This is a genomic window from Desulfovibrio piger ATCC 29098 (genome assembly GCF_000156375.1).
Classification (GTDB): Bacteria; Desulfobacterota; Desulfovibrionia; order Desulfovibrionales; family Desulfovibrionaceae; genus Desulfovibrio; species Desulfovibrio piger.
Map to the genome: position 1 here is coordinate 565,156 of NZ_DS996359.1, position 43,258 is coordinate 608,413.

Genomic DNA, 43,258 nt, shown 5'->3' on the forward strand with positions numbered 1-43,258 from the left:
CGCGGCTGGTAAAAGAGCCTTACAGGCGCATATGAAGAACCACCGGCTTTGCCGGTGGGTCACTTTTTTTATGGTTTTTTGCTCACTGGGGGCAAAAGTGCGAAACGGAGCATACGCTGACTTCAGTTAAGTATGCGTGTAGTATACTTAAAAAAATATTTTATAACAATATGTTATGAAATATTTTATTTTATGCTTGCCTTTGTTTTTGTCGTGTGTTTGTATGGAATACAGCTGGTATACAAATAAACCTCCACCAGGGGGGCGTATGTCCGTATCCATCCCACCACCAACGCTGCATTTTCCTGAAGTTCCTTTTCCTTTAATGGCACGCATCAGGCAGCGTTTCCCTGCCTCCAGCCTGAAGGATGTGCGCACTGCCACACGGCAGGAACTGGAGCTTTTGTTCCTTCCCTCCGACTTTCATCGCAAGCGTGTTGCCGTAGGTGTGGGAAGCCGGGGAATAGCCCATCTTCCCGTCCTGGTGGATGAGGTCATCACCTATGTGAAAAGACGTAATGGCGTACCGTTCATCGTGCCTGCCATGGGGAGCCATGGTGGAGGAACTGCTGCGGGGCAGCGAGCGGTACTGGCTTCATGTGGCATCACGGAAGAGAGCATAGGAGCGCCGATCATCGCAGGAGAAGAAAGCGTTCGTATCGGCACCAATGCCGCTGGCGTGCCGGTGTATTGCGATGCTGCTGCCTGGCAGGCGGACTGGCTCATCCCCATCAACAGGGTCAAGCCCCACACCCAGTTTCACGCTCCGACAGAAAGCGGTCTTTTAAAGATGCTGGTCATAGGCTTCGGTAAGGCCAAGGGGGCCGCCACTATACATGGTCACGGCACCAGGGGGCTGGCGGAATATATTCCGCTCAGCGCGGAGGTTTTTCTGCAGTCCGGAAAGGTACTTTTTGGTCTGGCCGTAGTGGAGAACCAGAGGCACGAGACCGCCCTCGTGCGCGCGCTGATGCCTGAAGATTTTTTCCCCGAGGAAAAGCGTTTGCTCTGCACGGCACGCCAGCTGATGCCTCGCCTTCCTGTGGAAAGCTTGGATCTGCTGATCCTGGATCGTATGGGCAAGGATATCAGCGGCCCGGGCATGGACAGCAGTGTCACTGGGAGGATCATGGCCAACGGCGAGCCGGATCCGCCTTTCCCCAGGATATCGCTCCTGGCGGTGCTGGGGCTGACGGAGGCTTCACACGGCAATGCCGTGGGCGTAGGGCTGGCCGACCTTATTTCTCATCGTCTCTGTCAGGCCATCGATGTACAGGCTACCTATCTAAACAGTATTTCAGGCGGTTTTCCCGTACAGGGAAAGATCCCCATGGTTATGCCTGACGACAGACAACTTCTGCAAGCTGCCGCCGTATTGCTTGGAGCGGAGTCCCTGGCGGATCGTCGTATCATCCATGCCCGGGACACGCTGCATCTCGAGGAACTTGAAGTTTCCACTGCCGTATTGCAAGAACTGGAGGGACGCACGGATCTGGAAGTATTGCGTCCTCTGGCCCCAATGGCCTTTGACTCCAATAACCTTTTGCTACCGGTGGAATATTTATGAGCAAGACGACGTCTGGCAAAGAAAAGTGGCATCCTCAAGATCTGTATCTTTTTTTACGCGAGGAGATCCTCTCTCAGAGACTGGAACCCGGCGCTTCCCTGTTTGAGCGCATGATTGCCGAACAGCACGGGCTGAGTCGAACGCCGGTGAGGGAAGCCCTTCTCCGACTGGAGGCCGAAGGCCTAGTCAAACGCTATCCCAAAATGGGGATGGTCGTTGCGGAGTTGAGTCTCAGGGATGTCATGGAATCCTTTCAGATTCGTCAATTCATCGAGCCGCCGGCAGCCGCCGAAGCCGCTAAGAAACTCCGCCCCGAGCCTTTGCGCGAGCTGCTGGAACAGTTTGAGGCCATGGGGGAACCGACGCTGACTGAAGGGCACGATGAAGAGCTGTTCGCGCGCCATAACCAGCTGGACACCAAGATGCATGATCTGATCCTGGCGGCCCTCGGCAACCGTCGTCTCATGGATTTGATGGATAACATGCGCAGCATTTGCCGGCGTGCACGCAATTTGGGGACTCCTATCCGTTTCGCGGAAAGCCGTGAAGAACATATCGCGATTTTAAAGGCCCTGCTTGCCGGCGATAGCGAATTGGCTCGGCAGACGATGAATACACATCTTGAGAATACGCGGCACAGGCTGATCTTGGCCGTATGATATGGCCCCCGCAGGGGGAACAGGAGGCGTTCGGCATGAAATCCAGAATCATGAAAGTTCTTGATGTTGTCGTGGCTCTATACTCAAACACGGATCTCATCAGGAAAGGAAACTATTTTTCCTTCACGGATGTGGAGTCACTTCATTCCGACTTTCAGACCATCGAGGACATTGTCGCTGATGTCCCCGTGGATGGGACCCTCATCATCCTTGACATGCCTTGTGCACCAGAAGTGCACGCTGCCGGGGATACCGTAGTGGTGCGGGGACCATTTGGCCAGCTTGAAGAAGCCATGCCGGACAAACGCTATACATTGTTGGGCAATCAGGGATTACTGTATCGCTTCCTTCTATACCAGCTGGAGAAGAAATATGGCATTTACAGCTTCCACGCCAACGCGCTTTACCACCGGGAGCGGAATGAACTCTTCGTCGTTTTTGGCGGCGCTGCTTCAGGCAAAAGCCCTGCCCTGATGGCAGGGTTATGCAACGGGCTCGAGGTGGTCGGTACTGAGCTCGTGCATTTTCGTTTGAGCGAACAAGGGTACACCTTTTATCCGAGCTCCTGCATGGACAATATCCGTCCAAGCTGCGTGTGGGAGGACTTCCCCGAACTGCTGGACAGACTGGATGTGCCGGATCCCCGCGGCTTTTCTTCACCGAGTTCCAAGTACTTGCTGAACATGCAGGCCTTCAAGACCAAAGGCCCGATAGAAAATCCCCGTTTGCGGCTCATCATCCCCAAGGTAGAGGCCGGACGTTCGCCTGTCATTTCGGGCAGGATCCTTGATGAAGGCGCCAAGACAAAAGCGCTTTTCGATAATCTTTCTGAAAAGATAGGCGCATCATTCACTATGTATAACTGCATGGCCTGCAACGGGTTCGACTGTTTGGAACTCAGCCGGAGACGATTGACGGCCGCCGGGGCCCTTCTGGAAGCCGCAGGCTCCCCCGCTGTGGAGACCTACCTTGCGTCGCCGCGTTATTTTCTGGAGGTATTGCAATGAGCAGCTGCCTTATGCCCATTTGGGGAGATGTGTTGACCGGACTCGGTATCCATCGTGAAAGCAAGCCTCGCCGGAGCGGTTTGACGTGTGTGCTCGACAAGCATCTCGGCATTGAAGGGACCAAGGAGTTGATCAGCGTGGCCGGTCCGTACGTAGACGTCGTCAAGCTGACTTCCCTGACATCTGCATTTTATGACCCAGATGTGCTGCGGGGCAAGATCCGTTTGCTGCGTGATGCGAATATCGATGTCTGCGCGGGCGGTACATGTACCGAAGTGATGTTGTGGCAAAAGGTGTATCCGGCATTTCTGGCCAAGGCCAAGCAATGGGGTTTTACGGGGGTCGAGATCTCCGACGGGACCATCGAAATGCCCGATGCTATGCGTCGCGAGGCCATCGACCGAGCCCTTGAGAGCGGATTCCGTGTTTTCAGCGAAGTGGGCCGTAAGGAATGGTCGCCGCAGACAGGGCTTGAGGATTTGGTATCCGATCTCAAGCGCGATCTTGCCTGCGGCGTGGATAAGGTCATCGTGGAAGCCATGGAAATAGGTCAGAGCGTGGGGATCATGGATGCCGAGGGCAACCCCAGCGAAGAAGGCCTCAGAGCACTTACCGAGGCGGCTGGTGGGCCGGAAAGGATCATTTTTGAAGCTCCGCTCCGCCATCAGCAGGAGATCTTCATTGACCGGCTCGGTACCAATGTCAATTTGGGCAACATCCCCCCCATGGAAGTCCTTGTCGTCGAGGCCACGCGCTGGAAGACGACAGGCATTCCCTTTATGACGGCCTATAGCGCCAATCCGACGGGGGCCTGATATGGATTGGACGATTAATATCCAGTTGCTTTTTACGGGCCTGGCCATGGGGTCCATCTATGCTCTCATAGCGTTGGGCATCGTCCTAATCTATCGGGCGGCGGACATCGTCAATTTTGCCCAGGGGGAACTGGTCATGCTCCCGGCTTTTGTAGCGGTGTACATGCTCAATTCCTGGGAGCTCCCTGCCTATGTCGTTTATCCGCTCGTGATTCTCTTTATGGGGGGCGTAGGCTATGTTTTTGAAAAGGTAGCCTATTATCCGCTTAGAAACAGGAGTTTCCTTCCTGTCATCATTAGCACCATCGGTGTTTCCATCTTTCTGAAGAACAGTGCCCAGTATGCCTTCGGGGCCTTGCCTCTTGTCATGCCCCGCCCGACCGATGTCGATTTGTTCGTGATTGGGGATATCGTGATTGATCCTCAGTACATCATTATCATCGTCACCACAGCCATCCTCCTTGTGGCGCAGCACTTTTTCTTTGAGCGCACCATGCTTGGGAAAATGATGCAGGCCACAGCCCAGGACAAGGAAGCTGCACAGCTGATGGGCATCCCGATTGCACGGATGATAGCCATCACCTTTATCTTCAGCACCATGCTGGCATGTGTGGCTGGTCTGCTGGTGGGGCCGCTTTTCTACGTCTCCAAGGAGATGGGGGGCATGGCCGGTCTGAAGGGGTTTTGCGGCGCAATCATCGGAGGGTTTGGTTCCGTGTCCGGTGCCATCCTTGGTTCATTGTTCCTGGGGGTCATGGAAGTCTATCTGGCATTCTATGTGTCCACAGCCTACAAAGACGCCTTTGCCTTTATCATCATGATCATGGTGCTGCTGTTCTGGCCACAAGGCCTGTTTGGAGAACGCATTGCCCAGAAGGCCTAGGAGGGCGCATATGAACAGAAGCTTGCATCAGTACTTCTATGTCCTAGGGGCGATATGCGTCATTTTCCTTATCCCGCACATCGTTTCCGAAAATTATTGGCTGAATTTACTGAATCACTGCTGTGTGATGAGCATCGCCTGCTTGGGATTGAACATTCTCCTGGGCTACACGGGCCAGATCAATCTGGGACAGATGGCCTTCGTGGGGATCGGTGCCTATACCTCGGCCCTGCTTACGGTGACTTTCGGCATCCCCGTATGGCTTGGGATGCTCTGCGGTGCGGCCATGGGGGGGATCTGCGGCGTCCTGCTGGGCGTTCCCAGTCTGAAGCTTTCCGGTCATTATCTTGCAGTGACGACCATCGGCTTCGGTTTCATTGTCCAGCTCATTCTCATCAACTGGATAGAAGTGACTCACGGATCGGACGGTATTCCACAGATTCCTGTCCTCGACCTTTGCGGTATCTCCTTTGATGACGAAGAAAAGTATTTTTACTTTTCCGGCAGTATGGTCGTTCTACTCACATGGGCCATTACCAGGCTCAAGGATTCACGTATAGGACGGGCGATGCTTGCCGTACGCCAAAATGAGATGGCAGCAAGCACGAACGGCATCAACGTGACATCCTGCAAGATCGTCTCCTTTACCTTGTCATCGGCATGCGCGGGCCTGGCGGGTGCCATGTTCGCTCACGGCGGTGCGCATTATATCAGTCCGGATACGTTTTCCTTTGAGCAGTCCGTCCTTTTGCTGGCCATGACGGTCCTGGGTGGGGACGGCTCTGCTTTGGGGGCAGTGTTTGGCGCTACCCTGCTGACGTTGCTGCCTGAATCCCTGCGTTTTCTGCAGGAATCCTACATGATGTTTTTTGCCGCGGCCATTGTGCTGATCATGATTTATATGCCCGGTGGCATTGCCAATTTGCTGGTACAGCTTCCTCAGGTACGAGCTTGGCGCAAGCGACGCCAGCAAGACATGAGCCGAGAACTGGAGAAAGAAGAGGGCAAGCCGGTATGTCTGGAAAAGCCGTTGCAAAGGGCGTGCCCTGACAATCAGGTGCTGCAGATCCGGGATCTTGCCATGTACTTTGGCGGCATCAAGGCTGTCGATGGGCTGAGCATGAGTGTCGGGCGGGGGACCATCCATGCCCTGATTGGTCCTAACGGCTCAGGAAAGACGACAGTCATCAACATCCTCAGCGGACTGTACAGGCCTACCCGGGGAAGCATCTCCCTCTGCGGGCAGGAGGTCTCCGGTCGCCTGCCGCATGAGATCACCCGTCTTGGTATCGCCAGGACGTATCAGAACATCCGCCTTTTCGCCGAGATGACAGTGCTGGAGAACGTCATGGTTGGGCGGCATTGTCTGAGTCATGCCAATGTGTTCAGCAGTATTGTCCATACGGCTTCCCAGCGGAGAGAAGAGGCCGCCTTGCGGCGGCAGGCCATGGAGATGCTGCATTTCGCCGGTCTGACAGGCCTGGAAAATGAAGAGGCGGGCAGCCTTCCTTACGGTCGGCAGCGGATGCTTGAGATCGCCCGGGCCTTGATGGCGCAGCCGGAGGTCCTGCTGCTGGACGAACCGGCAGCAGGCCTCAATCCTTCAGAGACGGCGGACCTGCGTGAACTGTTGCAGCGCATCCAGGGAATGGGGATCACTATCTTACTGGTGGAGCATGATATGGAACTGGTGATGAACGTTTCCGATGTGATCACGGTGATTAATTTCGGCCGTAAGATCGCTGAAGGCAACGAGTACCAGGTGCGTACCCATCCTGAGGTCATCTCCGCCTATCTCGGCCAGGAGGAGTGCAATGCTGCGCATTGATTCACTTACTGCCACGTATGGTGCCGTCATGGCGCTTTCGGATGTCACGATACGTATAAATCAGGGGGAGATAGTTTCTCTGCTGGGAGCCAACGGCGCAGGAAAGACGACGCTTATCCGCGCCATAACGGGTCTGATCTCTCCCAAGTCAGGTTCTATTACCTTTCTGGATGAGGACATCACCGGCAGGCGCCCAGAGAAGATTGCTGCATTGGGAATCGCCTGCGTCCCCGAGGGACGGCATATATTTCCCGGCCTTAGCGTCGAAGACAATCTGCTTTTGGGCTCCATTTCCCGCGGAAAGGTACCTGCGGACGAAGTGTCAGCCGATATGGAGGAGATCTACCGGATCTTTCCTATTCTGGCGGAATTCAGAAAACGTCCTGGCTGGCAACTCTCCGGTGGACAGCAGCAGATGCTGGCCATAGGACGTGGTCTGATGGCACATCCCAAGCTCCTCCTTTTGGACGAGCCTAGCCTGGGGCTTTCTCCCGTCCTGGTGCAGGAGGTCTTCCAGGTCATCAAGAATATCAATGTGGAACGCGGTGTTACTATCCTGCTGGTGGAGCAGAACGCTAGGATGGCCTTGTCGATCGCCGCGCGTGCGTATGTGCTAACCACAGGATCCATCGTTATGGAGGATACCTCCTCAAATCTTATGGAGAATCCTGAAATGAAAAAACATTATCTTGGAGGTGCGTAGAAGAAGTGTAGGCGTGTCATGGAAGTAAAGGCATCATGAAGATGTATTTGTAACAAAAGGAGCTTCCTATGCTGAAAAAGATACTGCATGTATTGGTGGGTGTCCTGGGCATCTCCGTTTGTTTTTCTGGCAGTACGTTGGCTGCCGAGCCCGTGCTCATCGGCATGAATACTCCTGTCACCGGAGCAGCTGCCGGGGAGGCTGTCTATTTTATGAAAGCCGCCAAGCTGGCTGAAAAGCATGCCAATGCTGCCGGCTACAACATCAAGCTGCTGATCCAGGACAATCAGTCTACGAATCCCGGTGCGCTGGCTGCGCTTAACAAAAGCATAGAGCAGGATCATATTTTTGCCCTGCTTGGCCCCATCAAGAGTACACAGGTCCTTGCCATTTCTGACAGGGTGAAGCAGACCGAGCTGCCTACCCTGATTGGTGGGACCAATGTCAATCTGACGCAGCAGGGTAACCCCTGGCTCTTCCGTTGCCGCCCCGATGATTCCATCGTGGTCAAGGTCATGCTGAAATACATCAAGGAAGACATGGGCCTGACGAAGATTGCTGTGCTGCATGATGCCGATGCTTTCGGCACGGGAGGCGCCGACCTTATCGACGACCTGGCCCCCAAGGCCGGCCTGACAGTGGTCAAGCGTGAAAAGTACACGACGAAGGACAAGGACTACACCGCACAACTGCTGGCTTTCCGGGTGGCCGGGGCAGAAGTAATGATCCATTATGGTACGAATGCCGAGGATGTGGCCGTCTGCCAGCGGCAATATCGCCAGCTGGGCCTGCCCTATGCGTACATTGGCTCTCCCTCCAGTGCCGTCAAGGATACCATCCATCTGGCCGGCAAGGCCGCCGAAGGCATTCTGGCCATTGCAGACGCCACACCTGGGGGCAGTCCTGAATATACGGCTTATAGTGAAGCCTACAAAAAGGAATACGGTGAAGAGATGGATGCCTGGGCGGCGTGGAATTATGACGCGCTGATGATCCTTGCCAAGGCTATCCATGAGGTAGGGCCTGACAGGAACAAGGTCCGCGAGGCGATCCTGAATTTGCGGGATTACCGCGGTGTCTTGGGGATCTATAGCTTCTCTCCCAATGGGGATGGCCGCCATTCTGCCTGCGTGGTCGAGGTCAACAAGGGGCAGCCTGTGCTTAAGAAGGTCGTCACTGTCGACTAGCCCATATGGTCATAGGACCTGATTCAAACGATGTGCGTATCCCGGTGATTTTTTATCGGGATACGCAATTTTTTTAGAAAAAGGGACGTTCTTGCAGGCAGCAGGTATGGCCAGTGTCGTGCCATGCTGCCAGGTGGGGGACATCTGGCGTTTCAGGCATATCCTATGAAGCTCAACAGGGCAGAGCCCGTAAAGTACATGCTCCTGGTCTTTTTTTCACGAACTATCGGCGGGCTGATAGATTGAGAATTTTTTCCCAGATAGGTTGCAGGCAGATGTTCCGTTTTGTCATGAAAAAAGGAGTCTGCCATGCCTGAGCAAACCTCTGCCGGTTCCGGTTCGTTTTTGCAGTACCTGGCCGGGAACCTGCGCCGCAACGGACGCAGCCCCGTGCGTGTCTACACGGGCTTCGTCATCGCCTGGGCGCTCTTTTTCCTTTTCTGGACCGTGCTGCCGCCCTTCCCGGGCCTGACCCACAACGGCATGGCCGTGCTGGGCATCGTGCTCTGGGCCAGCGTCATGTGGGTCAGTGAGGCCATGCCCACGGGCATCACCGGCATCTCCATCCCCACCCTGCTGCTCATCACCCAGGCCATCCCCTGGCAGGGCGGCAAACCGCCCATGTCCATCATCTTTGCTGGGTTCACCAACCACGTCATCTGGCTGTGCCTGTTTGCCTTTTTGGTGGGGGCCGTCATGCAGCTGGTGGGCCTGGACAAGCGCATCGCCCTGGGCATCCTGGCCCGGCTCAAGGCCTCCAGCGTGGGCCGCGTCATCTGGGGCATGTTCTTCGTGAACATCGTGCTGGGCTTCCTGGTGCCCGCAGCCAATGCCCGCGCCGCCACCCTGCTGCCCGTGGTGCAGGGCATCTGCCGCCTGCTCGGTGATACGCCGGAAGAACGCGCCGCCAAGAAGGCCATCGTCATCCAGTCCCTGGTCTACGGCTCCATGATCTGCGGCATGTTCATCATGACCGCCCATCTGCCCAACATGATCATGGTGGGCATCTTCGACAAGGCGGGCTTCAGCAACCTCAACTACCTCAACTGGATGCTGCTGCAGGCTCCCTATCTGGGCATGTTCGCCCTGACGCAGGCCTGGATCCGCTGGCACTTCGGCACGCGCAAGGTGCACATCGCCGGCGGGGTGGAGGCCCTGCAGAAGAAATATGACGACCTCGGCCCCATGACCATGCCCGAAAAGGTGCTGCTGGGCATCTTTGCCCTGGCGGGCATCATGTTCATGACCGGCAAGGGCAGCTTCATCGCCGAGCTGCACCACCAGCCCCTGGGCGTCATCGGCCTGCTGGGCATGCTGGTGCTCTTTGCGCCGGGCCTCATGCCCTGTTCCTGGAAGTCCGTGCAGGAAAAGACCATCTGGGGCACCTTCCTGCTGCTGGGCGGCGCCATGACCATGACCACGGCCATGACCCAGTCCGGTCTGGCCCAGTGGCTGGCCGACCACATCCACGCCTGGGTGGTGGGCATGAGCTGGTGGCAGGCCATCCTGACCATGATGGTGGGCACGCACATCATCCGCCTGGGCATGCTCTCCAACGTGGCGGCCGTGGCCATGCTGGCGCCGGTGGTCTTTGCCATGGCGCCCAAGCTGGGCCTGCACCCCGTGGCCTTCACCATGCTGGTCTGTGACACGGACACCTTCGCCTACATCCTGCCCACCCAGATCACCGCAGCCGTCATCGCCCACGGGACGGACACCTTCTCTTCCACGGACTACGCCCGCGCCGGCTGGGTCTCCGTCTGTATCGCCATCGCCTACGGCCTGCTGGTCATGGCCCCCTGGTACGCTCTGTGGGGCATGCCCGTCTGGGACGCCAGCGCCCCCTGGCCCTTCTAGCTTTCCGCCGACCTGCCGGGGCGGTATGTCCCCGGCTCCAACAGCTTTTTACAGGAGAACATCATGGCCAACATCCCCGCGGCGCACATGCGCCAGTTCACCCCTGAAAACCTGGACGATATCGAGACCGTCGTCGTCGAGACCGACCTGCTCATCATCGGCGGCGGCAACGCCGGCTGCTTCGTGGCCACGGAAGCAGCCCTGGTGGACCCCAATGTCCGCGTCACCATCATGGAAAAGGCCGAGATCATGCGCTCCGGTGCCTGTTCCGCCGGCATGGACGCCATCAATACCTACATCCCCGAAGGCAAGACCCCCGAAGATCTGGTGCGCTGGAGCCGCGCCCAGGTGGGCGGCGGTCCCCTGCGTGAGGATCTGGCCCTCTCCAATGCCCGCGAACTCAACGAGTCCGTGGACGATCTGGAGCGCTGGGGCCTGCCCATCCTGCGCGACGAGCAGGGCCGCATCCGCTACCGCGGCAAGTGGGACATCTCCATCCACGGCGAGCAGCTCAAGCCCATCATGGCCGAGAAAGCCCTGGAGAGCGGCGCGGACGTCTACAACCGCGTGACGGCCACGGCCCTCATCATGCACGAAGGCCGCTGCACCGGTGCCATGGGCTTTGGCGTGCGTGACGGCAAGTTCTACATCTTCCGCGCCAAGGCCACGGTGGTCAGCACCGGCGGGGCCGGTACCCTGTACAAGTCCTATACGGCCGACAGCACCGACAGCGGCGCGCAGATCTGGATGTGCCCCTACTGCGTGGGTACGGGCTATGCCATCGGTTTCCGCCAGGGCGCCGAGCTCACCAGCCTGGAACAGCGCTGGGTGGCCACGCGCACCAAGGACTTCTGCGGTCCGGTGGACACCATCTCCGTGGGCTACGGCGCGCCCATCATCAACGCGCACGGTGAGCGCGTCATGAGCCGTTACGAACACCTGGGCGGGGACGCCGCGCCGCGCTACATCCGCGCCAACGCGCCTATGGAAGAATGGCTGGCCGGTCGCGGGCCCTGCTATTGCGACACCACCCACCTGACCCCCGAAACGGCCAAGGCCATGATGGAGGACTACCTCAACGAACGGCCTTCCTTCGTGCTCTTCCTGGCCAGCCGCGGCCAGGACGTCACCCGCGAGCCCATCGAGATCTACGGTTCCGACCCCTACATCCTGGGCGGTCATACCGGCGGCGGCTTCTGGGTGGACATGCAGCGCATGACCACCATCCCCGGCCTGTTCGCCGCGGGCGAGACCGCGGGCGGCAATCCCAACAAGTTCGTGGGCGGCTGCTGCGCCGAAGGCAAACTGGCGGCCCGCGGGGCCATCGCCTACATGAAGGATCTGGAACTGCCGCCCCTGGACATGGCGGCCGTGGAGCAGGAAAAGGCCCGTGTCTACGCGCCCCTGCTGGCCCGTGACGAGGACGGCGTGCGCCCCGTGGAGATGAAGGAACGCCTGCAGCGCCTGATGGACGAATACGCCGGCGGCGTATCGCAGTTCTACCGCACCAACGAGGAGCGTCTGGACTACGCCCTGAAGCACATCGCCATGCTGCAGTCCCAGTTCGGCTATCTGCGTGCCCGCGACCTGCATGAACTGATGCAGGCCCACGAGACCATGGACAGGGTGGATGTGGCCGAGGCCGTGGTCCATCACCTCAAGGCCCGCAAGGAGACCCGCTGGGCCGGCTGGCAGACCCGTTCCGACTATCCGGAACGTGACGATGCCCATTTCGACTGTTTCATCGAATCCCGGCGCGATCCCGCCACGGGCAAGGTGGAGACCTTCACCCGTCCGTACGAGCAGCTGATCCCCGGTGACCGTTATATCGCGTAAGCAAGGAGCCAACCATGCCCCCGAGAATAGATCCGAACAAGTGCAACGGCTGCGGCGGCAAGCCCGAGACCGCCTGCGAGATGGTCTGCCCCGGCGACCTCATGATGCTGGACCCCGAGACGGGCAAGGCCCGCTGCCGGGCCACCGGCGAATGCTGGGACTGCATGTCCTGCATCAAGGTCTGTCCCACCGGTGCCCTGCAAACGCGCATGCCCTACCAGCTGGGCTACTACAAGGCCAGCCTGCGCCCCATCATGGGCAAGGACTGCATCACCTGGAAATGCCGTGATATTGACGGAAATGAATATACATATAAGTATGTCAACAGGATACGTCACTAGAACACGACACGGCTAAGGCCGGGTCCGGAAACGCGCTGCCGGTGCGCCGCAATGTCAGGTTGCGGCGTACCGGTTCCGGCGTCTGTACGGCAGACAGGGAACGCCTTTTCACGGGCCTGGTGCACGGGAGGAGGCATGCGCAGTTTCTGGCATCTGGAAAAAGGGGATTTCTTCGACGGCATAGAAGAGTGCAAGGAACACTTCCTGCGCAGTGCCCAGCGCATCGAGCTGAAAAAGAACGACATCGTTTTTTTTGAAGGCGATGCGGGCGGGGCCTGTTTTTATGTGGCGTCGGGGCTGCTGCGCATCTTCTGCGTGACCGAGGCCGGCAAGGAGTCCACCTTTTTCCTGCGCACCGCGGGCGAGATCTTCGGCCTGTCGGAAGTCCTGCAGGATCTGCCCCGCAAGGTCAGTGCCCAAGCCCTGGCCGCTTCCGTCATCTTCCGTCTGGACAGGCAGGCGTTCGATGATCTGCTGTCCCGCAATTACGCCCTGGCACGACGGGTCATCACCGTCATGGGCAGCCGTCTGCGTTATCTGGGCGACAGCCTCAGCGCCCAGACCTGCGATGTCCGCCACAGGGTCGGCCGGCTGCTGCTCGCGCTGGCACACGAGAGCCTGCGAGACCCGGCCGCCTGGGAACAGCCGCTGGCCCTGCCGGTCAGCCTTTCGCAGGGCCAGATGGCGGCCATGGTCTGTTCCACGCAGCCTACGGTCAGCGAGACCCTGCACCAGTTGCAGGACGAGGGCCTCATCGACATCCGCGGCCGGGGCATCGTCATCAGAAGGCCGCAGGCCCTGCTGGCGGCCCTGGAATCTCCTGCGGATCGCGCTTGAGTCCTGCCACGCTCCGGCTTAAGGTGTCCGCCGGAGGAAGCACCATGCTGGCAGACCTGCATACCCACACCAACACGTCCCACGGGCACCACAGCGCCGCCGAGATGTACGAGGCCGCCGTAACGGCCGGGCTGGACCTCTTCGGCCTGAGCGAGCATTCCCCCCTGCCGGAGGAATACGCCTGCAAGCTGTATGTGGCGGCGTTCCCCGGCAATTTCCGTCAGTTCGTCCAGGACGTGCAGGCCCTGCGGCAACGGGAGCTGGAGCGGGAGGACAGGCCGCTGCCCCTGCTGGGCGTGGAGCTGGACTGGCTGCCCGATTACCCCAGGCACATGTGCCGTTTCCTCACCTGCTGGCCGTTCAGCTATGTGATCGGTTCCCTGCATTATGTGGGGCTCTTCCCGGTGGCGCGTCCCAATACCTGGACCGACGGCCGGGAGGCCGCCTATGCCCGTTACCGGGAATATTATGAAGAGATGGCCCGCATGGCGGCCAGCGGGCTGGTGAATGTGGCCTCGCATCCCGACTTCATCAAACGGGCCTCCTACGGCCTGTTCCATGAATGGCTGCGCGAAGAGGGCAGCCTGGATCTGGTGGCCGGTGCCGTGCAGGCCATGGCCGACAACGGGGTCATCATGGAAGTCTCGTCGGCCGGGTTGCGCCAGCCTTTTGCCGAGCCCTATCCCTGCCCGGCCATCATGGGGCTGGCCGCCGACTTCGGCGTGGACATCTGTCTGGCCTCCGATGCCCACGACAAGGCCGACGTGGGTGCGGGGCTCGCTGCCGTGGCCCGCTACGCGCGTTCCTACGGCTTCCGTTTCGATACCCTTCCCCTGCGGCCGGAGCATATCTCCACCCGGCCCGCCGTGCTGGCGCAGGCCCTGGACTATCTGGACGGCCCCCTGCCGCGCCTGCGTTTTTCGTTGTAGCTCTGTCGCCAGAGAAAAGCATCCATTCCTCGTCGTTCTATTTGCCGGCTTTCTTTCCGCTACGCCGTCGTTCCAAGACAGCCAGAAAACGGCGGACATGTGGGTAGGGCTCCAGAGGGTACAACAGGCCGTAGGGGACGGAAAAATCCCAGTCTACCGGGATGCTGACAAGTGACGGATGTACGTCTTTCCAGCATTCGAGGCTCAACAGGATCCGGTTGGACGGACAGGCGTTGAACACATCGATATCATAGAAGCGAGACGTGTCTTCGATGTCTATTTGTGGCTGCCGCTCCAAAGCGTCCCGCAAGCGGTCCACGGAAACGGAATCCCCGCGTGCCCCCATTATCAGGCATTCTCCGTACAGGTCTTCCAAGCGTAGCTTTTTCTTCCGGGCGAGACGGTGCCCCTTGGGAACGGCACAACACAGGCGATAGCTGCCGAGGCGATAAAAGTTGCAGCGGCTCAGCCATGCACTGGAATCGCATGCCCCTGTGAGAAAGTCGAATTTGTCGCCCAGGGCCCCGATTTCCGCCAGTATGCCGCCGCGTGCATCTTCAAAGGGGACGATGTGCACGGCATACCGAGGGAAAGCATCGCCTATCTCACGCCAGAGATCCATGAATATCGTGCAGGGGTTGAGCAGGGATGCCCCTACCCGGAACGCCGAGGTGCCTGATGTAGCCAGGCGTCGTGCCCGGGCAACAGCTTCGCGAGAAAAATCGAACAGGCGCTGGGCGTCTTCGTAGATGGAGCGCCCTGCATTGGTCAGGCACACACCTCGTGAGGAACGTTCCAGCAGCACCAGTCCCAGGCGATCTTCCAGTGCGTTAATCTGCTTCATGACGGCATGGGGGGAGATGAAAAGTTTTTCGGCTGCCCGGGTAAAGCTGCCGCAGTCTGCCACGCAGACCAGTGTCCTGAGTTGACTGTTGTACATGAGGTGCCCCTGTATGAGCTTCAGGTTGATGCTGCACGAGCATATTTGCCATTCTCCCACAGACTGGAGCGTCCTATAAGAGGAACGGATTCACTTTGGGGAGGGGCATCCTGCGTGTATTGGAGGGCCCCGGCCCTCCTTTTGTCCGCAGGAGGAATGTCATGCAGTATGTTACCTTGGCCAACGGTGTCAGGATGCCCATTCTGGGCTTCGGCGTCTATCAAATAGAGGATGCCGCACAGTGTGAACGGGCTGTGGCCGATGCCTTAGCGGTGGGGTACCGCCTTGTGGATACGGCGGCGGCCTATCTCAACGAGGAGGCCGTAGGCCGGGCTATTCGCAAAAGCGGCATCGCCCGGGAGGATGTGTTCGTCACCACCAAACTCTGGATACAGGATGCCGGCTATGAAAGCGCCAAGGTGGCCTTCCAACGTTCTCTTGACCGGCTGGGACTGGAATATCTGGACCTGTATCTCATACACCAGCCATTCAATGATTATTACGGTGCCTGGCGGGCCATGGAGGAATTGTATCGGGAAGGGCGCATCCGGGCTATCGGTGTCTGCAATTTCATGCCGGACAGACTCATAGACCTCATGAATCACAATGAGATTTCTCCGGCCATCAATCAGGTGGAGGTCAACCCCTTCTGCCAGCGGGTGGCCGACCAGAAACTCATGGAATCCAGGGGAGTCAGGATGCAGTCCTGGGCACCGTTTGCTGAAGGCCGCAACGGCCTGTTCCAGAATTCTGTCCTGAAGGAGATCGCGGCTAGATATGGCCGCTCCGTGGCGCAAGTGGTACTGTGCTGGCTCGTGCAGCGTGGGGTGGTCTGTATCCCCAAGTCCATCCACCGTGAGCGCATCGAGCAGAATTTCCAGATCTTTGATTTCGTACTGGAGGATGCCGACATGCGACGCATCGCGGCTCTGGATAGCGGCAGGAGCTGTTTCTTTTCCCACTATGATCCGGAGATCGTGAACTGGCTGGGGACGGTCCGTTACGATATTTAGGCCGTTGCCGCAGGCTTTGCCGATGTCCCGGCCCTGGAGAGGGGAGACCTTTCCGGGCCGGGCTTTTTTATGGCCGGTATCAGCTGTGCGGCAGCAGGCGGTGCAGCAGCCAGCTCAGGAGAGGCGCCAGCAGCAGGACGGTGTACAGGCGCACCAGATGGAAGGCCAGGACGGCGGGGGCGTTGGTGCCCAGGTCAGAGGCCATGCCCACCACGGCCTGCAGGCCGCCGGGGCTGGTGGCCAGGATGGCGCTGCCCGCGTCCAGCCCGGCCGAGCGGCAGATGAACCAGGCGCCCAGGGCCCCGGCCACGATGAGCAGGGCCGTGGAACCGAACATCAGGGGCGCCATGGCGCGGATCTCCAGCAGGGTGCCGCCGGTCATCATGTTGCCGACCATGACACCGATGGCGATCTGGGCCCCCAGCTGGAACAGGCGTGGCGTGTCGGCCTCCACATGTCCCAGCATCTTGACGGCCAGGACGGCCACCACGGCGCCCAGCATGGCACCGCCGGGGATGTGCAGGAAGAAGAACAGCAGGCCGCCCGCGATGCCGCAGGCGATGAGGAGCAGGAAGGTGGTCATGGTGCCTCCGTAGGTTGCAGGGGAGGGGACCATGATGCGGCAATAGGGGAGCGGCGGTCAAGGTTGCGTGGGCAACGATTTTTCGGGGCTGCCGGAACGGGATGATGGCCGTCACGCGGCGGGGGGAGCGAGGCGCCGGGGCAGGGGGCCGGTGAGAACGCGGGGCGAATCGGCCTGCCCGCGACGGGCGCGGCCGGTCCGTGCCGCCGGAGACGGCCGCAGGGTGGGACAGAAAAAAAGGGGAAGGGAAGCGCTTGTCCAGGATGCTCCCTTCCCCGCTGTCATTTTTTCCACCACCACTGCGCGCGGCGGCAGAGCAGTTCGATATCACCGGCGGCGGCCACGTTGAGCATCTTGCGATACTGGCGCACGGCCTCATGGCTGTACGGATTGGCCTCGAAGAGGCCGGTGAACATGGTGCCGTCCTCGGTGAGCATCTTCTCTGCCGCGTGCAGGCGGCGGCGGAAGGAGGGGGTGATATAGGGCAACAGGTCTTCCTGCCCTGCCAGCAGGGCAAAGTAGGCCAGGTTGGTGATGAAGTTCATGTTCTGGACGCGGGCCATGGCACGGTCGTGCTCGTCGGCCGTGGCCCGGAAGGTGCCGCACCCCAGGGCCCGGAAAAAGGCCTCCACCAGGGCCGTGTCCTCTTCGCGGGCCGTGCGGCCGGGCGTGACGGTCACGGGCAGGCCGTCCTCATCGGGCGTGGCCGGGCCGAAGAGCGGGTGCGTGCCCACCACCGGGCCGGGCCAGATGGCTTCCATCTGTTGCAGGGGGCGCACCTTCACCGACGTGATGTCGGCCAGGATGGCCGTGGCAGGCAGATGGGCGCAGACCGTGGCGGCCACGTCGGCAAAGACGGCCGCGGGCACGCAGAGCAGCACCAGGGCGGCGTCCTTGCAGGCCGGGGCCAGCACCGCGTCCGTCAGGGGCACGTCCACGCCCCGCATGTCCAGACCGGCGGCCGTGCCGCGGCGGCAGAGCATGGCGCCCATGCGGCCCCGGCAGCCTACGACGAGCACGGCACGCCCCTGCAGGGAGGCCGCGGCTTTCGCGGGCACAGGGCCGGTGTCGTCCCCGTCCGTCCTGGGCGTCGTGGTGTCCGGGCTCACAGCAGCGGCTCCCAGACCTTCCAGAAGGTGGGGAAGGACTTGCGCACCACCAGCGGATCGTCCAGAAGGGCGTCCATGCGCTTGCCGTAGGGCAGGCCCAGCAGGGCCAGGGACATGGCGATGCGGTGGTCGTTGTGGGCCGAGAAGCGCGCGGCCTCGTCCCAGGCCGGGCCGTCGGGACCCAGACCGTGGACGGTCAGGCCGTCGTCATGCTCGTCCACACGCACGCCCAGACGGGCCAGCTCGGTGGCCGGGGCGGTGATGCGGTCGGATTCCTTGATGCGCAGATGGGCCACGTTGCGTACCCGGGTGGGACCCTGGGCAAAGGCGGCCAGCACGGCCACCGTGGGCACCAGATCCGGGCAGTGGCCCATGTCCACGTCCACGCCGCGCAGGGCCGAAGGATGCACGGTGATGGACGTGCCCTCCACCTCGGCGCGGGCGCCCATGGCGCGCAGGATGTCCAGCATGGCGCGGTCGCCCTGCAGGGAATCGGCCCGCAGGCCGTCCACACGCACGGGACGCTTGCCCAGGGCACCGGCGGCCAGCAGATAGGAGGCCCCGGACCAGTCGCCTTCCACCTGATAGCTGCCCGCGCGGTAGGTGCCGGGCTGCACGGTGATGCGCAGGCCGTCGGGACGGGCGGTGCGCAGGGCGCGCCAGCCGCCGTCGGGCAGGACCTGCCACGGGCCGTCGGGCTCGCGGGTCTCCACGCAGAAGCGGATGCCGAAATCTTCCAGGCAATGCAGGGTCAGGCCCACATAGGGCCAGGACACGGCCTTTTGCCCGCCCAGTTCCACGCACAGGGGCGCCGGGGCCAGCGGCGCTGCCAGCAGCAGGCCCGAGAAATACTGGCTGGAGGCATCCATGCCCAGGCGAACGCGGCCGCCGTTGCGGGCGGGATCGAGGCCCGCGGCCCGCAGCAGCAGGGGCGGACAGTCGGGACGCTGCTCGAAGCGCACGTCCGTGCCCAGGGCTTCCAGGGCGCGGGTCAGCTCGTCGATGGGCCGTTCATGCATGCGCGGCGCACCGTGGATGCGGAACAGGCCGTGACCGGCGGCCAGCACGGCGGTCAGCAGGCGGCAGGTGGTGCCGGATTCGTGCACGTCGCAGCTCAGGGGCGTGTCCGTGCCGCCCCGGGGACGGCCGTCCATGCCGGTGACGCGCCAGCCGCCCTCCTCGGCGGGCAGGGCCTCCATGCGGGCACCGGCGGCGCAAAGGATGGCGCGGGTGCATTCCAGGTCGCGGCTGTCCAGCACATGGTGCAGCTCGGAAGTGCCGTGGGCCAGGGCCGCGCCGATGCAGTAGCGGTGCGAGATGGATTTGGAGGCCGGGGCCCGCACGCAGGCGGTATCTGGGCTAGGCATGGCTGTCCTCCACGTCGTCCAGGCCGATGCGGTCCAGCTGCGGTCCGGTGGCGTAGCTGCCCAGGATGCGGAAGCTGGTGCAGGTTTCGGCCAGCTTCTGGAGCAGGTCCTCATACTGGGGGGCGGTCAGGTCGCATTCCACGTCCGTGAAGAAGACATACTTCCAGCACTGGCCGCGCAGGGGACGGGACTCCAGCTTACGCATGTTGATCTTGTGCTCGGCCAGCAGGGAGAGCACGCCGGAGAGCGTACCGGACTTGTCCGGCAGGGTGAAGAGCATGGAGGTCTTGTCCGCGCCGGTATGGCCGGGCACGGGAGCGGTGCGCGGCAGCTTGTCCAGCTGTCCCACGGGCTTGGGGCCGATGATGACGAAGCGCGTCCAGTTGCCGGGCTCGTCCTCGATGCGGCGGGCCAGGATGGAAAGGCCGGTCATGTCGGCCAGCTTGCCGTTGCCGATGGCCGCGGACTGCGGATTGGCGGCGGCCATGCGGGCCGCGGCGGCGGTGGATTCCACGGGGATGAGGCCCGCCTGGGGCAGGTGGCTGCGCAGCCAGCCGCCGCACTGGGCCAGAGGCTGGGGATGCGAGTAGACCGTGGTGATCTCGGCCAGGCTGGCGGCGTGGCTCAGCAGGCAGTGCGAGATGGGCGAGAAGAGCTCGGCCTGGATATGCACGTCATACTTGAGGAACAGGTCGAAGCTGACGCCCACGGTGCCCTGCAGGGAATTTTCCAGCGGCACCACGCCCAGCTCGCAGCGGCCGGAGTGCACGTCGGCGAAGACCTGCGGCAGGTCGTTGCAGGGGTGGAAGCTGGCGGCATGGCCCAGGTACTCCACGCCGGCAAAATAGGAGAAGGTGCCTTCCGGGCCCAGATAGGCCACGTTCTGCGGGCGTTGCAGGGCGCGCGACGAGGAGAAGATCTCGCGCCAGATGGCACGCAGGTGTTCTTCGGGCAGGGGACCGTCGTTCTTGCGGGCCAGGCCGTCCAGCACTTCGCGCTCGCGCAGGGGCTTGAACACGATGCCGGGGTCCCCGGCCTTGATGCGGCCCACTTCCAGGCTCAGGGCGGCGCGGCGGTTGAACAGCGCCAGCAGTTCCTGGTCCACGCTGTCGATCTCGCCGCGGATGGCGGTCAGGCGCTGGGGGGCGTCGGAGGGGGAATGTGCGTCGGCCATGCTACACCTCGCGGATCTCTTCCTGGATGCGCATGCCGAAGTGGCGGCCTGCCTGATCCAGGCGGCAGAGCACCGTATCGCCGGGCTTGAGGCTGACCACGCTCAGGGGCGTGCCGTCAGGGGCGGTCAGGCGGATGGTCTCGGCGTTCTGCAGGAACACGGCGCCGCGCTTGGGGCCTTCGGGGGTCTCGGCCTCGGCTTCCACCAGCAGCATGGGGCGCACTTCGATCTTGACCCGGCCCACCGTGGCCACGCTGGTCTGGCCGTCGGCGTCCACGATGAGCACTTCCTGTCCCGCGGCCAGTTCGCCCAGGTAGCAGGTCTTGTCGTGGGGCAGGCGGGCATAGGCATGCACGGCCCCGGCGTTGACCCTGAAGGGACGGGCGGCCACATATTCGTTGTGTTCGGTCTCGGCATGGACAAGGAAGGTGAAGGCGCTGGAATTGCCCACCAGCATGCCCTGGCCGCGCTTGAGCAGGGAAAGGGTGTCGGCGCAGACGCGGTGCCCCAGGCCTACGGGTTCCACACGGGTGATGACGGCTTTCTGCAATTCCTCGCGCCCCTGCGAGATCTTGCACTGGGCCACGATGGCCTTGAGTTCGGCCAGGGCCTCGGGCAGGACCACGATGCCGTCCACGCCGCGCTCCAGGATGCCGGCGGCCAGACGGGCCTCTTCCAGGCTGCCCGCCTCGGCCAGCACGTTGTCGGCCTGGGCCAGCAGGTTCTCCACGGGGATGATCTCCCAGCCGCGGGCCAGGCAGGCGGTCTCACCGGCCTTGAGGCGAGCCAGCAGGGCCTCCTCGTCGGCCTTGACGTTCAGCGGCACGCTGGCCACGTCCTCGCAGGCCCAGACGGTGCAGCGGGAAAGGGCGGCCACTTTCTCCACCTGGGCGCGGGGCACGATGACCCCGTCCACACCGGATTCCAGGGCCAGGGTCACGTCGGCCTTGCTGAACGGTTCGCAACGGTAGTAGATGCGGGCCATGCTATTCTCCCACGATGGCCAGGGCTTCTTCCACCGTGGCGTTCTCATGCACGATGGCGCGCAGGGCACGCACGAGCTGGATGCGGTTGGGATGCTGGAACACGTTGCGGCCCATGGAGATGCCCGCGCCGCCGGCCTTGATGGCATCGTGCACCATCTGGAGCACGTCGCGGGTGGATTCCATGCGTTCGCCGCCGGCGATGACCACGGGCACGCAGCAGGAAGAGACCACGTCGGAGAAGCTTTCCATGTCGCCGGTGTAGGGCACCTTGACGATGTCCGCGCCCAGTTCCACACCCACGCGGGCACAGTGGGCCACCACGTCGGGAGCGAAGCCGTTCTTGATGGCCGGGCCGCGGGCGTACATCATGGCCAGCAGGGGCATGTGCCAGTCGTCACAGGCGGCGGCCACGCGGCCCAGGTCGGCCAGCATCAGGCGCTCGTTGGGATCGCCCAGGTTCACATGCACGGAGACGCAGTCGGCGCCGTGCTTGATGCCTTCTTCCACGGTGCCCACCAGAGTCTTGGTGTTGCCCTGGGGAGAGAGCATGGTGGAGGCGGACAGGTGGACGATGAGGCCCACGTCCTTGCCGGCGTTGCGGTGCGAGCAGCGCACCAGGCCCTTGTGCATGAGCACGGCGTCCGCGCCGCCCACGGCCATGTCGTTGACGGTCTCGCGCATGTCGATGAGGCCGTCGACGGCACCGATGGTCACGCCGTGGTCCATGGGAACGATGATAGTGCGGCCGGTTTCACGATTGATGATGCGTTCCAGACGAACCTGTTTGCCAAGGTACATGGGATCTCTCCTTGTGGAATGGAGCCGTTCCGGCGGCGCTGGATACAAAAAAAGGGCCGCCGGCTGTATGCCTGCGGCCCCGAAACTCTCTGACAGAAGATGTCAGCAAAGCTCCTGACCACAGGCTCCGCTAAAGTACGCAAAATAAAACCAACTAAAGCAAAAGCCGGTAGCAGCGTAGCAGGAGGTGGCAGGAACGAAACGGGACATCTTCAAAACTCCAACAGTTTCCACGAACGCTACGCCGCAGCCCGGGGCTTGTCAAGAGCCGCTCGTGAAAAAAATGCCTCCCGCCGGAAAATAACGGAGGATAATTTTTTATCCTATTGTTTTTATTTATCTAAAAATCATTCTTTGCATAAGGGGAAGCCGCCAGGAGCCCAGCAAGGGGACAGCTCGGCCCTGGGGCGCCCTCCCGGCACAGAAAAAAGGCAGCTGACGTAATCCCGTCATCTGCCTTCTTGCCCGTCTGACTGTCGTCCCCTTATGCCCCGTGGGCCAGTGCCTGTACGGGAGCGGGCTCCAGCTTTTCGCTGTGCACGGCCTGCTGTCCGGCGTTCTCGGCCAGGGGCGCGGCGCTGGCCGTGACCGGGCGCAGCTTGCGGCTGTGCAGGCGCTGGAAGATGAATTCCGCAGGCTTGGTGCCCGCCGGGATGGCGGCAAGGGGGAATTCCGCGCGGCCCAGGTTGCGGTGGCCGCCGGCGGAACCCACGTCGTAGAAGCAGGCGTCGGCCAGACGGCCGATGTCGCGGCTGCCGTCACCGCGGAAGATGACCACCACGGTCTTTTCCACCACGCCGCAGACGGCGATCCACTTGAGGCCGTGCACGCGGGTGAAAAAGTCGGCCACGGCCACCAGCAGGTCGGCGCTGTCCACCTCGTTGAGCCAGACCATGGCCCCGCCCCGGCAGTCCCGCAGGGAGCGGAAGGCACGGGAGAAAAGGGGCAGCCAGGCGCGCAGGTATTCGCTGCGGATGATGCGGCGCAGCAGGGTGGCGTCGGCATGCTTGATGAGCCACTGGTAGGCGCGCAGGTCGTCCTCGCCGCCGGAGCGCTCGAAGGTGGCGGTATCCGTGCGGATGCCGTAGAGCAGCGCCGTGGAGAGCAGCGGCCCGGGCTTGATGCGCAGGCCCTGCAGGTAGCGGGTCATCATGGTGCTGGTGGCACCGAAGCCGGGGCGGATGTCGCAGAAGGGCGCCTGCGGCAGCTGGCCCGCAGTAAGGGGATGATGGTCGATGATGAGGTCGAAGGTGATGCCCTGGAAGGCCGGGTTGTGGTGGGGCTGGGAGTCCACCATGGCGAAATTGGTATAGAGATCGGCCTTTTCTGGCTGCCAGAGCTTGGCCGGGATGCGCAGGTAGCGGATCATGGCCAGGTTGTCGGGCCGGGTGACTTCGTTGATGCGGAAGATGTCCACACCGCGCACACGATGCGCCATGATGCGCTTGAGCGCCAGCGCCGAGGCCAGGGCGTCGGGATCCGCCGAGATGAGGATGGCCCAGCGCTGATCCTTGGTCAGTGTCTGCCGCCACTGTCGCATCTGCACTACATAGGGATTGGTCATGACCGCTTTACTCCGCTGTTTTGGCGTTGTGGGGGCCGTGCGGGCAGCCGGGGGACACGGTATCCGGCTGGCTGGCCAGCAGGTCGCGCAGGAGGGGCAGGGATTCCTCCACCCCCTGCCAGCGGAAGATCTCCAGCAGATGACGGCAGCTCTTGGGCAGGCGGCCGGCCAGTTGCCGTACCAGATGCCGCTGGGCCGCCGTGAGCTGGTGCAGGGCCAGATGCTGGTCCTGGGTGCCGGGGGCGCTCCAGTGGACCAGGGCCGCTGTCTCGGGCAGGGGGGATGCCCAAAGTGCGTTTTGAGCATAGCCCATGAGATGGCCGACGTCCAGACAGAAGCCCAGCCCGTGATCGGCCGGAAAGCCGCGTCCCAGGCCGGCGATGTCACAAATGTCGGTGTTTTCCAGCAGCAGGGGGACCTTGCTGCGGCGCTGCCAGCAGGCGGCGGCCTGACGCAGGATGAAACGCTGCAGCACGGGGCTGCCCTTGGGGGCATGGAGCACGGCGCCCCAGGGCTTGAGCCAAGCCACGCGGTCAAAGACGCGCAGGGCTAGCTCCACGGCCACGCGTACGGCGTCGGCATCCTTCTTGCACGGCCAGGGCAGGTCCACGGGCAGGTGGACATGCCAGCTCAGGGGCAGGTCCGCCAGCGCGGGGGGCAGGTCTTCGTCGTCATAGGCCAGGCAGGAACGGGCCTCGAAAAGGCACAGGGCCACTTCGTCGACGCGCCCGGCCAGAAAGCGGGCATTGTCGGCCACATTGGCGGGCAGGACAAAGGAAGGGGCGCCGATGACGGGGCCGGGGGTCTGCTTCATGGAGCCTCCTTGGGAGCAGGGAAAGGGAGCGCTTCGGGGAAGGCTCCCGGATACGGGGCGGGGATGGCCTTGCCCGGACGCCGTGCTGTCCGGGGCTGGGACATGAGGGTCCCGGCCCGGCAGAAGGATGGCCACGATACGGCAAGGCGGCGCCCAGGCAGCAGCCCATGCGGGACCTGCCTGATGCCTTCCTGAAAAGGTAGGTATTCCAGAGGGAAAAGGCAATACACATGGCCGTCGGCGTACGGCGGGGGAGGCCTGTTTCCCCGCGACAGGGGAAAGCGGCCGTCAGAGGCCGTCCCGGAGCCCACCGTCCAAGGCGGCCGGGATGCCGAGGGGCGTACCGTCCCGGGTCCCTTGGGCCTGCAGGAGAGGAGGCTTGCCTGCATCCTCGCATGAGGGGCCGCCGGATATCCTGTTCCTGCACCGGGATGCCGGAGGGACGGTCGCCTGACCGGGGACCCTGAGGGATCGGGCTGGGAAGTCCCGCTGCTGGAAATGAAACGGGGGAAGGGGAGGCCCTCGTCGGTGCGAAAGCTCCCTCTTCCCCCGGATGTCATGCATACATCCAGGCCCCAGGGCCGGGACTACAGCAGTTCCTGCGTCTGCCAGCCGTGGGCCTCGGCAGCGGCGCGGGTCTGGGCACCGCCCAGCACGCAGGTCACGCCGTGGCCGGCGGCCTCGGCCAGCACGTCGGCGAAGTCGCGGAAGTGCCGGGCCGTGGTGCCGAGGATCTCGTCACGCATCCGCTGGCGGGCCTCCTCGTCGTCCCCGGCCAGATGGCGGGCCAGGGCCTGCGCACCGCGGGCGTCGGGCAGCAGGTAGCTGTCCAGGTCGCCGATGGCGCCCACGATGGCGCTGGTGAGCTGCTCCTTGTCGGGACGGAAGGAGCGCAGGTAGTCGGCCATCTGGTCATAGGCGGTCAGGGTGTCGTCCACGTTGGGGTCGCGGTAGGAAGCGCAGACCAGGGTGCCGCCCATGCGGTCCAGCATGCAGAAGGCGCCGTAGGCACCGCCGCGCACGCGCACGCGTTCCCACAAATAGCCCATGCGCATGTAGCGCAGGATGACGCTGGCCGAGCCGTGGTAGGTGTAGCCCAGGTCGTAGAGGTTGGCGGCCTTGCCCACATAGTTGATCTGGGCCGGGGCCAGGAAGGCCTCGGCGGCGGGCAGGCCGTCGCTGAAGGGCGGCAGGACCAGGGCCGCGTCACGGCTGGCGGGCAGGGCGGCCAGCAAGTCGGTGGCCTGCCGCTGCACGGCATCCAGACCGGCGCTCTCGGCCGTGCAGTCCACCAGCACGTCGGGGCTGGACACGATGAGGCGGCGCAACTCGTCCAGATCGGCCAGCAGGCTGTCGGGATCGCTGTCCAGGCGCTGCAGGTGCTCGCGCACGGCCATGAGCTGGCTGATGCCCGACAGGCGCTCGGCCAGCAGGCCGGAAGGCGTGAAGTGGGCGCGCAGGCGGGAACCCACGGCCGAATGACCGGCCGCCACCAGACCGTGTTCCAGACGGGCCTTGTCTTCCAGCAGCATCTGGCGCAGGCGCTCCAGACGCACGGCGCGGTCGGTCAGGGGCTCCAGCAGGATCTCGCGGAAGATGTCGAACAGGTCGGGCACCTTGTCGTAGACGGCCTTGCCGGCCACGCTCAGATATTTGACCAGACCGCGTTCCCCGCGGGTGGTGGCCAGCAGGGGATCGGCGCCCACGCCGCCGGTCTTGGCGGCCATGCGCGCGCCCAGTTCGCTGAAGTCGCGGCGGGCGGTGCCCACTTCGGTGAGGCTGCGGGCAAAGAGCGGCAGCAGGGGCTCCAGACGGGCCGGGACAGCGTTCAGGGGCAGGAGCAGGGCCGTATAGGCGATGCCGCTGGTGGGCAGGTCGTGGGCCAGCCAGGTCTGGCCGCCGCCCAGGGCCTCCCGCACGCAGGGCACGGGCGTGTTGCGCAGGGGCAGGGCATCCATGCCCAGGCTGGGGATGGTGGCCAGGGCCTCGGGGCTGTCCGGGGCGGACTGGGCGGCCTGCAGACGGCTGGTGGCCTCCACCAGCTCCTGCCGTTCGGCGTCGGAGCAGGCCTCGTACACGGCGGCCAGGCGGGCGGCCTCGCGGTCTTCGCGGGCCTTGGCCAGACGGGCGTCGGGCAGCAGCACCACGGTGGCGCGGTGTTCGTTGTTGAGGAAGTGGTCGCGGATGGCGTTTTCGAAGACCTTTTCCCCGGCGGCCAGACGGGCCTTGATGTCGGCCAGCGGGGCCTCCCAGGCCAGCGGAGCCAGCGGATCGCCGTCATAGAGCCAGGTGGACAGGGCCTGGATCATGGCCGAGAGACCGCGCGGGAAGCGGCCGGAATTGTTCTCGCGGTAGGCGAATTCCACGCTGTTGACGGCGGCCTCCACGGCGGCGGGGTCGATGCCGTCCTCGGCAAGGTCGGCGAGGGTCTCGAAGATGAGCATCTCGGCGTCCTGCACCTTGCGCGGGTCCACGCCCTTGAGACCGGTGGAGTAGTACATCTGGCGCAGGTCGGTCTCCAGGCCGCAGCCGGTGGTGTCCTCGCCCAGGCCGGAGCTGATGAGGGCCTTGCGCAGGGGCGAGCCCGGCAAGCCTTCGAGGATGTGCTCCAGCATCTCCATGAGCAGGGCCTGATGCACGTCGCCGCGTTCGCCCAGCAGCCAGTTGACCGTGAACAGGGCCGTTTTCTGGCCGTCGGTGGCGGCGTAGGGCACTTCCACCTGCCGGGGCGTGTCGCGGCGGGGCTGCAGGGGCACGGCGGAGTCCACCGCGCGGGCGGTGTAGCCCTGCAGGGCCTCGGCCACGATCTCCAGACGCTTTTCTTCCGGGTCATCGCCCCAGAAGAAGAAACGCGCGTTGGAGGGATGGTAGTAACGGCTGTGGAAGTCGCGGAAGGCCTCGTAGGTCAGGTCCGGGATGACTTCCGGGTTGCCGCCGGAGTCCAGGCTGTAGAGCATGTCCGGGAAGATGGCCTGCTGGCTCTGTTCGGCCAGCACGGAATCGGGCGAGGAATAAGCGCCCTTCATCTCGTTGTAGACCACGCCCTTGTAGGTCCAGGGGCCCTTGGTGTCCTCGGCTTCCACGTGCCAGCCTTCCTGACGGAAGATATCCTCGCTGATGCGGGGATGGAAGACCGCGTCGATGTAGACGTCGATGAGGTTGTAGAAGTCCTGCAGATTGGCGCTGGCCACGGGGTAGCAGGTCTTGTCCGGGAAGGTGAAGGCGTTGAGGAAGGTCTGGAGCGAGCCCTTGAGCAGCTCCACGAAGGGTTCCTTGACCGGATATTTGTCCGAGCCGCAGAGCACGGAATGCTCCAGGATGTGGGCCACGCCCGTGGAGTCCGTGGGCGGGGTGCGGAAGCTCACGCCGAAGCACTTGTTCTCGTCGGCATTGCTGACGGAGAGCAGCTGTGCGCCGGTGACGCTGTGTTTCCAAAGCCGGGCCGTACCGCCCACTTCGTGCAGGCGGCGCTCGGTGACGAGTTCGAAACCATGACTGTTCATGAGGGATCCTTTCAGGGAAGGTTCGTTGGTAAGATTCATATGGTTCGGCTATACTATGGAGCCTGCCGCTTTGCAAAGAGCGTGCTGGCGCCCCGGCGCAGGAGCCTTTGCCGTAACGGCGGCCGCAGGCTGTATAAAAAAAGCACATGGGCCATCCGCTGCGGGGCAAAGCGTCCAATTTTTTTACAACCTGCCGTAATGGCGGGAAAAAGTGTTCAATTTCTGTACAGGTGCCGGGAAAAGGAAAACGCCTTTTTCAGACGCTATTTCGTAATATATTGTTTTTACTATAAAAATATATTTTGGCACGGCGATTGCTATATCCCGTACAACAACGGCATCGTCCAGGACGGGCCCTCCGGCCCGCCACCGCTACGGGGACAGCGCCGAACAGATATATATGCCATACCATCTTCTTCCTTCATGGAGGTCCGTCATGGAACACCACAAATTTCTTACCGTCCGCGCTACCGCGGCAGCCGCATGGCCTCTTTGCTGCCTCGGCCCGCGACAGACCGCGGTAGCGTGGACAGCCTGACGGACCTCCTTCGATCCTGAAACAAACATCCTCCGCTTCTTCCAAGACCTTCTTCCCCCCGGTCGGCCCTTTCCCCCCAGGGCCGCCGGGACTGAAAACAGCAACCTTCCTCCTCCTGAAAAAGTCCCTCCCCGGCCGGCTCGTCCCTCCTTCGGAGCCGGCCGGGAACATACCGACCTTCCTCCTCCTGATACCCCCCGGCAGCCCCGTCCCCCCTGAGGGGCTGCCGGTAATCCCGGAAAATTTCCCGCTAGCGAAGAACATCGGACCCGGTCACGTGCCGCGTCACGGCTCCGCTACCGGTACGGCCACGGAACGGCAGCAGCCCCTGCCATGTCGCCTTCAAGCGCCGGCAGGCAACGCCGCAGTCTTCCCCGGTCAGGCTCCCCATCTTGGGGAGCCTTTCTTTTTGGACAACGTGCCGGAGCTTTCGGACGTACCGGACGCACGTTCGGCGATGCGTCAGGGAAGATACCGACAGTCGCAGCTTGCGGCATACCGCGGAAAGGGAGCTTGCCGCCGGACCGCCCTCCCTTTCGGTCCCGCTCCGCGGTCGACACAGGTCGTTCACGGGGGGAAGGCGTCCCGCCCGCCGGGAAAGGAGCGGCTCTTTGCCTCCGGGGCTTGCCATTTGCGGGCTTTTGGTCTATGGAAGCTCGTTCATCGAAGCACACTCCGGCAGCGGCCCGGGGTGCCCGGCAATGCGCTACGGCGCATTTTTCGTTGTCTTCCGGTCATGGGGCCGGGGGCGGCGGCAGGCCGGGTTGCAGGGTCTGGGCCGGTGTGGAAGATCACAACCCTTTTGGAGGATTGAAAAATGGCTTACGTCAGCATGAAGCAGATGCTGGAAACCGGCGTGCATTTCGGTCACCAGACCCGTCGTTGGAACCCCAAGATGCGTCCTTACATCTTCGGCGCCCGCAACGGCATCCATATCATCGACCTGCAGCAGACCGTGAAGCTGTTCCGCGTGGCCTATGACAAGGTGGTCGACACCGTGGCCAACGGCGGCAAGGTGCTGTTCATCGGTACCAAGCGCCAGGCTCAGGAAGCCGTGGCCACCGAAGCCACCAAGGCCAACCAGTACTACGTGACCAACCGCTGGATGGGCGGCACCCTGACCAACTTCGTCACCATCCAGAAGAGCGTGGAACGTCTGAAGAAGCTGGAAGGCATGTTCGCCGACGGCAGCATCAACCGTTACCAGAAGAAGGAAATCCTGCTGCTGGAACGCGAAATGCAGAAGCTGGAACAGACCCTGGGCGGTATCAAGAACATGGATCGCCTGCCCCAGCTGGCTTTCATCATCGACCCCCATCGCGAAGACATCGCCGTGAAGGAATGCCGCAAGCTGGGCATCCCGATCGTGGCCGTGACCGACACCAACTGCGATCCCGATGTCATCGACTACATCATCCCCGGCAACGATGACGCCATCCGCGCCATCAAGCTGTTCGTGACGGCTTTCTCCGAAGCCTGCCAGGAAGGCGAAGCCCAGATGAAGGACGGCGCCGCCGTGGAAGCCAACGCCGAAGAAGCCATGCAGAAGGCTGCCGAGACCGAAGCTGCCGCCGAGTAGTTTTGGTACGGTCTTCTGACCTCGGGCAACGCTGTTGCCCCGGACATCGGCCCCGCTGATGTCCGCGCCCGGACGGGGATCCCCCGTGGCGGGCGACGCAGGAACCGGAGCGGCAAGGCTCCGGCCCCCCCATGCTTCAAAAGGTGGCGGCGCGGCTTCAGGGCTGTGCCGCCACCCTGCGCACTGCGCGATTTTTTTGGAATCTTGCTCCGGCCCAGGCCGGATACACAGGAGAATACAATGGCTATTTCCGCCGCTATGGTGAAGGAACTGCGCGAAAAGACCGGCGCCGGCATGATGGACTGCAAGAAAGCCCTGGTGGAAGTGGACGGCGACCTGGAAAAGGCCGTCGACTGGCTGCGCCAGAAGGGTATGGCCAAGGCTGCCAAGAAGTCCGGCCGTGCCACCAGCGAAGGCCTGGTGATGGCCGCCGTGAGCGCTGACGGCAAGACCGTGGCCATGTCCGCCCTGCTGTGCGAGACCGACTTCGTGGCCCGCGGCGAACAGTTCGAAGCCCTGGCCGCCAAGGTGGCCCAGAGCGTGCTGGACAGCAACCCCGCCGACGCCGAAGCCCTGAAGGGCCTGGTGGGCGAAGACGTGACCCAGCTCATCGCCTCCGTGGGCGAAAACATGCAGCTCGGCAACTTCACCCGTCACACCCGTGAAGACAACGAAGTGATCGGCCAGTACATCCACGCCAACCGCAAGATCGGCGTGCTGGTGGACCTGGTGTGCGACAGCGCCGCTACCGCTGCCAAGCCCGAAGTGCAGGAACTGGCCAAGAACGTGGCCATGCAGGTGGCCGCCACCAACCCCATGGCCCTGGACGGCGCCAGCCTGGATGCCGCCGCCATGGAACGCGAGCGTGAAGTGTACCGCCAGAAGGCCCGCGAAGAAGGCAAGCCCGAGCAGATCGTGGAAAAGATCGCCGAAGGCGCCGTGAAGAAGTTCCAGAAGGAAGTCTGCCTGATGGAACAGCCCTACATCCGCGACGACAAGAAGAGCATGACCGAAGTGGTGCGCGAAGTGGCCAAGGCCGCCGGTGGCGACATCAAGGTCGCCGGCTTCAGCCGCATCCAGCTGGCCGCTGAATAAGCTGTCCGTTACGATGATCCCAGGAGGGGCTCCGGCCCCTCCTTTTTTTTGGCCTTTTTCCCGGCCATGCCGACGCTTTCCTGACGGACGCCGGCGTATGCTGCCTCCATCCAGTCCGGGACTCCGTGCGGAGCAGGAGGGCCGGGCATCACTTCAGCATCACTGCCGCAAGGAGGCGGAAAGCTCCCATGTGGGATTTCTCGTGGATCGCCGATCCCTCGGCCTGGGCCGGGCTGGGCACCCTGATCGTGCTCGAGGTCGTGCTGGGCATCGACAACCTCGTTTTCATCTCCATCCTCACCTCGCGCCTGCATACGCAGGAACAGCGCCGCCGGGCCTTCCTCACCGGTCTTGGTCTCGCGCTCGTCATGCGCCTGGTGCTGATTTCCGCCATCGCCTGGATCGTCAGTCTGACCGAGCCCCTGGTCACGATCTTCGGCAAAGCCTTCTCGTGGCGAGATTTCATCCTCATGGGCGGCGGCATCTTTTTGCTGCTCAAGGGGACCATGGAGCTGCACGAACGCCTGGAAGGCGGCATGGCCGAATATTCCTCGGCACCCACGCGTTCGGGCTTCTGGCAGGTCATCATCCAGATACTGGTGCTGGATGCCGTGTTCTCCCTGGATTCCATCATCACCTCGGTGGGCATGGTGGACCATATCCCGGTGATGATGCTGGCCGTCATCGTGGCCATGCTGGTCATGGTCATGGCCGCCGCGCCGCTGACCAGCTTTGTGGAGCGGCACCCCACGGTCATCATCCTGTGTCTGGGCTTTTTGATGATGATCGGCCTGAGCCTGCTCATGGACGGCCTGGGCTACCATATCCCCAAGGGCTACCTCTACGCGGCCATCTGCTTCTCGGTACTGGTGGAGATCTGCAACCAGGTGGCCCTGCGCAACCGCCGCAAGCGCATCAGCATGCGCGACATGCGTGAATCCATGGCCATGGCGGTGCTGGGGCTGCTGGGCGGCGGACGTCCCGGTGAGGAAGAAGCGCGGCGCGATGCCGCGGCCCTGGCCAGCGAGAGCGATGCCCAGCCCCTGTTCGAGCCGGAAGAGCGCGACATGGTGGCCCGCGTGATCCGCCTGAGCGGACGCACGGCCCGCTTCATCATGACCCCGCGCCACCGGGTGCGCTGGCTGGACAGCGAGGCCGACTATGCCACGGCCTGCCGTTTTGCCAGCGAGAGCCTCTCGCCCTGGCTGCCGGTGCTGGATCCGGACAGGGACGAAGTGCTGGGCGTGATCCATACCGGGGATCTGGCGGCCGTGACGCCCCAGGGCCCCGTGACGGACACGGAGCACCCCGGTACGGCAGCGCCGCGGGACGAGGGCGGCGGACGGATCTGGAGCGTGCGGCCCCTGCTGCGCCCCGCGCCCACGATCTTCGAGCATGCTTCCCTGACGGAGATGCTGGAGACATTTCGCGAAGAGCCCACGCCCCTGGCCTTCGTACGCGACGAATACGGCAGCGTGGTGGGCTGCATCACGCCCACGGATCTGGTGAGCGTGCTGGCGGGCCAGATGGGCGACATGCCCGCCGGGCCCGAAGCCTGCCGCCAGCCTGACGGCTCGTGGCTCATGCCCGGTCGCCTGACCGTGGATGCCGTGACCTCCTGGCTGGGCATCCACCTGCCGCCGCGCAGCTCCTCGGCCACACTGGCGGGGCTGTTGCTGGAGGCCCTGGGCCACATCCCGCACGAAGGCGAGCGGGTGCGCATCCAGGGCTGGCGGATGAAGATAGTGAAGATGGACGGCAACCGCATCGACGAGGTGCTGGTCCGTCGTCTGGAACATTAGCTGTCCCGGCGGGGCGGCGTCTGATGCCGGTGCCCCGCGGGGCATGCCGGCCGGTCCGTGTGTCCCGGGCCGCCGCAGGACGCCGGGGATGGAACATCTCCGCCGGGACAGCAGGAATTACCGGAAACAAGGGATCAGGTTCTCCTCCTTTCCCCTTTTCCTTGTTTCCGGCGCGGCCGCTGTGGGAGGCTGCCGCATACAGGGGACGGGTGCCGTGGATCCCGTCCCCTATCTTTCACCTGCCGGGGGGCAGGTAATGGAAGGCCACCCGCCGTTGCGGGTGGCCTTTTGCGTCATGCCGAGGGGCCGTCCCCGTCCGCATCCCGTGCGGGGGCGCTGCCGTCCAGTGTCAGGGGCGGCTTGAATTCGTCCATGAAGATCTTCCAGACCGTCACGAAAAGTACGGCCAGCATGGGGCCCGTCACGAAGCCGTCCATGCCGAACAGCGAGAAACCGCCCAGCGTGGAGAGCAGGACCATGAAGTCCGGCAATTTGGTATCGCGCCCCACCAGGACGGGGCGGAGGATGTTGTCCGCCAGACCGATGACGAAGACCCCGTAGGCCAGCAGCACCACGCCGGACACATGATCGCCCGTGAGCAGCAGGTACCCGGCCACCGGCGCCCAGACCACGCCGGCGCCCACCACGGGGATGAGCGAGAGCAGGGTCATGACCACGCCCCAGAGCACCGGGGCCTTGATGCCCAGTATCCAGAAGATGAGACCGCCCAGCGCGCCCTGGGCCATGGCCACCAGCAGGCTGCCCTTGACCGTGGCCCGCAGCACTTCGGCGAACTTGGCGAAGAGCAGGTCCTCGCGGTGGTCGCCAAAGGGCAGGGCCCGGATGAGCAGCACGCGCAGCTGCTTGCCGTCGCGCACCAGGAAAAAGGCCAGATAGAGCATGATGCAGAGGTCCACGAGAAAGTTCACCGTGCTGCCGCCCAGGGCCACGGTGTTGCGCGCCACCAGACCGCTGATCTTGACCGCCAGCTCGGAAAGTTTCTGGGTGATGACCTCCGGGCCGTAGCCGTAGCGGGTGAGCCAGTCCTGCACGCCGGGCGCCACCTCGCGCAGCCTTTCCAGCGTCTCGCGGATGTCATGCCCGCCGGACGTCAGGCGGGCGTACAGGTTGGCCACCTCGTTGATGAAGGTATAAAAAATGTACGCGCAGGGCACGATGATGAGCACCAGGCTCAGGATCACGCAGGTCAGCGCCGCCAGGTTGCGGCCCATGCGGCGGCGCTGCAGGGCATCGTAGACGGGCGTGGAGAGCAGGGCGATGACGATGCCCCAGAAGATGACATCGAAGAAGGGGCGCAGCATCCAGAGGAAGGCCAGCGAGACGCCGGCCAGCAGCAGGAGGAAGGCACGATCTTCAAAACGGTTGTTGCATTCGAGCATGAGGACTCCTTGCCGGGGCTGCGCGCGGTTTCGGTCGAGGAATCTTTCCGATACCGCAAAAGCCGGGGGCAGGCAAATGCGGCCCCGTTCCAGGTACGGCTCCCGGTGACGTCCGCATACGGGGCGACCGTTTGCGACGCTCCGATCATCCGGGCACGCCGCCCGGTGGCGTCCCGCACACGGGCAACGGTTGGGGAGCGGCCTGTCCCCTCGTCCGGGGCCGCAGCAAGGCGCCCCACGAAGGCAGGAAAGGGCGGCAGAGGCCGGGATCGCCTTCCCCGTCCCTGCGGCGATGATCCCGCCCTCACGATCTGTCTTTGCCTGCCGGACAGGCGCTTTGCCGAAGGCCGCTCCGAACCGTCCTGCGGGGGCGGCATGGTAAAAGTGCTTTGAGATAGCGATGTTTTTTGCTATGATGAAAAGAGCGCGTCCGAATGCCCGCTGTTCGGTACCGGACGATCCATGAAAGCAACAGCCGGCGTGGCCGGCTTCAACCAAGGCGGAACAAATGGCTGAACTCAAGTACAAGCGTGTGCTGCTCAAGCTGAGCGGCGAGGCCCTGGCCGGAGAGCAGAAGACCGGTATCGATCCCGAAACCGTGGGCACCATCTGCAAGGAGATCGGCGGATTGCTCGACATGGGCGTGGAACTTGCCCTGGTCATCGGCGGCGGCAACATCTTCCGCGGTCTTTCCGGTTCCGCCAAGGGCATGGAACGTTCCTCCGCCGACTACATGGGCATGCTGGCCACGGTGCTCAATGCCTTGGCCGTGCAGGACATGCTGGAAAAATTCGGCTATCCCACCCGCGTGCTGTCCGCCATCGACATGCAGGAAGTCTGCGAGCCCTTCATCCGTCGCCGTGCCATGCGCCATCTGGAAAAGGGCCGCGTGGTCATCTGCGCCGCCGGTACCGGCAACCCCTATTTCACCACCGACACCACCGCCGCTCTGCGCGGCATGGAACTGCAGTGCGATGCCATCATCAAGGCCACCAAAGTGGACGGCATCTACGACAAGGACCCCGCCAAGTTCCCCGATGCCGTCAAGTACGACAGCCTGAGCTATGACGAGACCCTGTCCCGCCATCTGGGCGTCATGGACGCCGCGGCCTTTGCCTTGGTGCGCGACAACAACGTGCCCATCATCGTCTGCCGCATGCTGGGCGGCGACATCCGCCGTGCCATCCTGGGCGAGCAGGTGGGCACCATCGTGCACGACTGCTAGTCACGATCTTTCCGAACTCTACAGTCTGTAAGGAGATTTTATGGATATCGATACCATCCTTCTGGATACCGAAGACCGCATGGAAAAAGCCATGGCCGCTCTGGAACGCGATTTCCAGAAACTGCGCACCGGTCGCGCCACCACCGCCCTGGTGGACGGTATCAAGGCCGATTACTACGGCACCCCTACCCCCATCTCCCAGATGGCTTCCGTGGCCGTGCCCGACAGCCGCACCATCACCATCCAGCCCTGGGACAAGGGCGGCATCTCCGTGGTGGAAAAGGCCATCCTCAAGTCCGACCTGGGCCTGACCCCGGTCAATGACGGCCGCATCATCCGCATCAACATCCCGCCGCTGACCGAAGAGCGCCGCAAGGAGCTGGTCAAGGTGGCCCGCAAGTACACCGAAGATGCCAAGGTGGCCGTGCGCAACGTGCGCCGTGATGCCAACGACTCCCTGAAGAAGCTGGAGAAGGAAAAGGCCATCACCGAAGACGAACAGAAGAAGGCCGAAGCCGAAGTGCAGAAGCTGACCGACAAGTTCGTGGCCGATGCCGACAAGCGCAGCCAGGCCAAAGAAAAGGAAATCATGGACATCTAGTGTCCGCCTTCCGGGAGCGGCCCTGCCGCTCCCGGACGTTTTCCGCAGCCCGGCCAGCCCCAGGGGCACCGGGCCGTGTTTTTTTCGGCACGGTCATGTTTCCCGGGCCTGTCGTCCCCGGTTCAGAGAGGTACCATGAGCGAAACGCTTACCCATCTTCCCGTACATCTGGCCATCATCATGGACGGCAACGGCCGCTGGGCCCAGGCCCGCGGCCTGCCGCGCGAGGCGGGGCACCGCGCCGGGGCCGAGACCGTGCGCACCATCGTGACCGAATGCCGCCGTCTGGGCATCCGCCACCTGACCCTGTACACTTTTTCCAGCGAGAACTGGTCGCGGCCCAAGACCGAAGTCTCGGCCCTGTTCTCCCTGCTGCTGGAATTTTTGGGCCAGGAAGTGCCCCGCATGGAGAGCGAGGGCATCCGCCTGAACATCCTGGGCGACATGGAGGCCCTGCCCCTGGCCGCCCGTACGGCCCTGCGCCACGGCCTGCGCCGCACGGCAGCCAATACGGACATGGTGCTCAACCTGGCCCTCAACTACGGCGGCCGCGCCGAGCTGGTGCGCGCCGTGCGCAGCATGATGGCCGAAGGTCTGCGCCCCGAGGACGTTACCGAACAGAGCCTGGCCGACCATCTGTACACCGCCGGACAGCCCGACCCCGATTTCCTCATCCGCACCAGCGGAGAACAGCGCCTGAGCAATTATCTGCTCTACCAGTGCGCTTACAGCGAATTTTACTTCACCCCCACGCCCTGGCCCGACTTCGGCGTGGAGGCCCTGCACGAGGCCCTGGCCGTCTACGCCGGACGCTCGCGCCGATTCGGGAAAACCCAGGAGCAAATCAATGGCCGTTGATCACGCTACCGATATCCGCCGCACCATCACCGGCCTCGTTCTGGCCGCCATCGTCGTCCTTGCCCTCGTCCTGCGGGGCTGGGTGCTGCTTGCCCTCATCCTGCTGGTGGCGGCGCTGGGCCTGTGGGAGTTCTTCTCCCTGTTCTGGGGCAACAAGCGCATCCCCAGCCGCATCTGTGCCATTGCCCTGGGCTGGGGCATGCTGACGCTGACCTGGGCCCATCGTACGCAGGACGCCCTGGTCTGCCTGGGCGCGGGCTTCGTGCTGGCTGCCATGAGCTTCCTTTTCCGCTGGAACGAAGTGGAAGAAGAAGGCGTGCCCGCCTTTGCCGCCAGCGGCATCTTCATGGCCGGTCTGGCCTACATTCCGCTGCTGTTGCTGCCCGCCACCTATCTTTCCACCACCAAGCTCATCTTCGTGCTGGCGGCCGTGGCCGTTTCCGATACGTCCGCCTATTTCGTGGGCACCCGCTTTGGCCACCACAAGCTCTGGCCCCGTGTGAGCCCCAACAAGAGCTCCGAGGGCGCGGTGGGCAGTCTGGTGGGCTGCGTCATCTTCTGCACCATCTACGGCGCCTGCCTGGGCAGCGCCAGCTGGTGGGCCTTCGCCCTGCTGGGGATCGCCATCAATGCCTTCGCCCAGCTGGGCGACCTGTTCGAATCCGCCCTCAAGCGCGCGGTGCATGTGAAGGATTCCAGCAACCTGCTGCCCGGCCATGGCGGCATCCTGGACCGTGCGGACAGCATCCTGTTCGCCATGCCCATGTTCGCCGTCGTGGACCAGTGGTTCTTCTTCTTTTAGCCCTTGTGCCGCCGGCAGCTGATGGACGCATCGGCTGCCCGTGCTGAGCCCGTTTTTATGAAGGGGCCGGTCTTCTTCGGGAGACCGGCCCCTTTGGCGTTTTTTAAGGGGGACGCTGGCGGGGAATAGATCCGCTTGCGCTCTGTGAAATAGCCGTCGGATGACGGCCATTGCCCGGCATCCGGCCTGGGTCACCTACGCGGCGAGGCGGCAGGGGGTCGGGGCCTGCGCGGCCCCAGACCCCCTGCACCCCCATGCCCCGCGTTGGTCCCCGGTGCTGTGTGGGGCGCGCCGTAGGAGGGGCGGCACCACGCCTTCGGCGTACGCCGCCCAAGCGGCGCCCTCAATTACTGGGGAAGACAGCCTGAAGGCGAAAGGGGCCGCATGGCCGGCAGGGGGAGGTAAGGCTGCTGGCGCAGAGCGGAAGGAATGGGAGAACCTGATCCCTGATGGACAGGCCGTTGACAGGAGAGAGGAGCCATGATGCCGGGCGTGACGCTGACAGAAAGGCGGGAGGCTGGGCCACATTTTTTCCATCTCTGCCTGTCGTGTCATCCTGTCCGTTTTTTCCCGAGACTCCCCCATGGTCCTGTTCGCCCTATGAGCGGTTTTTGGGGGAGGGAAGGGGGCCGGGGGAAGGGAGGGGACTTTTTTCCGCCGGAAAAAGTCCCCTCCCTTCCCCCGCGACATGCTGGCTTCCCCTTCTTCCTCCCTCCGGCCCGCTCTCGACGCGGCAAGGGATTTTTGGCATGCTGTGGACGATTTTGTCCCGGAGACAAAGGAGAAACACATGTCAGATCTGTGGCCCGGGCTGAACGGCCCTGCGATTCGGTATATTTCGGAAGCGCCTTCCGAGGCGTGGCGGCGCGGCGTGCGCCAGCTTGTCCTTTTGGGTTCCACCGGTTCCATCGGCGGCAACACCCTGGCGGCCATCCGTTCGCGGCGGCGTGAATGCGTGGTGCTGGGCCTTTCCTGCGCGCGCAACATCAAGACCCTGGCCGAACAGGCGCAGGAGTTCCGGCCCTCCTATCTGGCCGTGCTGGACGAGGCTTCGGCCGCGGGCCTGCGCAAGCTGCTGCCCACGGGCTACACCCCCGAGATCCTGGTGGGCAGCGAAGGCTATGCCCGTCTGGCGGCCCTGCCCGAAGCGGACACCGTGCTTTCGGCGCAGGTGGGCGCGGCGGGCCTGGCCGGGACGCTGGCGGCCGCGCTGGCGGGCAAGGTCATCTGCCTGGCCAACAAGGAATCGCTGGTGCTGGCCGGTGACATGCTGCGCCAGGTCTGCGCCCGCACCCATGCCAGCATCCTGCCGGTGGACTCCGAACACAACGCCATCTTCCAGTGCCTGGCCGGACGCGGGCAGGAGGTGGACCGCCTGCTGCTGACGGCTTCCGGCGGCCCGTTCCGCGGCCGCAGCCGCGAGGAACTGCGCAACGTGACCCGCGCCCAGGCCCTGGACCATCCCAACTGGAAGATGGGCGCCAAGATCAGCATCGACTCGGCCACCATGATGAACAAGGCGCTGGAAGTGGTGGAAGCCTTCCACCTGTACGGCGTGCCGCTGGAAAAGATCACGGTGCTGGTGCATCCGCAGTCGCTGGTGCATTCGCTGGTGCAGTTCACGGACGGCAGCCAGCTGGCGCAGCTGGGCACGCCGGACATGCGCATCCCCATCGCGGCCTGTCTGTTCTGGCCCCGCTGCGTGGATACGGGCGTGCCGCCGCTGGATCTGGTCAAGGCCGGTACCCTGCAGTTCTTCGCCCCTGACGACGAGGCCTTCCCGGCCCTGAAGCTGGCGCGTCGCGCCCTGCGGGAGCGCGGCGGCATGTCGGTGGTGATGAACGCCGCCAACGAGGCCGCCGTGGAACTGTTCCTGGCCGGCAAGTGCGCCTTTGCCGACATCGCGGAGCTGGTCTCGGCCGCCATGGATGCCCATGCCGCCGGCGAGCCGGGGCACGAACCGTTCTGCCCGCCGCTGTCCTGTAGCGGCGATGACAGTCTTGCCCTTGAACGGGAAGTGACTATCTTGACAGAGCGCATGTCGCGCCTTGACCTGAAAACTCGCGAGCTGGTGAAGCAGCTGGCCCGCGCCGGAGTTGACGAGTGCTGACGACCATCGTTGCCGCCATCATTGTCCTTGGCGGCCTGATCTTCTTCCATGAACTGGGACATTTCACCGTGGCCCGCTGGCTGGGCATGGGCGTGTCCACCTTTTCCCTGGGCTTTGGCCCCAAACTGCTCAAATACCGTCACGGCAAGACGGAATACGCCCTGTCGCTGGTGCCCCTGGGCGGCTATGTGGCCCTGGTGGGCGAGAACGACGAGAACGACATCCCCAGCGGCTTCACACGGGAGGAATGCTTTTCCCTGCGGCCCGCATGGCAGCGCTTCCTCGTGATCGCGGCCGGGCCTTTCGCCAACATCCTGCTGGCCTGCATCCTGTGCTGGGTGGTGGCCTGGGGCTGGGGAAATACCGTCATGCTGCCGCAGGTGGGCACCGTCATGCCCCAGAGCGCGGCGGCACAGGCCGGTCTGCAAAAGGGCGACCTGATCCTGAGCATCGACGGCCAGGCTCTCAGCTCGTGGGACGAGATATCCCCGACCGTGGCCGCGGCCAACGGCCGTCCCCTGACCCTGACCGTGGCCCGGCAGCCCGCCGAGGGCATGACCCAGGGCACGGAACTGGAGCTGACCCTGACGCCGCAGTGGAGCACGCGCAAGACCATCTTTGGCGAGGATGAGAAAGCCTGGCTCATCGGCATCGGGCCGCTGGGCTCGGTGCGCGTGGAAGAACTGGGCTTTGCCGAGGCGCTGGAGACGGGCCTTGTCCAGACCTGGCGTCTGGTGGACCTGACCTGGCAGAGCTTCGTCAAACTGGCCCAGCGCGTGGTGCCCGCCGATCAGGTGGGCGGTCCCATCATGATCGCCCAGATGGTGGGCCAGCAGGCGGAGCAGGGCCTTGTGGGCGTGCTTGGTCTGGCGGCGCTCATCAGCATCAACCTGGCCATCCTCAACCTGCTGCCCGTGCCCGTGCTGGACGGCGGCCAGATGCTCTTTTGCCTCATCGAGATGATCTTCCGCCGCCCCGTGCCGCAGAAGATCCAGGAATGGGGCATGCGCGTGGGCATGGCCCTGCTGCTGAGCCTGATGATCTTTGCCACCTTCAACGACGTGACACGCATCATCAATACGCCGGACGAGGCCCCGGCCGTGGAAAAAACGGCCCCCTAGCGTCCGGCGGGAGAAATCGATATGGCGACACACGCTGCCCCCGGAACGGGGCTGGAGCTGATACTCAACGCCGCTGAAGGCGTGTTGCAGATCGTGGTCACGGAGGATGAGGCCATCCTCTGTGCGCAGGAGTGGTACCGCAGCGAGCGGGCCACGGAGATCCTGGCCCCGGCGCTGGCCGAACTGGCCACGTCATTGGGCATCCGCTGGAGCGACCTGCGCCGCATCGCCTGCGTGCGCGGGCCGGGCTCCTTTACGGGCATCCGCCTGACCCTGGCCACGGCCGCGGCCCTGCGCCGTTGCGGCCGGGCGCAGCTGGCCGGGCTGGACTACATGCAGGCCCTGGCCACTACGGCCGTCATGCGGCGCGGCATGCTCTACGGCGGCCACGTCTGGGTCCTGACCCATGCTCGCCGCAACCTTGTCCACTGCCAGCCTTTCATCAGTTACGGGCCCGAGATCCCGGCCCAGCCCCTGCAGGGCGTGTCCCTGTGCACGCCGGCCGAGGCCGTGGCGGCCATCACGGCCGATACGGCGGACGCCGTGCTGGTCTGCGGTACGGGCCTGCGGCGCAATGCGGATGCCTGCGCTCCGCTGGAAAACCTGCCTGCCGTGACCTGCCTGCCCGCCTGCATCCATGCCTCCACCGAGGCCCTGTGCCTGCTGGCGCGCCATGGCGATTACGCTCCTGAGGACATCGAGCCGCTGTATGTGCGCCCCTGCGATGCCGTGGACAACCTGCCCGATCTGGCCCGTCGCCAGGGGCGGGACAGTGATGCCGCCACGGCCGAACTGGAGCGTCTGCTGCATCTGGCCCCGGGCAGCGAGATCTGATGCTGTGATGTGACAGGGCGTGTTCGGGGGAAGGAAGCTTTTCCCAACACGCCCATGTGCTTCCATGCGGGCGTGCCCGGGCTCCTGAGCCTTTCACAGCGATGTCCGTTTCCAAGGAGGGACGCGCATGTCTGATGAACATATCCTTGAGGGCAGTGATGCCGGTGAACGGCCCCTGCTCAGTTATCGCCAGTCCTGGCTGGCCTGGGCCGGGCCGGTGCTGATGCTGCTGGTCTGCGTGGCCCTGTGCGTGGCCGGGCAGCGCTACATGCCGGAATTTTTCTGGATCTTCGCGGGCGTGGGCGCCCTGCTGGTGCTGTGCATGGTCTACAGGATCCTGCTGGTGCGCAGCGTGCACCTGTATGCCGACAGCAAGGGCGTCTGGCTGTACCGGGGCATCCTGCCCTGGAACCGGGGCGCCGTGGGCGTCAAATGGCGGGATATGGAAGATGCGGCCTTCACCTCGGGTTTCAGCAGCTGGCTGTTCAACAGCTATACCGTGCGGGTGGGCAACCGTTTTTCGCAGCAGAGCGAGATCCTGGTGCACAATATCGCCAACGGGCGCGAAGCCGTGAACCAGCTCAACGAGTTGCAGGGACGTTTTTGCGGTCGTGCCGCCCGGCATGACGATTAAAGCCTGCCCCGTCTGAACCGGGGAAAGAGATAGAGATGCGAGAGGGGGAGGGGCGTTTTTTGGTAAAAACTGCCCCTCCCCCTCTCGCGCTCTTCCCCACCCCGAAAAAACTTTTCTTCTGGTCTGCATGGCGGGTCTCCGTCGCTGTGTGGCGGGCATGGTGTCGCAAGGCTGGATCGACCCGGCGCAAGGCTCACGTTTCGTCCCTATAATTCCTCTGGATGGCATAAAAACGCCCCGTATCGGCTCGATACGGGGCGTTTTTATGCTGCCGGGGGACAGCCCGGCACGGTTTCGGCGTCTCTGATGACCGTCAGGGGCCATAATAAAAGTTTTAGGAAGGGAGAGGGGGGAGCATG

Annotated in this window: 36 protein-coding genes; 25 read left to right on the forward strand and 11 right to left on the reverse strand. The window is 63.4% G+C overall.

The features are described 5' to 3' along the window. Window positions 1-268 precede the first annotated feature (268 nt). The 13 genes from DESPIG_RS09045 to DESPIG_RS09105 all read left to right on the forward strand — a co-directional run bounded on the left by DESPIG_RS09045 (window position 269) and on the right by DESPIG_RS09105 (window position 14,449). Window positions 269-1,567 carry a nickel pincer cofactor-dependent isomerase, group 22 gene (locus tag DESPIG_RS09045; RefSeq protein WP_050760306.1) on the forward strand — a complete coding sequence of 433 codons (1,299 nt, stop codon included), beginning with the start codon at window positions 269-271 and terminating at the stop codon, window positions 1,565-1,567. Next, complete coding sequence (locus DESPIG_RS09050) at window positions 1,564-2,226, forward strand: GntR family transcriptional regulator (RefSeq protein WP_006007799.1); 663 nt, start codon at window positions 1,564-1,566, stop codon at window positions 2,224-2,226. Before DESPIG_RS09045 ends, DESPIG_RS09050 begins: the two co-directional genes overlap by 4 nt. Before the next feature lie 35 nt (window positions 2,227-2,261). Further along, window positions 2,262-3,233 carry a hypothetical protein gene (locus DESPIG_RS09055; protein WP_040369780.1) on the forward strand — a complete coding sequence of 324 codons (972 nt, stop codon included), beginning with the start codon at window positions 2,262-2,264 and terminating at the stop codon, window positions 3,231-3,233. Next, window positions 3,230-4,048 carry a phosphosulfolactate synthase gene (locus DESPIG_RS09060; RefSeq protein WP_006007801.1) on the forward strand — a complete coding sequence of 273 codons (819 nt, stop codon included), beginning with the start codon at window positions 3,230-3,232 and terminating at the stop codon, window positions 4,046-4,048. The genes DESPIG_RS09055 and DESPIG_RS09060 overlap by 4 nt, the downstream gene beginning before the upstream one ends. A gap of 1 nt (window position 4,049) precedes the next feature. Then, window positions 4,050-4,931: a branched-chain amino acid ABC transporter permease gene (locus tag DESPIG_RS09065; protein WP_006007802.1), complete on the forward strand. Its 882-nt coding sequence runs from the start codon at window positions 4,050-4,052 to the stop codon at window positions 4,929-4,931. A gap of 10 nt (window positions 4,932-4,941) precedes the next feature. Beyond that, window positions 4,942-6,759 (forward strand): branched-chain amino acid ABC transporter ATP-binding protein/permease, encoded by a 1,818-nt coding sequence (locus tag DESPIG_RS09070; protein ID WP_006007803.1) that lies wholly within the window; start codon window positions 4,942-4,944, stop codon window positions 6,757-6,759. Continuing rightward, the gene (locus DESPIG_RS09075) at window positions 6,746-7,462 is read left to right on the forward strand and encodes an ABC transporter ATP-binding protein (RefSeq protein WP_006007804.1); all 717 of its coding nucleotides are present in this window, start codon (window positions 6,746-6,748) and stop codon (window positions 7,460-7,462) included. The genes DESPIG_RS09070 and DESPIG_RS09075 overlap by 14 nt, the downstream gene beginning before the upstream one ends. A gap of 68 nt (window positions 7,463-7,530) precedes the next feature. Continuing rightward, the gene (locus tag DESPIG_RS09080) at window positions 7,531-8,649 is read left to right on the forward strand and encodes an ABC transporter substrate-binding protein (RefSeq protein ID WP_006007805.1); all 1,119 of its coding nucleotides are present in this window, start codon (window positions 7,531-7,533) and stop codon (window positions 8,647-8,649) included. A gap of 309 nt (window positions 8,650-8,958) precedes the next feature. Next, window positions 8,959-10,506 carry an SLC13 family permease gene (locus DESPIG_RS09085; RefSeq protein WP_006007808.1) on the forward strand — a complete coding sequence of 516 codons (1,548 nt, stop codon included), beginning with the start codon at window positions 8,959-8,961 and terminating at the stop codon, window positions 10,504-10,506. Window positions 10,507-10,569: 63 nt separating this feature from the next. Then, window positions 10,570-12,342, forward strand: a complete 1,773-nt coding sequence (locus DESPIG_RS09090; RefSeq protein WP_006007809.1) for an adenylyl-sulfate reductase subunit alpha — start codon at window positions 10,570-10,572, stop codon at window positions 12,340-12,342. Window positions 12,343-12,356: 14 nt separating this feature from the next. Next, on the forward strand, window positions 12,357-12,683 hold the full coding sequence (locus DESPIG_RS09095) for a 4Fe-4S dicluster domain-containing protein (protein ID WP_006007810.1): 327 nt from the start codon (window positions 12,357-12,359) through the stop codon (window positions 12,681-12,683). Between the two features lie 135 nt (window positions 12,684-12,818). After that, window positions 12,819-13,520, forward strand: coding sequence for a Crp/Fnr family transcriptional regulator (locus tag DESPIG_RS09100; protein WP_006007811.1), 702 nt, complete (start codon window positions 12,819-12,821; stop codon window positions 13,518-13,520). A gap of 44 nt (window positions 13,521-13,564) precedes the next feature. Next, window positions 13,565-14,449, forward strand: a complete 885-nt coding sequence (locus tag DESPIG_RS09105) for a histidinol-phosphatase HisJ family protein (protein ID WP_006007812.1) — start codon at window positions 13,565-13,567, stop codon at window positions 14,447-14,449. A gap of 37 nt (window positions 14,450-14,486) precedes the next feature. Here the strand turns inward: DESPIG_RS09105 and DESPIG_RS09110 are convergent, their stop codons facing one another. Continuing rightward, window positions 14,487-15,389, reverse strand: coding sequence for a LysR family transcriptional regulator (locus DESPIG_RS09110; RefSeq protein WP_040369781.1), 903 nt, complete (start codon window positions 15,387-15,389; stop codon window positions 14,487-14,489). Between the two features lie 161 nt (window positions 15,390-15,550). On the opposite strand from DESPIG_RS09110, the gene DESPIG_RS09115 reads away from it, so the two are divergent. Next, on the forward strand, window positions 15,551-16,402 hold the full coding sequence (locus DESPIG_RS09115; protein ID WP_006007814.1) for an aldo/keto reductase: 852 nt from the start codon (window positions 15,551-15,553) through the stop codon (window positions 16,400-16,402). 79 nt (window positions 16,403-16,481) lie between these two features. On the opposite strand, the gene DESPIG_RS09120 is transcribed toward DESPIG_RS09115, so the two are convergent. The 9 genes from DESPIG_RS09120 to DESPIG_RS09160 all read right to left on the reverse strand — a co-directional run bounded on the left by DESPIG_RS09120 (window position 16,482) and on the right by DESPIG_RS09160 (window position 28,300). Continuing rightward, the gene (locus tag DESPIG_RS09120; protein WP_006007815.1) at window positions 16,482-16,985 is read right to left on the reverse strand and encodes an AbrB family transcriptional regulator; all 504 of its coding nucleotides are present in this window, start codon (window positions 16,983-16,985) and stop codon (window positions 16,482-16,484) included. A 281-nt stretch (window positions 16,986-17,266) separates the two neighbouring features. After that, the gene (locus DESPIG_RS09125; protein WP_006007817.1) at window positions 17,267-18,094 is read right to left on the reverse strand and encodes a prephenate dehydrogenase; all 828 of its coding nucleotides are present in this window, start codon (window positions 18,092-18,094) and stop codon (window positions 17,267-17,269) included. Further along, on the reverse strand, window positions 18,091-19,461 hold the full coding sequence (locus DESPIG_RS09130; protein ID WP_006007819.1) for a 3-phosphoshikimate 1-carboxyvinyltransferase: 1,371 nt from the start codon (window positions 19,459-19,461) through the stop codon (window positions 18,091-18,093). Before DESPIG_RS09130 ends, DESPIG_RS09125 begins: the two co-directional genes overlap by 4 nt. Next, complete coding sequence (gene pheA / locus DESPIG_RS09135; RefSeq protein WP_006007820.1) at window positions 19,454-20,635, reverse strand: prephenate dehydratase; 1,182 nt, start codon at window positions 20,633-20,635, stop codon at window positions 19,454-19,456. The genes DESPIG_RS09130 and pheA overlap by 8 nt, the downstream gene beginning before the upstream one ends. A gap of 1 nt (window position 20,636) precedes the next feature. Then, a complete protein-coding gene (locus tag DESPIG_RS09140) occupies window positions 20,637-21,620 on the reverse strand; it encodes a 3-dehydroquinate synthase II family protein (RefSeq protein WP_006007822.1) in 984 nt (327 codons plus the stop codon). A 1-nt stretch (window position 21,621) separates the two neighbouring features. Further along, window positions 21,622-22,419 (reverse strand): 2-amino-3,7-dideoxy-D-threo-hept-6-ulosonate synthase, encoded by a 798-nt coding sequence (locus tag DESPIG_RS09145; RefSeq protein WP_006007824.1) that lies wholly within the window; start codon window positions 22,417-22,419, stop codon window positions 21,622-21,624. Window positions 22,420-22,903: 484 nt separating this feature from the next. Continuing rightward, window positions 22,904-23,983 carry a DHH family phosphoesterase gene (locus DESPIG_RS09150; RefSeq protein ID WP_006007828.1) on the reverse strand — a complete coding sequence of 360 codons (1,080 nt, stop codon included), beginning with the start codon at window positions 23,981-23,983 and terminating at the stop codon, window positions 22,904-22,906. Window positions 23,984-23,990: 7 nt separating this feature from the next. After that, window positions 23,991-24,797: a cobamide remodeling phosphodiesterase CbiR gene (cbiR, locus tag DESPIG_RS09155; RefSeq protein WP_006007830.1), complete on the reverse strand. Its 807-nt coding sequence runs from the start codon at window positions 24,795-24,797 to the stop codon at window positions 23,991-23,993. A 587-nt stretch (window positions 24,798-25,384) separates the two neighbouring features. Beyond that, window positions 25,385-28,300, reverse strand: coding sequence for an insulinase family protein (locus tag DESPIG_RS09160; RefSeq protein ID WP_006007833.1), 2,916 nt, complete (start codon window positions 28,298-28,300; stop codon window positions 25,385-25,387). A gap of 1,355 nt (window positions 28,301-29,655) precedes the next feature. On the opposite strand from DESPIG_RS09160, the gene rpsB reads away from it, so the two are divergent. The 3 genes from rpsB to DESPIG_RS09175 all read left to right on the forward strand — a co-directional run bounded on the left by rpsB (window position 29,656) and on the right by DESPIG_RS09175 (window position 33,314). Continuing rightward, entirely contained in the window at window positions 29,656-30,417 is a 762-nt protein-coding gene (rpsB, locus tag DESPIG_RS09165; protein WP_006007837.1) for a 30S ribosomal protein S2, read from the forward strand. 240 nt (window positions 30,418-30,657) lie between these two features. After that, on the forward strand, window positions 30,658-31,512 hold the full coding sequence (gene tsf / locus DESPIG_RS09170) for a translation elongation factor Ts (RefSeq protein WP_006007838.1): 855 nt from the start codon (window positions 30,658-30,660) through the stop codon (window positions 31,510-31,512). Window positions 31,513-31,700: 188 nt separating this feature from the next. Further along, window positions 31,701-33,314, forward strand: a complete 1,614-nt coding sequence (locus tag DESPIG_RS09175) for a TerC family protein (RefSeq protein WP_006007839.1) — start codon at window positions 31,701-31,703, stop codon at window positions 33,312-33,314. Between the two features lie 293 nt (window positions 33,315-33,607). Here DESPIG_RS09175 and DESPIG_RS09180 read toward each other — a convergent pair whose 3' ends face one another. Next, the gene (locus DESPIG_RS09180; RefSeq protein ID WP_006007841.1) at window positions 33,608-34,714 is read right to left on the reverse strand and encodes an AI-2E family transporter; all 1,107 of its coding nucleotides are present in this window, start codon (window positions 34,712-34,714) and stop codon (window positions 33,608-33,610) included. Between the two features lie 508 nt (window positions 34,715-35,222). Here DESPIG_RS09180 and pyrH point away from each other — a divergent pair. The 8 genes from pyrH to DESPIG_RS09220 all read left to right on the forward strand — a co-directional run bounded on the left by pyrH (window position 35,223) and on the right by DESPIG_RS09220 (window position 42,899). Further along, window positions 35,223-35,939 carry a UMP kinase gene (pyrH, locus tag DESPIG_RS09185; protein WP_006007843.1) on the forward strand — a complete coding sequence of 239 codons (717 nt, stop codon included), beginning with the start codon at window positions 35,223-35,225 and terminating at the stop codon, window positions 35,937-35,939. A 40-nt stretch (window positions 35,940-35,979) separates the two neighbouring features. After that, on the forward strand, window positions 35,980-36,540 hold the full coding sequence (frr, locus tag DESPIG_RS09190; protein ID WP_006007844.1) for a ribosome recycling factor: 561 nt from the start codon (window positions 35,980-35,982) through the stop codon (window positions 36,538-36,540). A 135-nt stretch (window positions 36,541-36,675) separates the two neighbouring features. Continuing rightward, window positions 36,676-37,398 carry an isoprenyl transferase gene (locus tag DESPIG_RS09195; RefSeq protein WP_006007845.1) on the forward strand — a complete coding sequence of 241 codons (723 nt, stop codon included), beginning with the start codon at window positions 36,676-36,678 and terminating at the stop codon, window positions 37,396-37,398. Beyond that, window positions 37,388-38,200, forward strand: coding sequence for a phosphatidate cytidylyltransferase (locus DESPIG_RS09200; protein ID WP_006007846.1), 813 nt, complete (start codon window positions 37,388-37,390; stop codon window positions 38,198-38,200). Before DESPIG_RS09195 ends, DESPIG_RS09200 begins: the two co-directional genes overlap by 11 nt. 790 nt (window positions 38,201-38,990) lie before the next feature. Further along, a complete protein-coding gene (dxr, locus tag DESPIG_RS09205) occupies window positions 38,991-40,310 on the forward strand; it encodes a 1-deoxy-D-xylulose-5-phosphate reductoisomerase (RefSeq protein WP_040369782.1) in 1,320 nt (439 codons plus the stop codon). Further along, window positions 40,304-41,431 carry an RIP metalloprotease RseP gene (rseP, locus tag DESPIG_RS09210; RefSeq protein ID WP_006007849.1) on the forward strand — a complete coding sequence of 376 codons (1,128 nt, stop codon included), beginning with the start codon at window positions 40,304-40,306 and terminating at the stop codon, window positions 41,429-41,431. The genes dxr and rseP overlap by 7 nt, the downstream gene beginning before the upstream one ends. Before the next feature lie 21 nt (window positions 41,432-41,452). Next, window positions 41,453-42,265, forward strand: a complete 813-nt coding sequence (gene tsaB, locus DESPIG_RS09215) for a tRNA (adenosine(37)-N6)-threonylcarbamoyltransferase complex dimerization subunit type 1 TsaB (RefSeq protein ID WP_006007850.1) — start codon at window positions 41,453-41,455, stop codon at window positions 42,263-42,265. Window positions 42,266-42,392: 127 nt separating this feature from the next. After that, the gene (locus DESPIG_RS09220; protein ID WP_006007851.1) at window positions 42,393-42,899 is read left to right on the forward strand and encodes a hypothetical protein; all 507 of its coding nucleotides are present in this window, start codon (window positions 42,393-42,395) and stop codon (window positions 42,897-42,899) included. The last annotated feature ends 359 nt before the right edge of the window (window positions 42,900-43,258 follow it).

Coding starts and splice junctions, on each gene's coding strand:
- DESPIG_RS09110 (WP_040369781.1), bottom strand. CDS start 15,389: ATGTACAACAGTCAACTCAGGACACTGGTCTGCGTGGCAGACTGCGGC.
- DESPIG_RS09075 (WP_006007804.1), top strand. CDS start 6,746: ATGCTGCGCATTGATTCACTTACTGCCACGTATGGTGCCGTCATGGCG.
- DESPIG_RS09140 (WP_006007822.1), bottom strand. CDS start 21,620: ATGGCCCGCATCTACTACCGTTGCGAACCGTTCAGCAAGGCCGACGTG.
- DESPIG_RS09060 (WP_006007801.1), top strand. CDS start 3,230: ATGAGCAGCTGCCTTATGCCCATTTGGGGAGATGTGTTGACCGGACTC.
- DESPIG_RS09220 (WP_006007851.1), top strand. CDS start 42,393: ATGTCTGATGAACATATCCTTGAGGGCAGTGATGCCGGTGAACGGCCC.
- DESPIG_RS09055 (WP_040369780.1), top strand. CDS start 2,262: ATGAAATCCAGAATCATGAAAGTTCTTGATGTTGTCGTGGCTCTATAC.
- dxr (WP_040369782.1), top strand. CDS start 38,991: ATGTCAGATCTGTGGCCCGGGCTGAACGGCCCTGCGATTCGGTATATT.
- DESPIG_RS09045 (WP_050760306.1), top strand. CDS start 269: ATGTCCGTATCCATCCCACCACCAACGCTGCATTTTCCTGAAGTTCCT.
- DESPIG_RS09085 (WP_006007808.1), top strand. CDS start 8,959: ATGCCTGAGCAAACCTCTGCCGGTTCCGGTTCGTTTTTGCAGTACCTG.
- DESPIG_RS09120 (WP_006007815.1), bottom strand. CDS start 16,985: ATGACCACCTTCCTGCTCCTCATCGCCTGCGGCATCGCGGGCGGCCTG.
- DESPIG_RS09050 (WP_006007799.1), top strand. CDS start 1,564: ATGAGCAAGACGACGTCTGGCAAAGAAAAGTGGCATCCTCAAGATCTG.
- tsf (WP_006007838.1), top strand. CDS start 30,658: ATGGCTATTTCCGCCGCTATGGTGAAGGAACTGCGCGAAAAGACCGGC.
- DESPIG_RS09130 (WP_006007819.1), bottom strand. CDS start 19,461: ATGCCTAGCCCAGATACCGCCTGCGTGCGGGCCCCGGCCTCCAAATCC.
- tsaB (WP_006007850.1), top strand. CDS start 41,453: ATGGCGACACACGCTGCCCCCGGAACGGGGCTGGAGCTGATACTCAAC.
- frr (WP_006007844.1), top strand. CDS start 35,980: ATGGATATCGATACCATCCTTCTGGATACCGAAGACCGCATGGAAAAA.
- cbiR (WP_006007830.1), bottom strand. CDS start 24,797: ATGAAGCAGACCCCCGGCCCCGTCATCGGCGCCCCTTCCTTTGTCCTG.
- DESPIG_RS09070 (WP_006007803.1), top strand. CDS start 4,942: ATGAACAGAAGCTTGCATCAGTACTTCTATGTCCTAGGGGCGATATGC.
- DESPIG_RS09080 (WP_006007805.1), top strand. CDS start 7,531: ATGCTGAAAAAGATACTGCATGTATTGGTGGGTGTCCTGGGCATCTCC.
- DESPIG_RS09195 (WP_006007845.1), top strand. CDS start 36,676: ATGAGCGAAACGCTTACCCATCTTCCCGTACATCTGGCCATCATCATG.
- DESPIG_RS09150 (WP_006007828.1), bottom strand. CDS start 23,983: ATGACCAATCCCTATGTAGTGCAGATGCGACAGTGGCGGCAGACACTG.
- DESPIG_RS09090 (WP_006007809.1), top strand. CDS start 10,570: ATGGCCAACATCCCCGCGGCGCACATGCGCCAGTTCACCCCTGAAAAC.
- DESPIG_RS09175 (WP_006007839.1), top strand. CDS start 31,701: ATGTGGGATTTCTCGTGGATCGCCGATCCCTCGGCCTGGGCCGGGCTG.
- DESPIG_RS09160 (WP_006007833.1), bottom strand. CDS start 28,300: ATGAACAGTCATGGTTTCGAACTCGTCACCGAGCGCCGCCTGCACGAA.
- DESPIG_RS09095 (WP_006007810.1), top strand. CDS start 12,357: ATGCCCCCGAGAATAGATCCGAACAAGTGCAACGGCTGCGGCGGCAAG.
- DESPIG_RS09065 (WP_006007802.1), top strand. CDS start 4,050: ATGGATTGGACGATTAATATCCAGTTGCTTTTTACGGGCCTGGCCATG.
- DESPIG_RS09145 (WP_006007824.1), bottom strand. CDS start 22,419: ATGTACCTTGGCAAACAGGTTCGTCTGGAACGCATCATCAATCGTGAA.
- DESPIG_RS09100 (WP_006007811.1), top strand. CDS start 12,819: ATGCGCAGTTTCTGGCATCTGGAAAAAGGGGATTTCTTCGACGGCATA.
- DESPIG_RS09200 (WP_006007846.1), top strand. CDS start 37,388: ATGGCCGTTGATCACGCTACCGATATCCGCCGCACCATCACCGGCCTC.
- pyrH (WP_006007843.1), top strand. CDS start 35,223: ATGGCTGAACTCAAGTACAAGCGTGTGCTGCTCAAGCTGAGCGGCGAG.
- DESPIG_RS09105 (WP_006007812.1), top strand. CDS start 13,565: ATGCTGGCAGACCTGCATACCCACACCAACACGTCCCACGGGCACCAC.
- DESPIG_RS09180 (WP_006007841.1), bottom strand. CDS start 34,714: ATGCTCGAATGCAACAACCGTTTTGAAGATCGTGCCTTCCTCCTGCTG.
- DESPIG_RS09115 (WP_006007814.1), top strand. CDS start 15,551: ATGCAGTATGTTACCTTGGCCAACGGTGTCAGGATGCCCATTCTGGGC.
- rpsB (WP_006007837.1), top strand. CDS start 29,656: ATGGCTTACGTCAGCATGAAGCAGATGCTGGAAACCGGCGTGCATTTC.
- pheA (WP_006007820.1), bottom strand. CDS start 20,635: ATGGCCGACGCACATTCCCCCTCCGACGCCCCCCAGCGCCTGACCGCC.